General features: G+C 56.3%; 51 protein-coding genes and 1 tRNA gene (1 of these 52 running past the window's edge). 24 read left to right on the forward strand and 28 right to left on the reverse strand.

Annotated elements, in window-relative coordinates; all coding sequences use genetic code 11:
* The 4 genes from hflK to Q0O07_RS01850 form a co-directional block, all read left to right on the forward strand.
* Window positions 1-831 (forward strand): protease modulator HflK (hflK, locus tag Q0O07_RS01835; protein ID WP_295489656.1); only part of this gene is annotated, 831 nt, incomplete at its 5' end.
* On the forward strand, window positions 828-1,673 hold the full coding sequence (gene hflC, locus Q0O07_RS01840; protein WP_295489657.1) for a protease modulator HflC: 846 nt from the start codon (window positions 828-830) through the stop codon (window positions 1,671-1,673). The genes hflK and hflC, both read left to right, overlap by 4 nt.
* 116 nt (window positions 1,674-1,789) lie before the next feature.
* Window positions 1,790-3,286 (forward strand): trypsin-like peptidase domain-containing protein, encoded by a 1,497-nt coding sequence (locus Q0O07_RS01845; RefSeq protein WP_367271024.1) that lies wholly within the window; start codon window positions 1,790-1,792, stop codon window positions 3,284-3,286.
* Window positions 3,287-3,325: 39 nt separating this feature from the next.
* A complete protein-coding gene (locus Q0O07_RS01850) occupies window positions 3,326-4,531 on the forward strand; it encodes a M20 family metallopeptidase (RefSeq protein WP_295489661.1) in 1,206 nt (401 codons plus the stop codon).
* Window positions 4,532-4,533: 2 nt separating this feature from the next.
* On the opposite strand, the gene Q0O07_RS01855 is transcribed toward Q0O07_RS01850, so the two are convergent.
* The 4 genes from Q0O07_RS01855 to Q0O07_RS01870 form a co-directional block, all read right to left on the reverse strand.
* On the reverse strand, window positions 4,534-5,775 hold the full coding sequence (locus tag Q0O07_RS01855; protein WP_295489663.1) for a dipeptidase: 1,242 nt from the start codon (window positions 5,773-5,775) through the stop codon (window positions 4,534-4,536).
* 68 nt (window positions 5,776-5,843) lie between these two features.
* A complete protein-coding gene (nadB, locus tag Q0O07_RS01860; protein WP_295489665.1) occupies window positions 5,844-7,418 on the reverse strand; it encodes an L-aspartate oxidase in 1,575 nt (524 codons plus the stop codon).
* Entirely contained in the window at window positions 7,418-7,810 is a 393-nt protein-coding gene (locus Q0O07_RS01865; RefSeq protein ID WP_295489667.1) for an endonuclease domain-containing protein, read from the reverse strand. Before Q0O07_RS01865 ends, nadB begins: the two co-directional genes overlap by 1 nt.
* 65 nt (window positions 7,811-7,875) lie before the next feature.
* Window positions 7,876-8,793, reverse strand: coding sequence for an ABC transporter ATP-binding protein (locus Q0O07_RS01870; RefSeq protein WP_295489668.1), 918 nt, complete (start codon window positions 8,791-8,793; stop codon window positions 7,876-7,878).
* Window positions 8,794-8,931: 138 nt separating this feature from the next.
* Here Q0O07_RS01870 and Q0O07_RS01875 point away from each other — a divergent pair, with 138 nt between their 5' ends.
* Window positions 8,932-9,126, forward strand: a complete 195-nt coding sequence (locus Q0O07_RS01875) for a zinc-finger domain-containing protein (RefSeq protein ID WP_295489670.1) — start codon at window positions 8,932-8,934, stop codon at window positions 9,124-9,126.
* Window positions 9,127-9,156: 30 nt separating this feature from the next.
* Here Q0O07_RS01875 and Q0O07_RS01880 read toward each other — a convergent pair whose 3' ends face one another.
* The 7 genes from Q0O07_RS01880 to murC form a co-directional block, all read right to left on the reverse strand.
* On the reverse strand, window positions 9,157-9,858 hold the full coding sequence (locus tag Q0O07_RS01880) for a Crp/Fnr family transcriptional regulator (protein ID WP_295489672.1): 702 nt from the start codon (window positions 9,856-9,858) through the stop codon (window positions 9,157-9,159).
* A gap of 138 nt (window positions 9,859-9,996) precedes the next feature.
* Window positions 9,997-10,073 (reverse strand) — tRNA-Met (locus tag Q0O07_RS01885).
* 76 nt (window positions 10,074-10,149) lie between these two features.
* Window positions 10,150-10,656 carry a 2'-5' RNA ligase family protein gene (locus Q0O07_RS01890; RefSeq protein ID WP_295489675.1) on the reverse strand — a complete coding sequence of 169 codons (507 nt, stop codon included), beginning with the start codon at window positions 10,654-10,656 and terminating at the stop codon, window positions 10,150-10,152.
* Window positions 10,657-10,921: 265 nt separating this feature from the next.
* Window positions 10,922-11,599 carry a 50S ribosomal protein L9 gene (gene rplI / locus Q0O07_RS01895; protein ID WP_295489677.1) on the reverse strand — a complete coding sequence of 226 codons (678 nt, stop codon included), beginning with the start codon at window positions 11,597-11,599 and terminating at the stop codon, window positions 10,922-10,924.
* An 11-nt stretch (window positions 11,600-11,610) separates the two neighbouring features.
* Window positions 11,611-11,835 (reverse strand): 30S ribosomal protein S18, encoded by a 225-nt coding sequence (rpsR, locus tag Q0O07_RS01900; RefSeq protein ID WP_125229746.1) that lies wholly within the window; start codon window positions 11,833-11,835, stop codon window positions 11,611-11,613.
* A gap of 3 nt (window positions 11,836-11,838) precedes the next feature.
* Window positions 11,839-12,288, reverse strand: a complete 450-nt coding sequence (gene rpsF, locus Q0O07_RS01905; RefSeq protein ID WP_295445533.1) for a 30S ribosomal protein S6 — start codon at window positions 12,286-12,288, stop codon at window positions 11,839-11,841.
* 163 nt (window positions 12,289-12,451) lie between these two features.
* Window positions 12,452-13,846 carry a Mur ligase family protein gene (murC, locus tag Q0O07_RS01910; protein WP_295489679.1) on the reverse strand — a complete coding sequence of 465 codons (1,395 nt, stop codon included), beginning with the start codon at window positions 13,844-13,846 and terminating at the stop codon, window positions 12,452-12,454.
* Between the two features lie 168 nt (window positions 13,847-14,014).
* Between murC and Q0O07_RS01915 the strand changes: the two genes are divergently transcribed.
* The 7 genes from Q0O07_RS01915 to mltG all read left to right on the forward strand — a co-directional run bounded on the left by Q0O07_RS01915 (window position 14,015) and on the right by mltG (window position 20,187).
* Entirely contained in the window at window positions 14,015-14,851 is an 837-nt protein-coding gene (locus Q0O07_RS01915) for an LD-carboxypeptidase (protein WP_295489682.1), read from the forward strand.
* Between the two features lie 36 nt (window positions 14,852-14,887).
* Window positions 14,888-15,826, forward strand: coding sequence for an ACP S-malonyltransferase (gene fabD / locus Q0O07_RS01920; protein WP_295489685.1), 939 nt, complete (start codon window positions 14,888-14,890; stop codon window positions 15,824-15,826).
* The gene (locus Q0O07_RS01925; RefSeq protein ID WP_295489688.1) at window positions 15,826-16,629 is read left to right on the forward strand and encodes a crotonase/enoyl-CoA hydratase family protein; all 804 of its coding nucleotides are present in this window, start codon (window positions 15,826-15,828) and stop codon (window positions 16,627-16,629) included. The genes fabD and Q0O07_RS01925 overlap by 1 nt, the downstream gene beginning before the upstream one ends.
* 1 nt (window position 16,630) lies before the next feature.
* Entirely contained in the window at window positions 16,631-17,368 is a 738-nt protein-coding gene (gene fabG, locus Q0O07_RS01930; RefSeq protein WP_295489691.1) for a 3-oxoacyl-[acyl-carrier-protein] reductase, read from the forward strand.
* 93 nt (window positions 17,369-17,461) lie between these two features.
* Window positions 17,462-17,695, forward strand: a complete 234-nt coding sequence (locus Q0O07_RS01935) for an acyl carrier protein (protein ID WP_295489694.1) — start codon at window positions 17,462-17,464, stop codon at window positions 17,693-17,695.
* Between the two features lie 147 nt (window positions 17,696-17,842).
* On the forward strand, window positions 17,843-19,102 hold the full coding sequence (gene fabF, locus Q0O07_RS01940; RefSeq protein ID WP_295489695.1) for a beta-ketoacyl-ACP synthase II: 1,260 nt from the start codon (window positions 17,843-17,845) through the stop codon (window positions 19,100-19,102).
* A 122-nt stretch (window positions 19,103-19,224) separates the two neighbouring features.
* A complete protein-coding gene (mltG, locus tag Q0O07_RS01945) occupies window positions 19,225-20,187 on the forward strand; it encodes an endolytic transglycosylase MltG (protein ID WP_295489962.1) in 963 nt (320 codons plus the stop codon).
* A gap of 32 nt (window positions 20,188-20,219) precedes the next feature.
* On the opposite strand, the gene Q0O07_RS01950 is transcribed toward mltG, so the two are convergent.
* Both Q0O07_RS01950 and Q0O07_RS01955 read right to left on the reverse strand, forming a co-directional pair.
* The gene (locus Q0O07_RS01950) at window positions 20,220-22,166 is read right to left on the reverse strand and encodes an alkyl sulfatase dimerization domain-containing protein (RefSeq protein ID WP_295489697.1); all 1,947 of its coding nucleotides are present in this window, start codon (window positions 22,164-22,166) and stop codon (window positions 20,220-20,222) included.
* Window positions 22,167-22,263: 97 nt separating this feature from the next.
* Window positions 22,264-24,441 (reverse strand): primosomal protein N', encoded by a 2,178-nt coding sequence (locus Q0O07_RS01955; protein ID WP_295489964.1) that lies wholly within the window; start codon window positions 24,439-24,441, stop codon window positions 22,264-22,266.
* Between the two features lie 147 nt (window positions 24,442-24,588).
* Between Q0O07_RS01955 and fsa the strand changes: the two genes are divergently transcribed.
* The 4 genes from fsa (at window position 24,589) to Q0O07_RS01975 (ending at window position 27,697) form a co-directional block, all read left to right on the forward strand.
* Window positions 24,589-25,242 (forward strand): fructose-6-phosphate aldolase, encoded by a 654-nt coding sequence (fsa, locus tag Q0O07_RS01960; protein ID WP_295489700.1) that lies wholly within the window; start codon window positions 24,589-24,591, stop codon window positions 25,240-25,242.
* A 155-nt stretch (window positions 25,243-25,397) separates the two neighbouring features.
* The gene (gene folE / locus Q0O07_RS01965) at window positions 25,398-26,033 is read left to right on the forward strand and encodes a GTP cyclohydrolase I FolE (protein WP_295489702.1); all 636 of its coding nucleotides are present in this window, start codon (window positions 25,398-25,400) and stop codon (window positions 26,031-26,033) included.
* Between the two features lie 97 nt (window positions 26,034-26,130).
* On the forward strand, window positions 26,131-26,979 hold the full coding sequence (gene nadC / locus Q0O07_RS01970; RefSeq protein WP_295489966.1) for a carboxylating nicotinate-nucleotide diphosphorylase: 849 nt from the start codon (window positions 26,131-26,133) through the stop codon (window positions 26,977-26,979).
* A gap of 151 nt (window positions 26,980-27,130) precedes the next feature.
* Window positions 27,131-27,697 (forward strand): ribonuclease T, encoded by a 567-nt coding sequence (locus Q0O07_RS01975; RefSeq protein WP_295489705.1) that lies wholly within the window; start codon window positions 27,131-27,133, stop codon window positions 27,695-27,697.
* 2 nt (window positions 27,698-27,699) lie between these two features.
* Here the strand turns inward: Q0O07_RS01975 and Q0O07_RS01980 are convergent, their stop codons facing one another.
* The 7 genes from Q0O07_RS01980 to Q0O07_RS02010 form a co-directional block, all read right to left on the reverse strand.
* Entirely contained in the window at window positions 27,700-28,122 is a 423-nt protein-coding gene (locus Q0O07_RS01980; RefSeq protein WP_295489708.1) for a DUF4112 domain-containing protein, read from the reverse strand.
* Between the two features lie 19 nt (window positions 28,123-28,141).
* A complete protein-coding gene (locus Q0O07_RS01985) occupies window positions 28,142-29,596 on the reverse strand; it encodes an ABC transporter substrate-binding protein (RefSeq protein ID WP_295489711.1) in 1,455 nt (484 codons plus the stop codon).
* A 42-nt stretch (window positions 29,597-29,638) separates the two neighbouring features.
* Window positions 29,639-31,180 carry a S1C family serine protease gene (locus Q0O07_RS01990; RefSeq protein WP_295489713.1) on the reverse strand — a complete coding sequence of 514 codons (1,542 nt, stop codon included), beginning with the start codon at window positions 31,178-31,180 and terminating at the stop codon, window positions 29,639-29,641.
* Between the two features lie 30 nt (window positions 31,181-31,210).
* Window positions 31,211-33,265 (reverse strand): transglycosylase domain-containing protein, encoded by a 2,055-nt coding sequence (locus tag Q0O07_RS01995; protein ID WP_295489716.1) that lies wholly within the window; start codon window positions 33,263-33,265, stop codon window positions 31,211-31,213.
* A 121-nt stretch (window positions 33,266-33,386) separates the two neighbouring features.
* Complete coding sequence (gene nadA / locus Q0O07_RS02000; RefSeq protein WP_295489719.1) at window positions 33,387-34,379, reverse strand: quinolinate synthase NadA; 993 nt, start codon at window positions 34,377-34,379, stop codon at window positions 33,387-33,389.
* A gap of 153 nt (window positions 34,380-34,532) precedes the next feature.
* On the reverse strand, window positions 34,533-35,447 hold the full coding sequence (locus tag Q0O07_RS02005; RefSeq protein ID WP_295489721.1) for an MBL fold metallo-hydrolase: 915 nt from the start codon (window positions 35,445-35,447) through the stop codon (window positions 34,533-34,535).
* 216 nt (window positions 35,448-35,663) lie between these two features.
* Complete coding sequence (locus tag Q0O07_RS02010; RefSeq protein ID WP_295489724.1) at window positions 35,664-38,054, reverse strand: TonB-dependent receptor; 2,391 nt, start codon at window positions 38,052-38,054, stop codon at window positions 35,664-35,666.
* Window positions 38,055-38,269: 215 nt separating this feature from the next.
* Here Q0O07_RS02010 and Q0O07_RS02015 point away from each other — a divergent pair, with 215 nt between their 5' ends.
* The 4 genes from Q0O07_RS02015 to Q0O07_RS02030 are packed head-to-tail and all read left to right on the forward strand — an operon-like array spanning window position 38,270 to window position 43,273.
* Window positions 38,270-40,282 carry an alpha-glucosidase gene (locus Q0O07_RS02015; protein WP_295489727.1) on the forward strand — a complete coding sequence of 671 codons (2,013 nt, stop codon included), beginning with the start codon at window positions 38,270-38,272 and terminating at the stop codon, window positions 40,280-40,282.
* Entirely contained in the window at window positions 40,279-41,310 is a 1,032-nt protein-coding gene (locus Q0O07_RS02020) for a LacI family DNA-binding transcriptional regulator (RefSeq protein WP_295489728.1), read from the forward strand. The genes Q0O07_RS02015 and Q0O07_RS02020 overlap by 4 nt, the downstream gene beginning before the upstream one ends.
* Window positions 41,307-42,209 carry an aldo/keto reductase gene (locus tag Q0O07_RS02025; RefSeq protein WP_295489731.1) on the forward strand — a complete coding sequence of 301 codons (903 nt, stop codon included), beginning with the start codon at window positions 41,307-41,309 and terminating at the stop codon, window positions 42,207-42,209. Before Q0O07_RS02020 ends, Q0O07_RS02025 begins: the two co-directional genes overlap by 4 nt.
* On the forward strand, window positions 42,206-43,273 hold the full coding sequence (locus tag Q0O07_RS02030; RefSeq protein WP_295489733.1) for an LLM class flavin-dependent oxidoreductase: 1,068 nt from the start codon (window positions 42,206-42,208) through the stop codon (window positions 43,271-43,273). Before Q0O07_RS02025 ends, Q0O07_RS02030 begins: the two co-directional genes overlap by 4 nt.
* A 189-nt stretch (window positions 43,274-43,462) precedes the next feature.
* On the opposite strand, the gene prfA is transcribed toward Q0O07_RS02030, so the two are convergent.
* Together prfA and hisS are read right to left on the reverse strand one after the other, a co-directional pair.
* Window positions 43,463-44,539 carry a peptide chain release factor 1 gene (gene prfA / locus Q0O07_RS02035; RefSeq protein WP_295489737.1) on the reverse strand — a complete coding sequence of 359 codons (1,077 nt, stop codon included), beginning with the start codon at window positions 44,537-44,539 and terminating at the stop codon, window positions 43,463-43,465.
* Window positions 44,540-44,759: 220 nt separating this feature from the next.
* On the reverse strand, window positions 44,760-46,025 hold the full coding sequence (gene hisS, locus Q0O07_RS02040) for a histidine--tRNA ligase (protein WP_295489740.1): 1,266 nt from the start codon (window positions 46,023-46,025) through the stop codon (window positions 44,760-44,762).
* A 79-nt stretch (window positions 46,026-46,104) separates the two neighbouring features.
* Here hisS and Q0O07_RS02045 point away from each other — a divergent pair, with 79 nt between their 5' ends.
* From Q0O07_RS02045 to Q0O07_RS02055, 3 genes are read left to right on the forward strand one after another with little or no spacing between them, the layout of a single operon-like run.
* Complete coding sequence (locus Q0O07_RS02045; RefSeq protein WP_295489743.1) at window positions 46,105-48,039, forward strand: peptidase M61; 1,935 nt, start codon at window positions 46,105-46,107, stop codon at window positions 48,037-48,039.
* A 23-nt stretch (window positions 48,040-48,062) separates the two neighbouring features.
* A complete protein-coding gene (gene ppa / locus Q0O07_RS02050; RefSeq protein WP_295489746.1) occupies window positions 48,063-48,599 on the forward strand; it encodes an inorganic diphosphatase in 537 nt (178 codons plus the stop codon).
* Window positions 48,596-48,907, forward strand: coding sequence for a hypothetical protein (locus Q0O07_RS02055; protein WP_295489748.1), 312 nt, complete (start codon window positions 48,596-48,598; stop codon window positions 48,905-48,907). The genes ppa and Q0O07_RS02055 overlap by 4 nt, the downstream gene beginning before the upstream one ends.
* A 30-nt stretch (window positions 48,908-48,937) precedes the next feature.
* Here the strand turns inward: Q0O07_RS02055 and sppA are convergent, their stop codons facing one another.
* Window positions 48,938-50,812, reverse strand: coding sequence for a signal peptide peptidase SppA (gene sppA, locus Q0O07_RS02060; protein ID WP_295489750.1), 1,875 nt, complete (start codon window positions 50,810-50,812; stop codon window positions 48,938-48,940).
* Window positions 50,813-51,290: 478 nt separating this feature from the next.
* Window positions 51,291-51,827, reverse strand: coding sequence for a hypothetical protein (locus tag Q0O07_RS02065; protein ID WP_295489753.1), 537 nt, complete (start codon window positions 51,825-51,827; stop codon window positions 51,291-51,293).
* A 49-nt stretch (window positions 51,828-51,876) separates the two neighbouring features.
* Here Q0O07_RS02065 and Q0O07_RS02070 point away from each other — a divergent pair, with 49 nt between their 5' ends.
* On the forward strand, window positions 51,877-52,617 hold the full coding sequence (locus tag Q0O07_RS02070) for a TlyA family RNA methyltransferase (protein ID WP_295489968.1): 741 nt from the start codon (window positions 51,877-51,879) through the stop codon (window positions 52,615-52,617).
* A gap of 40 nt (window positions 52,618-52,657) precedes the next feature.
* Here Q0O07_RS02070 and Q0O07_RS02075 read toward each other — a convergent pair whose 3' ends face one another.
* The 4 genes from Q0O07_RS02075 to Q0O07_RS02090 form a co-directional block, all read right to left on the reverse strand.
* On the reverse strand, window positions 52,658-54,469 hold the full coding sequence (locus Q0O07_RS02075) for a long-chain fatty acid--CoA ligase (RefSeq protein ID WP_295489756.1): 1,812 nt from the start codon (window positions 54,467-54,469) through the stop codon (window positions 52,658-52,660).
* A 95-nt stretch (window positions 54,470-54,564) separates the two neighbouring features.
* On the reverse strand, window positions 54,565-56,310 hold the full coding sequence (gene ggt / locus Q0O07_RS02080; protein WP_295489759.1) for a gamma-glutamyltransferase: 1,746 nt from the start codon (window positions 56,308-56,310) through the stop codon (window positions 54,565-54,567).
* Window positions 56,311-56,354: 44 nt separating this feature from the next.
* The gene (locus tag Q0O07_RS02085) at window positions 56,355-57,392 is read right to left on the reverse strand and encodes a quinone-dependent dihydroorotate dehydrogenase (RefSeq protein WP_295489762.1); all 1,038 of its coding nucleotides are present in this window, start codon (window positions 57,390-57,392) and stop codon (window positions 56,355-56,357) included.
* Window positions 57,393-57,659: 267 nt separating this feature from the next.
* Window positions 57,660-57,671 carry the 3' end of a hypothetical protein gene (locus tag Q0O07_RS02090; RefSeq protein WP_295489765.1) on the reverse strand. The gene runs 153 nt beyond the window's last position, so only the last 12 of its 165 coding nucleotides appear in the window; its start codon lies off the right edge, out of view; its stop codon occupies window positions 57,660-57,662.

Here is a 57,671-nt window from a genome sequence, read left to right on the forward strand (position 1 = left end):
GCCTTGGTGGCGCTGTGGCTGGTGTGGACAAGCATCCACCGTATTGGCCCCGAACAAGAAGGCGTCGTGACGCAATTGGGCAAATATGCGCGCACAGTGCAGCCGGGCATCCAGTTCACTTTGCCTGCGCCGCTGCAAAGCATCACGAAAATTGATACGCAGCAGATTCAGACGACATCTGTAGGTTCGCCAAAGGCAAGCAGCGAGAATCTGGTACTGACGAAGGACCAAAGCATCATCGACATGGCTTATGATGTCCGTTGGTCGATTAAAGAGCCGGAGCTGTATCTGTTCCAACTCGACAGCCCGCAGGAAACGGTCAAAGAAGTTGCCGAAAGCGCTATGCGCGCTGCGGTCGCCAATTATGATCTGACGCAGGCCATTGGCCCTGGGCGTGGCGCAATCGAGATCGAGGTGCGTCGCCGGATGCAGCAAGTGCTCGATGAATATCGGGCGGGTGTGCTGATCCAGAGCATCTCAATCCGCCAATCGGACCCACCGGCCGAGGTTAATGACGCCTTCCGTGAAGTGAACGCGGCGCAACAACGGCGCGAAAGCTATTTGAACGATGCCCGCGCTTATGCCAGCCGCGTGACTGAGCTCGCATTGGGTGAAACCGCCGAATTTGACAAAATCTATGTGCAATATCGTGAGGCACCAGAGGTTACCAAACGTCGGCTTTATTATGAAACCATGGAGCAAGTACTTGGGAAGGTCGACAAGACGATTGTCGAAACCGGCGGCGTAACACCGTATCTTCCCATTCCCGAATTCCAGAAAAGAACAGGTCCAAAGGCCGAACCAGTGACCGTTACAGGGACTAAACAATGACCAGCAGCCTTCTTCGCAATCCGATTTATCTCGCGATTGGAGCGATCGGCGCGCTCATATTGATGAGCATGTCGGTGAATGTCGTGCCCGAAACGCAACAGGCCATTATCAGCAGCTATGGTAAGGTCGACCGGATCGTTAACGCTTATAGACCAGGTGAAAAATTCGGCGAAACGCGTGCCGGGCTTACCTTCCGCATACCCTTTGTCGAACAAATCCAGATGATCGACAAGCGCGTCTTGAGTGTTCAGATGGAGCAACAGGAAGTGCTTTCCACCGACCAGTTGCGGTTACAGGTGGACGCTTTTGCCCGTTTCCGTATTACCAAGCCCGCGGTGATGTACCGCACAATCCGTACAGAAGATCGCCTGCGCGACCAATTGCGGACGATTTTGGGATCATCGCTGCGCAATGAGCTTGGCAAGCGGACTTTCGCGACATTGCTCAGCGCGGAACGCGGCGAAGTCATGGAGAATATCCAGACTGCGCTTAATCGCGAAGCCAAGAATTATGGCGCCGAAGTCATTGACGTGCGCATCAAGCGTGCCGACTTGCCAGCCGCAACGTTACAGTCGGCGTATAACCGCATGCGCAGCGCCCGAAATCAGGAAGCCATCGCCATTGACGCAGAAGGCCAAAAGGAAGCGCAGATTATCCGCGCGGACGCCGAGGCTGAAGCCGCCCGCATCTACGCCATCAGCTATGGCAAGGACCCGGGTTTTTATGATTTCTATCGCGCGATGCAAAGCTATCGTCAGACATTCCAAAATGGCGAAGGCGCAACGAACATCATCCTGTCGCCGCAAAACGCCTATCTGGAAAAATTCCGTAAAGGGATTTAGTCGAAGGACGATGACGTTGGCCAGTTGAATGGCGTCCATTCAATCGGCGTTCAGCTTTAGCACGCCAACGATGAATAGATCTTCGGGCCCTTTGCCCAATTGAATAGACGAAAGGAATGATATCCGTGCGTTACGCTTATGCAGTTACCACCGCGCTTTTGATGGCTGGCGGCACAGTTGCTTTAGTCAATGGCAACCCCGTGACCGCGCAAACCGGACTGGCTGTCTCGGAACAGGTCAATCTCGCCCCGGGCGGCGCGCCGTCGAGCTTTGCGGATCTCGCCGCACAATTGCAGCCCGCAGTGGTCAATATCGCCACGCGTCAAAAGGTGCAGGTAGCCACCAGTTTTAATCCGCTCACCGGCGAACGCCGCCCCGTCACACAGGAACAAGCGAGTGGGGGCTCAGGGTTTCTTATCTCAAGCGACGGCTATATTGTCACCAACAACCATGTTGTGGCAGGTGGCCCGGCTGGCGAAGCGGTTGACCGCGTGACGGTGACGCTTTTCGACGGCAAAGAATATGAGGCCGAAATAGTTGGCCGCGATCCATCATCGGACATTGCTTTGCTCAAGATCCGCGCCTCGAACTTGCCCTTTGTCAAAATGGCAGATTCTCAGAAAAGTCGTGTGGGTGATTGGGTAATCGCCATTGGTAATCCGCTTGGCCTTGGCAACACGGTAACCGCAGGGATCATCTCGGCGCTTCAGCGTAACATCGGCGCTGGCGGAGCATATGACCGCTTTATTCAAACCGACACTGCAATTAACCCAGGCAATTCGGGTGGCCCATTATTCAACCTGAAGGGTGAAGTTGTCGGCATCAACAACCGCCTGATTTCGCCAGTGGGCGCGAATATCGGCGTTGGCTTTGCCATCCCAGCCGAAGAAGCCATTCCGGTCATTGAATCCCTGAAAAAAGGCGTCCGTCCAGAGCGTGGCTATTTGGGGATCAGCATCAGGCCCGTCGATGAGGTTACGGCCGACGCAATTGGTCTGGAGAAAAACCGCGGCGAATTGGTAGCGCGCATTGTTGCCGGTGAGGCAGCCGACAAGGCTGGCCTGAAAGAAAATGACATTGTCATTCGCGTCAATGACCGTGAAGTGACGCCCGAAGTGACCTTGTCCTTCATTGTCGCCAATATCAAACCGGGCACACGTATTCCGCTCGACATTTTGCGCGAAGGCAAGCCTATGAAGCTGACCGCTACGGTTGGCGCACGTCCGCCCGAAGAGAAGCTGGCCCAACGCAACTTCAACCCGGAAGAAAATAAAGACTTCGACAAGCAAACCGATACGCCCGATTCTAAAGTCATTCGTGATGCTCTTGGCTTCAGCGTCATTCCATTGGATGCCGAAATCGCACGTGTGCTTGAATTACCCCGCGACTTTAAGGGCATAGTCATCGACGTCCCCGGCACCGGCACTGGTGCGCAGGTTGGTTTACGGCGCGGGGACGTCATCGTCTCCGCAAATTATCGCGACTTGAATACAGCTGCCGCGCTCGCCGCCGCCGTCAAGGATGCAAAGGCAGCCGGTCGCAGCGCGATCCTGCTGGGCGTAAAACGGCGTGGAGCAGCCACGCAATATGTAGCTGTGCGTTTGGAAGATTAAGACTGTTGTCGGTCGCGTCAGGCTGGTGCTAGTTAAGCTATGGACTTCATCAGCACCGACTGGCGCGCCGACGCCGAACATATCCTTCCCGACCTTATTGACCTGCGCCGGGCTATTCATGCCGAGCCGGAATTGGGTCTGCAAAATCCTAAGACATTGGCGAAGATCAAGGCAGCGCTTGCTGGCCTTCCGCTTGAGCTGCGTGAGGGGCCATCAACCACTGGCCTCATTGCTACCCTCAAAGGCCCTGCCAATGGCCGTAATGTGCTTCTGCGCGGCGACATGGATGCACTGCCGCTGCATGAGGATACCGGCCTTGAATATAGCTCGCTGACCGACGGCGCGATGCATGCGTGCGGGCATGATACCCATGTCGCAATGCTGGTTGGCGCGGCAAAGATGTTATGCGCCAAACGCGAGCAATTGGCGGGTACGGTCCAGTTCATGTTCCAACCGGGCGAAGAGGGCCATCATGGCGCACGCTTCATGCTCGACGACGGTTTGATCGACCCCCTGCCCGATGCCGCCTTTGCCTTGCATATCATGCCCAACGCCCCGCGCGGGGTGTTTAGCGGGCGTAGTGGTCCGTTACTGGCATCGTCCGATGTACTGACCATAGCCGTCAAGGGCGCTGGCGGCCACGCCTCCATGCCGCATGACGCCATCGACCCCATCCCCGTCGCTTGCGAAATCGTTTCGGCGATCCAGACGATGGTGACCCGCAAGATTTCAGTGTTCAATCCGGCGGTCATCACCATCGCCAAAATATCGGCGGGCACCACCAACAATATCATTCCCGAAACTGCGCATTTGCTGGGCACCATCCGCACCTTGTCCCCACAATCGCGCGCACGCGTGGCCGAGGAATTGCACCGCCTTGTTCCCGGTATCGCCGCTGCACATGGTTGCAGCGCGCAGGTTCATATTGAACAGGGTTTTCCCGTCACCGTCTGCGACGACCGCGCCGTTCAGTTTGGCAAATCGGTGGTCGAGGATATGTTCGGCCCCGAAAGCTGGATCACGCTCGACACGCCCATCATGGGTGCCGAGGATTTTGCCTATGTGCTCGAAAAAGTCCCCGGCGCGATGTTCTTCTTAGGCGCGTCACACGAAGGCGACGACTGGCGCACTTGCTGTGGCCTGCACTCCAACCGCATGGTCTTAGACGACAGCGTCATGGCCAAAGGCGCCGCCCTCCACGCCGCCATCGCTGAACGTTTTCTAGCCGACGGGTTTGCTTCCTAAATTTACTTACCCGCCGCCTTCTCCACAGCGCGCATCACGCGAAGGACATTGCCTTGCGCAATTTTGGCGAGGTCCGCCTTCGCATAGCCACGGCGGACGAGTTCGGCGAATAAGGCGGGATAGGTTGAGACATTTTCCAAGCCAACCGGCAGTTCGTCCACGCCGCCAAAGTCACCGCCGATGCCGATATGGTCAACCCCTGCAACCTTGCGGATATGGTCGATATGGTCGGCAACTTGCGCCAGCGTGGCCTTTGGCTGCGGGTTGGCGGCTATCCATGCGTCAACAGCGGCCTTTTCGCCAACCGGATTGCCGGAAAACTCAGTCTTAGCGCGCCCTGCAACGGCGGAGCGTTCATATTCCCATTGACGCCGCGCGGCTGAGGTAAAGCCCGGCACGAAGGTCACCATCACCACGCCGCCATTTTGCGGCAGGCGCTTGAGGACCGAATCGGGCACGTTGCGCGGGTGCGGCGTGACCGCGCGGGCGTTGCTATGCGTGAACAGAACAGGCGCCGTGCTCTTATCCAACACATCGTGCATCGTTGCCTCTGACACATGGCTGATGTCCGCAATCATCCCCAATTGGTTCATTTCGGCAAGCACTTCAAAACCAAAGGGCGACAGTCCGTCATGCTTTGGCGCGTCGGTTGCGCTGTCCGCCCAATCGGTGGTCAGGCTGTGCGTAAGGGTCATGTAACGCGCGCCAAGCGCATAAGTCTGCCGCAGGATTTCCAGCGAACTGCCGATGGAATGCCCACCTTCCATGCCAATGAGTGAGGCGATTTTGCCCTTTTTTATCGCCGCCTCAACCTCTGCCGTCGTTTCTGCATAACTGAATGTTTCGGGATATCGCGCCATCATTTGCCGGACGACGTCGATTTGCTGAATAGTGCGCGTCACCGCCTCATGCTTGGGCAAAGCGGCGTCGACATAAACCGACCAATATTGCCCGCCCAAAAATCCGGCGCGTGCAGTTTTTATATCAGTATGCGTTTTGGCGAGCACGTCTGCTGGCAACGCCGCCAGGTCGAACTTTGAAAAGTCGCGGTCAAACAACTCAGCAATCTGGTGGGGAGTGTCATTATGGCCGTCGATGATAGGCGATTTGGCCAGCACTTCGCGCGCGGTTTCTTCGGGCGTCGCAGCGGCGGCGGGCATAGCCATTGCCCCTAGCAGCGCCACGACAGACAGTTGCAAAACTTTACGCAGGTGAATAGCAGCGACTTGATTTCGAACGTCCATAATAGCCTCCAAATAAATAGGGTCAGGTCCCTGCCTGCGTTTGCCATCGGTAAGAAAGTGTTTTGTGCCTATGGCAGCAAAATCGTGTCGACCGCGCTGTCTGCCATCTCGGGATAATCGAGTGTAAAGTGGAGTCCACGGCTTTCATGCCGCGCCAGTGCCGACCGGATAATCAATGCGGCAACCTCAACGAGGTTACGTAACTCAATCAGGTCAGGGGTGACGCGGAAATGCCTGTAATAATCCTCAACCTCGCTACGCAGTAAATCAATCCGGTGCTGCGCCCGCTCCAACCGTTTGGTCGTGCGCACGATACCCACAAAGTTCCACATAAACTGCCGTATTTCGCGCCAGCATTGCGCGATAACTACCTCTTCATCGCTGTCGGTCACGCGGCTTTCATCCCATGACCGGATTGGCGGCGGAGGCGGCAGGCGGTCCCAATTGGCCTCAATATGCCGCGCACAGGCATCACCAAAGACAAAGCATTCCAGCAAGGAATTAGACGCTAGACGGTTTGCACCATGCAGGCCGCTTTGCGTCACCTCGCCTGCGGCATAGAGGCCCGGTGCGTCGGTCCGACCGTCCAAATCGACAATCACACCGCCGCAGGTATAATGCTGCGCTGGCACCACGGGGATGGGCTCGCGCGTGATATCGATGCCAAGACCCATAAGCTTTTCGTAAATATTCGGAAAATGCGTTTTCACAAATTCGGGTGGCTTGTGGCTGATATCGAGGTGGACATAATCAAGGCCATCGCGCTTGATTTCGGCGTCATTGGCGCGGGCGACAATGTCACGCGGCGCAAGCTCTGCACGATCGTCGTAATCGGGCATGTAACGATGCCCGGTTTTCGGGTTTTTGAGGATTCCGCCCTCGCCGCGCACCGCCTCAGTTATCAGGAAATTTTTAACCTCAAGATTGTAAAGACAGGTCGGGTGGAATTGCATGAATTCCATGTTGGAAACGCGGCACCCCGCGCGCCACGCCATGGCAATGCCGTCGCCCGTCGCACCCCGCGGGGCAGTTGAATAAAGATACGTCCGGCCAGCACCGCCGCTCGCCAAAACAGTCGCGCGCGCGGTGAAGGTTTCGACCCTGCCCGTTTTGCGGTTCAGTGCGTAGACCCCGTGAATGCGGCCTGACGTTGAAAAGCGTTCCTGATGCCGGCCCAAGATCAAATCGATCGCGACTAGGTCCGGAACCAAACTGATATTGGGATGTGCTCTGGCGGCAGTCTCCAACGCTTGCTGCACGGCCCAACCAGTGGCGTCGTCCACATGGACGATGCGCCGGTGGCTATGTCCGCCTTCGCGGGTCAAGTGCCAGTCATTGCCCTCCAAATTGAAGGGCACGCCAAGCTTTGCCAACCGTTCAATCGCGAGTGGCGCGTTTTCGACAACAAATTCCACCGTGGCGCGGTTATTCAGCCCCGCGCCTGCGACCATCGTATCTTCGATATGGTTCGCAAAATTGTCGCCGGGTTCAAGAACGGCGGCAATCCCGCCCTGCGCCCATGCTGTTGCACCGTCGGAAATGGAACCCTTGGCCAGCACCACAACCTTGCGCGTCGCCGCCAATTGCAACGCCGCCGTCAACCCCGCAGCGCCCGAACCAATGATCAGAACATCCGCTTCCATCAACTCCCCTCCCGCGTGCGGGAGGGGTTGGGGGAGGGTATCGCCGCCAAGCGCTCGCGTATCATTACTAAGACTCCCTCCAGATTAAGCGTTACTTGTTCATTCGTAAAACGCAGCAATTCATAGCCTTTTGACCGGATAAATTTATCGCGTTGTCCATCATATCCTTGCCGTGCGTCATGTGACCATCCGTCCACTTCGACAACCAGCTTCTTCTCACGACAAACAAAATCGACGAAATAGCTGCCGACCTGAAATTGCTTTGTAAATCGGTGCCCGTTTAACTGACCAGACCGTAATTGAGACCATAATGTGCGTTCAGCTGGTGGAGATGCTCGGCGCAGTTCTCGTGATCGTTCGGTGTTTCTGGTTCTGAAAATTGGATTGTCCAACTACCTGCCCTCCTGAACCGCTATAGCCCTCCCCTAGCCCCTCCCGCAAGCGGTAGGGGAACATCTTATGTGGCACTTGTCAGGCGGAGGAAGACGTCTTCAAGGTCGGCCTCCTTGGTGGTTACGTCAACGATGCCCAACCCAAGCCCTTGAATCACGGAAAGCACTTCGCCTGCGTTCATACGGTCTTTATTGTACGTAATCTCAACCGTCCGCTCACCAACCAATTCCGTTTTTTCAAAGGCCTCATGCGTTGGCGCACTGGTTACATCGCGGTCCAGCGTTAATACGACTGCCTTCTCGCGCGCCATACCGACCAGTTCGCGCGTCGGCTTGTTGGCAATCAACTGCCCATGGTTGATGATCGCGATCCGGTCACACAACTGCTCGGCTTCTTCGAGATAATGGGTGGTGAGCACGACCGTCACGCCTTGGCGGTTCAGTTCCTGCACATAATCCCACAATTGCTGACGCAGTTCGATATCGACACCAGCCGTCGGTTCATCGAGCACGATGACGGGCGGCGCATGCACCATGGCTTTGGCGACCAGCAAGCGGCGCTTCATCCCGCCCGACAGGGTCCGCGCATAGGCATCGGCCTTGTCCTCCAACCGCACCGCCTTTAACAATTCCATCGTCCGGCGTTTCGACTTGGGCACACCATAAAGACCCGCTTGCAACTCAAGCGCTTCTTTCGGTGTAAAAAATGGGTCGAACATAATCTCCTGTGGCACAATGCCAATGGATGCCTTCGCGTTACGCGGATGCGCGTCGATGTCGAACCCCCATATGGACGCGCTGCCCGATGTCTTCATCACCAGCCCGGCCAAGATGTTAATCAACGTGGATTTGCCGGCGCCATTGGGCCCAAGAAGGCCGAAAATCGACCCTTGCGCGACGTCAAAACTCACATCGCTTAGCGCTTGTTTCCCCCCCGCATATTTTTTGGAAAGATTTTGGATCGAGATAGCTTGTTCGGACATGTTGTTGCGATAGCGAACGCATGGTGTCAGCGCAATCGCATGGAATCCCCCCGCTAGAATTTCGTGGACGCACGATTATCGTGACTGCACTATTTCTCAGCCGTTGCAGCCACGTTGCGGCTTTGCTAAGCGGCGGACATGAACAACAGCGCCCCCGAAACAATCCGAGTCCGCGAACCGCGTGTCGCTTGCGACGGCAGTGGAGATATTCCCGCCGCATTGGGTCACCCGCGAGTCTGGCTTCAAATTGATGAAAAAGGTTATGTCGACTGCGGCTATTGCGACCGGCATTTTGTGCTCATCGGTGGCCCGGCGGATAATATTCCAAGCTAAGCCACACCCCAAGCGTCGCTAAACCACCGTTCAGGCAGCAGCCGAAAGATCCTGAAGCCGCGCCCGGTCGCGTATGGCAACGGTCCGGCGATCCGGCAGATGGATGACTCCATCGGCCTTTAACTTAGAAAACTGACGGCTGACGGTTTCAATCCTTAGCCCCAGAACGTCGCCAATCTGCTGGCGATCAAGCGGCAGTTCAAATGCGTCCAGTGCGCCTGTGTCAACCGTACAGCCCGTTTCGCCAAGACGAACAGACATTTCGAGTAACAAAGTCGCGATCCGTTCGGTCGCGCTTTTCTTACCAAGCAGCAACATCCATGCATGCGCACGATCAAGTTCATCCAACGTCCGGCGCAGCAACTTATGTTCCAGCTCGGGATGCTGCCGAGCAAAGCCGTCAAAGGTGGATCGGGAAAATATGCACAATTCAGCATCGGTCAGCGCGGTCACGCTATACGGGCTTTGCTGGCCAAAGGGCCGCCCAATAAAATCTGATGCAAAAACAATCCCGACAATCTGCTCCCGGCCATCAGCCAAGCTCATCGAAACCTTTAGCACGCCTGCGATAACATTGGCGACAACGACAGCGTCATCTCCCTCCCAAAACACAGTCTGCCCCTTGGAAACTTTTTGCTTTCGACCTTGCCGACTCAGCAGTTCAAGCTCGTCCGTTTCGAGTCCGGCGCAAATTGCACGGTTGCGTACAATGCATTGGGAGCAGTCTTGCATGGTCTGATCATAGCCCACGCAGCAAAGCGCAGCAACCGTTCAAAGCGGGGCTTGGCATACCGTCGGTCCGCCGCTCTGATATCGCATGTGCAGATCGCGACACTATCAGGGTTCGTCCCCAGTTGCGCACAAGGAAAATGGTAGCGAAGGAGGGACTTGAACCCCCGACCTATGGATTATGATTCCACCGCTCTAACCAGCTGAGCTACTTCGCCATCCAACCGTGAATCCCAGCATTTGCGGGGAAGCACGCGGCGCTATAAGCGCGGGGGTTATAAGGGTCAAGCATTGTCAGCCGCGAAATGACCATCTGCCGATATGCTCCCAAGGCCCACCCCGATAATAATGCGCCGATAGACCCGAAATGGCCAGCGGACGGGGTCGAAATGTCTCCCGCAAATGCGCGTGGAGCGCCTTGGCGACTGGCGGCTCAACCTTGTTCTGGATCGTTATGTGCAATTTGGGTGTGGCCTGATCTTGCGGGATTAACAGCCCGCGAAAACTGTCGGCCAACGCCTCCCGCATCGAAAGCAATTCAGGACTCTCCACGCGGAACGCCACGGCCTTGCCCAGCAACATAACATCCCTGATATACGCAACAGGCGCCGTATAGTCCTGAACCAACGCCGCAAGCCTCGACTTTATCTCTGGCAAATGGCTTGGCGGCAAATGGTGAAACAGCGTAATATGCGCATCGACAAAATTGCGCTCCGCCGGAAAATGCGCACGGCGTAGGCCATTGGCCCATGCCTGGTCGGTCTTGCCCATGTCGGCGGTGATGATGATGGGTGCGGTCATGGGGTGGGTTTAGAGGAGTGAATGTCCCGCCGCTACCTCTCACTGTGTCATCCCCAACTTGATTGGGGATCCATGGTCAAACTTGTGATTTTTTCGAGTGGTCAGGGCCATGGATTCCCGCCTGCGCGGGAATGACAAAGAGTGGGATTAACTGCGACCCAATTGCGTGATCCTGAAACAAGTTCAGGATGATGTGCGGTAGAGGCACAAAAAAGCCGCCCTGTCTTGCAACAAGGCGGCGTTTTGTATGCAGCAATCGAAAGCTTTATGCTTCGTCGCTTGCCTCAGCCGAAAGGCCGGCCGCTTCAGCAGCAGCCTTGGCGGCAGCTTGCTCTTCGCGGCGCTTTGCATTGGCAGCCGCTTCGGCAGCATCCGCTGCGTCAGAGGCCACTTCAGCTTCAACCTGCGCTTCAATGGCTTCAGCAGCGATCTCGGCCTGTTCGTCTTCGAACATCTGGTCGAGCACGTTGACGCCGTCCTTCTGCAACTCCGCTTCGTCGTCCGAACGGGCCACATTGACCTGAACATTGACAGTAACTTCGGGATGCAGAACAACTTTGACACCGAAAATGCCGAGCGTTTTAATTGGGCGTTCAAGCACGATCATGCCCTTGGAAACCTTGGCGTCTTGGGCGACCAGACCGTCAACAATATCCTTGACCGAGACCGAACCGTAAAGCTGGCCAGTTTGCGAAGCGGCGCGGATCAGAATGATCTGCTTGCCTTCGACACTGCCTGAAGCCTTTTGGGCTTCATCACGGCGGCTTGCGTTATCGCTTTCGATTTTCGCGCGATTGGCTTCGAAAACCTTGCGGTTAGCGTCGTTTGCACGGAGCGCTTTTTTGTTTGGTAGCAGGAAGTTACGGGCATAGCCGTCCTTCACGGTGACAACATCACCAATTGCACCAAGCTTTTCAACGCGTTCGAGAAGTATGATATCCATATTTCGGCTCCTTACTTCACGATGTACGGCAGAAGGCCGATGTGACGGGCGCGCTTGATCGCTTGGCCCAGCTCACGCTGCTTCTTTGCCGAAACGGCGGTGATGCGCGATGGGACAATCTTGCCGCGCTCTGAGATATAGCCTTGAAGCAGGCGTACATCTTTATAATCGATTTGCGGCGCGTCTTTACCCTGAAATGGGCAGGACTTGCGGCGACGGAAAAACGGACGTGCCATGTCTTAAGCCTCCTGCTCTGCGCGCGGTGCGCGGTCTGGACGGTCGCCACGATCTGGCCGAGGGGCACCGCGATCACGGTCGCCACCACCAAAGCCGCCACGCTCACCGCGTTCGCTGCGCTCTGGACGGTCGCTCTTGCGCATCATGACCGACGGGCCGGCTTCATGCGCGTCCACGCGGACAGTCATGTAGCGAATGATATCTTCGTTCATGCGCGTCTGACGCTCAAGCTCGGCAATCGTGTCGCCCGAAGCATCAATGTCGAGCATCACGAAATGCGCTTTGCGGTTCTTTTGAATTTTGTAGGTCAATGTACGAAGACCCCAGGTTTCGGTCTTTACGACCTTGCCTTTATTGTCTTCTACAATCTTGGTGGCGTTTTCAGCCAGCGCGTCAACTTGGGCCTGTGAAAGGTCCTGACGCGCCAAAAATACATGCTCGTACAGAGACATGGGCGTTTCCTTGTTCCTACCGATCGCTGACGCAGCACCATGCATACGCCCCTCCGGCCTTCTTCGATTTCAGTCAGGCGGACCTGAGCGAAGTGGCGCGTTTAGGAGAGATTGGTGCGGAATGCAAGCGATTCGCGGGGTTGCGAAAATGTGTTGCCAGCCTTTAACGCCCTAGCCGCTGCAAGATGTCCGCCGCAAACGCACTCAATGTATCATCCCTTGCGCCCATGATCACAATCCGGTCGCCCGGCCTTGCGAGCGCCACGATGCGGTTGCCACATTCTTCGCGGCTGGGGATATATTCGGCGTTGCGGCCAGCGGCGGTGACTACCTCGGTGATGCTTTGGCTACCGATGCTTTTGTCCACGGTGCCGCCGAAATAGACGGGCCCGCAGAGGAGCAGATGGTCGTCTGCGCCAAGCATGTCCGCAAACACGCCCGCAAGTTCAGCGCCCATAACGCGAATGGGGCCGTAACCATGCGGTTGGAAGAAGGCGATGATGCGGCCGGGAAACGCCTTCAACGTCGCCAGCGTCGCGGCAATTTTGTCCGGGTTGTGGCCGAAATCGTCAATGACAGTGATGTTATTGGCCTTGCCGACAATGTCGAAACGGCGGGCGAGGCCATGAAAGCTTTCTACGCTGCGCACGGCTTGCGCGACGGACACGCCAAGCGCAACGCTGACGGCTATCGCAGCAAGGGCGTTGGCGATATTGTGCCTGCCGGGGACGATCAAGGTCACGGGGTAAGCTTCGCCCAATGCATGGAGCGTGAAGCGGCTACCAAGCGGGAGATCAGTGATGTCGGTCGCGCGGAAATCGGCGTTGGAGGAAAATCCGAAGCTGACAGCGCCCTGCAATGCCATCGGTGCGACCAAGGCCACCGTCTCCGCATCATCGGCATTCCAGACACAGACTTTTGCCTTTTTGGCAAAGTCCCCAAACAACTGCCGCAATTCTTGTAGGGTTTTGTGATCAAGACTGACATTGTTCAGCACCGCAACTTCGGGCGCGAACAAAGCGATGGAGCCATCGCTTTCGTCGACCTCCGAAACGAAAGCCTCCCCCTGCCCCACGCGCGCGCTGGCAAAGGGCGCATCATCGGCGACGAAATTCTTCATCACCGCACCGTTCATGATCGTCGGGTCAAGGCCAGCATCGGTCAATATCCAGCCGATCATTCCCGTCACCGTCGATTTGCCGCTCGTCCCGCCAACCGCAACGCTGCGCGGGGCGGCGTTGAACAAATCAGCCAGCAATTCCGCGCGGGTCATGCGCGGGCAGCCAAGCGCGTTGGCCTTTGCGATGTCCGGCACACTGTCCTCAATGGCGGCGGACGCAATCAGAATTTGGTCGCCGTTTATCAGGCCACTGCCGTCTTGCGGAAACAGGTCGATGCCAAGGCTTTGCAGCCATGCAAATTTCGGCCCCAACCGGCCTTGGTCCAGCGCGCGGTCGGAACCGGCCACAATAGCATTTGTATCGCGGACAATGTTGGCCAAGGGCAACATGCCCGATCCACCAATGCCACAGAAGAAATAGGATTTGTTTTTGTGCATCAGTGGCGGTTATGGCCGGAAGATGAATTTGGCAATGGTCCTGTATATACAAAACTGCGTCACCCCCGCGAAGGCGGGGGGCCAACTCTCGCTCTGTCGACACATGACCGCCCCGAATTGGATTCCCGCCTGCGCGGGAATGACGATATTTGCGGAAGAGAGTGAAATATGCGGATAGCTATTTGCGCGCCGTCAACGCCATTTACGCGTGAGGACGCAGCGCGTGTTATTGCGCTTGCCGCAACCTCCCACCCAAGCGCGGAACTCGTCTTCCACGACCAATGCTTTGCAGAGGCTGGGCATTTTGCCGGACCCGATAAAATGCGCAGCGCCGCGTTTGTGGATGTCGCCAATGACCCAGGCTTTGACGCCGTCTGGTTCGTGCGCGGTGGTTATGGGGCTTGCCGGATCGCCCAAGACGCAGTTGCGGCGCTCAATTCAGCAGCAGCGGATAAAATCTATATGGGCTATAGCGACGCCGGCAACCTGCTCGGCGCGTTATATGCCGCAAAAATAGGCCGTGTCTGCCATGGGCCGATGCCAGCCGATATCCGGCGCGATGGTGGTGCGGCCGCCGTCCTGCGCGCGCTCGATTGGATGCTGCACGCATCGCCGCACGCGCTTGAACGACATATGCAGTCCGGCGAAAAATATGCGGCGTTCAATCTGATGACCTTGGCGATGATGGCCGGCACGCCGTTAATGCCTGCATTGAAAGACCATGTGTTGATGGTCGAGGAAGTCAGCGAATATCTCTATGGCTATGACCGCGCATTTTTTCATGTAACCAGCCATCTGCAATCCGCAGGACTCGCCGGATTACGGCTTGGCCGCGTTAGCGATGTACCCGAAAATGACCGGCCCTTTGGCGAAACTGCCGAGGAGATTGCCCAAGGATGGTGCGCAAAAACGGGTATCGATTATCTGGGCCGCGCGGATATTGGCCACGACGCCGACAACAGGATTGTACCGTTCGGGCTTGCAACATGCAGCGCCGCGCCATAGGCGATTTTGCACAAACACCGACCATCAGGAGCAGTTATGCGCGCATTTGTTTTCCCCGGGCAAGGTAGCCAAGCTGTTGGCATGGGCAAAATGCTCGCCGAAGCGAGCCCAATCGCACGCGCAGTGTTTGAGGAGGTCGATGAGGCGCTTGGCCAACATCTGTTTCGGTTGATGTGCGATGGGCCAGAAAGCGATCTAACGCTCACCGAAAATGCGCAACCCGCGATCATGGCGAATGCAATGGCAACCTTGCGCGTACTGGAAAAGGAAGGCGGCGTTCGGCTATCGGAAAAATGCGATTTTGTCGCTGGCCATTCCTTGGGCGAGTACACCGCGTTATGTGCCGCCGGTGCGTTGCCTTTGTCGGTGACGGCGGCATTGTTGAAGCTGCGCGGGCGCGCGATGCAGGCCGCCGTGCCGGTTGGCGTCGGCGCGATGGCCGCCTTGCTGGGCGCAGATATCGAAAAGGCGGAGAGCTTGGCGGCTGCGGCTGCAGAAGGGGAAACCTGCACCGTCGCCAATGACAATGACCCGTCGCAGGTGGTTATCTCCGGACATAAAGGCGCGATTGACCGCGCGATTGCGCTGGCGAAGGACCATGGCATTAAGCGGGGCATATTATTGCCCGTGTCTGCACCCTTTCACTGCCCATTGATGCAACCTGCCGCCGATGCCATGGCAAACGCGCTTGCAACGACGACCATCCACGCGCCGTTGGTGCCTTTGTTCGCCAACGTGACCGCTGCGCCGGTATCCGACCCCGATACCATATCTCGGCAATTGGTGCAGCAAGTTACAGGCCGAGTCCGCTGGCGCGAGTCGGCGATTGCCATGGCGGAGGCCGGCGTCATGCATTTTGTCGAATTTGGCGGAAAGATACTGTCACCCATGGTAAAGCGCAGCGCGGGCGAAGACATCACCACATCAACTGTCATCAATATGGATGACATCGAAGCCTTGTTGAAAGCGATATAATGACCGACCAAATTCTTCAGTCGCGCGATGGCGGGATACTGACCATCACGCTGAATATGCCCGAAAAGCGCAACCCGATTTCGGATGTGTCTGTCGTCGAACAATTGTGCGACGCCTTCATGGCAGCGGATCAGGATATGTCTGTGCGCTGCGTCATCCTGACGGGCGCGGGGACGGTGTTTTCCTCCGGCGGCGACCTTAAACAAATGCGCCCAGATAGTGGTGGCTTGCGGGCAGGATTGCCTGCAGAAACCCGCCGCAATTATAAATATGGCATCCAGCGTCTGCCCTTGATGTTTCAAGCGCTCGAGGTTCCGGTCATCGCGGCGGTCAACGGCGCGGCTATTGGTGCAGGGCTTGACCTTAGCACGATGTGCGACATTCGGATTGCCGCGTCTTCCGCCAGTTTTGCCGAAAGCTTTGTGCGATTGGGCATTACGCCGGGCGATGGTGGCGCATGGCTGCTGCCGCGCATCGTCGGTTTTTCAAAAGCCACCGAACTAGCCCTGACAGGCGAAACCATAGACGCTGCCGAAGCATTGCACATCGGGCTGGTTACGCAAGTGGTAGATGATGCTGACCTGATGATCGCCGCGCGAACGGTTGCGGACAAAATCGCCGCAAACCCGCCGCATGCCGTCCGGATGACGAAGCGCCTGTTGCGCGAGGGTCAGACGGCAGACCTCAAAAACATCCTTGAAATGTCCGCCGCAATGCAAAGCTTGGCGCATGCCACTGCGGACAATGACGAGGCTATCACCGCGTTTCTGGAAAAGCGCGCACCCGAATTTAAGGGAGAATGATATGTTTGATCTAACCGGCATGACCGCGCTCGTTACGGGGGCATCGGGCGGGATTGGCAGCGCAATCTGTCACGCGCTGGCGGCCCAAGGCGCGCGCCTTGCGGTGTCAGGCTCCAATGTGGAGAAGCTTGAAGCATTCAGGGCAACCTTAAGCGGCGACCATGTTGCGGTCCCATGTAACCTTGGCGATAAGGACAGCGTTGAGGCGCTGGTCCCTGCGGCGCTCGAAAAGCTGGGTCAGATCGACATTCTGGTAAACAATGCCGGCGTTACCCGCGACAATTTGACGATGCGTATGAAAGATGAAGAATGGGATGACGTCATCCGCATCAATCTTGAGGCTACATTTCGCCTGATGCGCGCCGCCACTAAACCCATGATGAAGGCGCGCTTTGGTAGGATTATAACCATCACCAGCGTCGTTGGGACCACGGGCAACCCCGGCCAAGCCAATTACGCCGCGTCCAAGGGCGGGTTGACTGCGATGACCAAAGCAATCGCACAAGAACTCGCCAGCCGCAATGTGACGGCCAATTGCGTTGCGCCGGGCTTTATCGCTACCGCAATGACCGAAAGCCTGCCCGATGCGCAGAAAGAGGCATTAAATGCACGTATCCCCATGGGCCGCATGGGCGAAGGCGCGGATATTGGTGCTGCCGTTGCATATCTCGCTTCACGCGAAGCGGGTTATGTTACCGGCCAAACAATCCATGTGAATGGCGGCATGGCGATGCTTTGATGCATAAGCGTCGCTTGCCACTTGCCAGCGGCTAATCTGCACATTAGGGCAATAGCAGAAATTCAACATCCCAACCAAATAAGGGGCAAAAAAATGAGCGATATCGCTGAACGGGTCAAAAAGATCGTAGTTGAACATCTGGGCGTTGAAGCCGACAAGGTCACAGAAGCAGCAAGCTTCATCGATGATCTGGGCGCGGACAGCCTTGATATTGTTGAGTTGGTTATGGCGTTTGAAGAGGAATTCAACGTTGAAATTCCCGACGATGCTGCCGAAAAGATTGCTACTGTTAAGGACGCGATCGATTTCATCAACAGCAACGGCTAAGCCGTTACGCGCTCTATGTTGCGCGAGTAGTTAGAAATCAAACGGCTTTCCGGCTAGCGTCAATAGCGCTCCTGTCGGAAAGCCGTTTGCTTTTTGGCCCCTGTTCGCAGTATCGGGCCGTAAAGATTAGATTTTGGAGATAGCGCAATGCGTCGTGTCGTGGTCACTGGATTAGGTCTGGTTACGCCCTTGGGTGCAGATGTTGAAACCACTTGGTCCAACCTGATTGCTGGAAAGTCCGGTGCTGGCATGATTACGCATTTCGACGCCAGCAACCAGAAATGCCTGATTGCGTGCGAAGTGAAGGCAAAAGACCATCCATGGGGCTTTGACCCTGACAAACGCGTGGACCATAAGGTTCAACGTCAGGTCGACCCGTTTATCATTTACGGTATCGATGCCGCCGGCCAAGCATTGGAAGATGCGGGCCTCACCGATTTAACCGAAGACCAAAAAGTCCGCGCAGGTTGCTCCATCGGGTCCGGAATCGGCGGTCTACCAGGCATTGAAAGCGAAGCGTTATTACTTGCGGAGAAAGGTCCGAGCCGCGTCAGCCCGCATTTTGTCCATGGCCGCTTAATCAACCTGATCTCAGGCCAAGTCAGCATCAAATATGGCCTCAAAGGCCCCAATCACGCCGTCGTCACCGCATGCTCCACCGGCGCGCACTCGATTGGCGATGCCGCCCGCATGATCCGCGATGATGATGCCGACATCATGGTCGCTGGCGGTTCAGAGGGCACCATCAACCCGCTAGGTATCGCAGGCTTTGCACAGGCTCGCGCGCTCAACATGAGCTTTAACGACCGTCCAGAGGCAGCCAGTCGCCCTTATGACAAGGACCGCGACGGTTTTGTCATGGGCGAAGGCGCGGGCGTTGTCGTGTTGGAAGAATATGAACATGCCAAGGCACGCGGCGCGAAGATCTATGCCGAAGTCGTTGGCTATGGCTTGTCGGGTGATGCCTATCACGTCACCGCCCCGCATCCCGAAGGTGACGGCGCGTTTCGGTCCATGCAGATGGCCCTGAAAAAAGCAGGCATGACGCCCGCCGATATTGATTATATCAACGCGCATGGCACATCGACCATGGCAGATACGATTGAGCTGGGCGCGGTAAAGCGCTTATTTGGTGATGCCATGGTACATGTGTCGATGAGCTCGACCAAGTCCGCAATCGGCCATTTACTGGGCGGCGCTGGCGCAGTGGAGAGCATTTTCTGCATCCTTGCGCTGCGTGACCAGATTGTGCCGCCAACGCTCAATCTCGACAATCCAGATGAAGGCACCGAAGGCGTTGACCTTGTTCCACATGTCGCCAAGAAACGCGAAGTGAAGGCTGTTTTGAACAACAGCTTCGGCTTTGGCGGGACGAACGCCAGCCTCATCATGAAATTGGCTGAATAAACGATCGTGCTAATATCATCGCATAGCTCTCAACCTGTCATTCCAGCGCACACGGGAACTGGCGACGGGAATGAGAAGGGTTAATTGTGGCAAAACGGTACGGAAAACAGGCAAACCGCCGCATTGCCAAATGGGCGGTCATTGTAGCAGCTCTGCTGCTGACAGTAATCGCCGGTAACTTCATTTATGGATGGACTGCGCCCGGACCGCTGGAGCGCGCGGCCACTGTAATCATCAAGCCAGGCTCAAGCATGATGTCGGCGGCACAGCAGCTTGAAAAAAGCGGCGCGGTCAAATCCGCCGATGCGTTTGTCAGCCGAGCAAAGATTTTTGGCGCATCTAACACTATCAAGGCAGGCGAATTTGTCATTCCGACAAAGGCCTCCAATTCCGACATATTGTCCATCCTGACAGATGGGAAAACCGTGCAACGCATGGTCACCATTCCCGAAGGCATGCCTTCGATCATGGTGTACGAACGCCTGATGGCCAATACGCAGCTCACCGGAGATATTTCGGTTCCACCCGAAGGCTCGGTTTTGCCTGACAGCTATGCCTTTGACAAAAATGAACCGCGCGCTGCCGTCCTGAAACGCATGCAGGATGCCATGACAAAAACAATGGCCGAGTTGTGGCCAGAACGCAGCCCGAACGCGATGGTCAAAACGCCGTTAGATGCGCTAACACTCGCGTCGATTGTTGAAAAGGAAACGGCGCTTAAATCAGAATTGCGCATAGTTTCTGGAGTCTATTCCAATCGCTTACGCACCGGCATGCGGTTGCAGGCCGACCCGACGATCATTTACCCCATCACAAAAGGCAAGTCGCTTGGTCGGCGCATTCGCAAGTCCGAAATCCGGGACGTGAACGACTATAATACTTACGCTATGGCTGGTCTGCCAAAAGGGCCGATCGCCAACCCGTCACGCGCCGCCATTGCCGCCGTTCTGAACCCGCAAAAGACCAGCGCATATTATTTCGTCGCTGACGGCAAAGGCGGACATATATTCGCCGACACATTGCAAGAACACAATATGAATGTGGCAAAATGGTACGCTATCCGCCGCCAGCGTGGGGAAATGTAGTCCTTTTAGGGTCCTGACCCTAGGGTCAGAACCTAAGGCTCCACAATGTTGAACGCGCCCGGCATGGGGTCAAGCGCAGCCTGAAGCTTCTCAATTGCCGCCCTGTCGCCTTCAATCTTCAGTCCAGCTGCCTGTAACTGCGCTGCCGGCATTTTCAGGAACAATAAGGCCAAAAACAACTGGCGCGGGCCAGTGACCGTCACCATAGGCGCGGCATGGACCTGCCCCATTTCGCTGAACATCACCGAATTGCCGACCGTGACTTTTGCCGTCTCTTTTCGGTCAGAAATCACAAAATTCAGCGCCAGCGCGGCATTGCCAATAATATTCGGGTCCAGCCCGGTCGACACCGAATCCAACAACAAACCCGTTGGTATCGCCGAAATCATATCGATGCTTTGCGTGTTAACGCCAGCCTTCATGCCTGCGCGCAGTTCGCGCGCGCCCGTCAGAAACATGTTGCGCCAGATCGCGGATTCGGACTGATAGCCTTGCTGTTCATAGCTGTCGGCAAGCAAGGCCCGCCCTTCAACATTTTTGGGTTCCGCAAACACGAGTTGGTTCAACAGGTCGGATGACCAGCGATAATCGCCCGCTTTCATCGCCTTTCTCGCTTCTGCCAAAACCTTCTTTGCGCCGCCCATCGCTGCCACCATTTTGGCCGCGCGAATCTGGGGCGGATGCGGATTGAGATTGGCGGGGACGGCGTCATACCAACCCAGATAATATTGATAAATCGCCTTCGAATTATGGCTGTAGGTGCCATAATAGCCCTTGTTAAACCATTGGTCGCCAATCGCTGGCGGCGCCTTCAAAACTTCTGCGATCTCCGCTTGTGTCATACCCTTGTTCATCATGCGCACGGTTTGGTCGTGCATATACCGATAATTGTCGCGCTGCCCCGCCAGCCAGCCCTTGACTTCGGATGGACCAAAACGCGGCCAGCAATGGCTGGATGCGATAACATCGCTCCGCTCGCCATATAGGTTGACGGCTTCGTTCAGAAACACGGACCAACTTAACGTATCACGGACTTTCGCCCCGCGCGGGGTCAGGATATTGTGCAGGCTGCATGTCGCAATTTCAGCGGCCAGAAACGTCCGCGCCGCAGGCATATAGACGTTCATTTCGGCTGGCGCTTCTGTATGTGGCACCATTTGGAACTCCAACGTCACGCCATCAACTTCGCGCTGTTCGCCCGTTTTGCGAATATCGATTGTGGGCGGGATCAGCGTGAGATCACCGCCGCCAATGCCTTTGCCGATGCCACTGCCCATTTGCCCCTGCGGGCCAGGCGTCAGGTTACTGCCAAATTGAAACGTCGCCCGCCTGCCCATGGCTGGGCCAGCCATGACATTTTCAGACGCAGTCTCGGCCAGAAAATGCTCCGGCGCAATGATTGCAACCTTGCCCGCTTTGACGTCGGCTTCATTTATGATCCCGCGCACACCGCCGAAATGGTCGGCATGGCTGTGACTGTAAATGACCGCAGTGACTGGCCGCGTCCCTAGCTTTTCATTCACCAGTTTCAGCGCCGCCGCCGCCGTATCCCGACTGGTCAGCGGGTCGATGATGATCCAACCCGTTTGGCCTTTGATCACCGTCATATTCGACACATCAAAGCCGCGCACTTGCCAGACATTATCGGTCAACGCATAGAGCCCATGTTTACGCAACAGGCCCATATGCCGCCATAGGCTTGGGTTCACCGTATCGGGTGACTGGCCGTCAACCATCCAGTCATAAGCGCCAAGGTTCCAGACAGGCTTGCCATCCTTGTTGGTGATGACGGGGTCGGACAAAGTGCCGATAAAGCCCCTGTCGGCAAAATCGAAGTCACGGCCATCTTCGACGGGAAGCTGCGCCGCGACGCTGCGTTGCGCGGCGACCGTTGCATCAGAGGCTGGCTTTGCATCTTGCGCAAATGCGCCTGTCGCTGACGCCGTGCTCAATAACGCTGCCCATATCATTTTGTGCATCTTGCTCTCCCCTATATTTTGTCGGCACGATGCAACATTAGATGCATCAGGTAAATCCGCTATTTGCGCGTCTAGGGGCAGGACCACTTAAAGCCCATCACAGGAAACTATAAGGGTCGACGTCGATCCCAACCCGCACGCCGCGCGGAAATTGAAGGCCGCCAAGCCATTCACGGATGATATTCTGCACCTCAACCGAACGCTGGGCATGAACCAAAAGGCGTTGCCGATAGCGCCCGCGCAACATGGCGAGCGGCGCTGGCGCCGGTCCATAGACAATCATTCCGTCCACCTGCGGTGCGGCGCCACCCACGGCGCGTGCGGCCTCAATGGCTTCGCGCTCATCTTCGGACGAAATAATGATGGCTGCAAATCGCCCGAATGGAGGCGCACCAGCGGATTTGCGTTGTTCAGTCTCGGCATCATAAAATGCATCACGGTCACCAGCGACCAAAGCCGCAATGACGGGATGGTTGGGGTTGCGTGTCTGAATGAAAACCTCGCCGGGTTTTTCGCCCCGCCCCGCCCGACCCGCGGCCTGCGCAATTTGCTGGAAGGTACGTTCGGCAGCGCGCAAATCTCCGCCCTCAAGCCCCAGATCCGCGTCGATCACCCCGACCAAAGTCAGTTCGGGAAAATGATAACCCTTCGTCACCAATTGCGTGCCGATGATGATGTCCACTGCCCTGTTTTCGACACGTGACACAAACTCCGCCGCCTTTTCGGGCGACCATAAAGTGTCCGATGTCGCAACGATGGTCCGCGCTTGGGGCAATAGCCGGTTCACCTCGTCACTGATACGTTCCACGCCCGGACCACAGGCGACCAAAGTATCGCTCTCGCCACATTCCGGGCATTGCTCCGGTGGAGGCATGACATGGCCGCAATGGTGGCACGCAAGACGGCGCACGAGGCGGTGTTCCACCATCCAGCTTGTGCAGTTGGGGCATTGGAACCGGTGGCCACGGGTCCGGCACAAGGTCAACGGCGCATAGCCACGCCGGTTGAGGAACAACAGGCTCTGTTCGCCGCGTTCGACCCGCTCTTCTAACGCCTTGAGCAGGGTAGGCGCAATCCAATGCTGCGCGTCCGGCGCGTCCAGCGTCAGGTCGATGGCCTTGATTTCAGGCATCTTCGCCGCGCCAAAACGCGACGGAATTTCAAGACCTTTGTAGCGGCCAATGGCCACCATATGCCGCGATTCTAGCGCTGGCGTGGCCGATGCCAGCACCACCGGGAATCCTTCAAAATGGCCACGCATGACGGCAACGTCGCGCGCATGATAGCGCACGCCATCTTCCTGTTTAAAACTGGTCTCATGCGCCTCATCGACAATGATGAGGCGCAAATTGGTAAAGGGCAGGAACAGGGCCGAGCGAGCGCCCACCAGAACTTTGGCGCTGCCATCGGCGACGGCACGCCAGACACGGCGGCGCTGGGTGGACCGCAGATTGCTGTGCCAGACCGCCGGCTCGACACCAAAGCGGGCTTCGAAGCGGGCAAGGAACGGCGCCGTCAGCGCAATTTCGGGGAGTAGCACCAGAACCTGTGTGTTCAGCCGTATCGCCTCAGCTACCGCCTCAAAATAGGTTTCGGTTTTGCCTGAACCTGTCACGCCATCGAGCACGAAGGTATCAAAGCCGCCTGCGCGAATCGCCTCGACCATGCTGTTCGCGGCCAACTGCTGCGCATCGTTCAGCTTCGGCGTGTCAAAGTCCGCCAACGGTTCAGGCAGCGGCGAATCGACGCTTATGGTTACAGGTTCGAACGCGCCTGCTTTGATCAGCCCGCGAATGACGGCGTCGCTGACCCCCGCTTCTGCGGCCAGTTCGCGTACAAGGCCTTGCGCACCCTCCAAGGCGTCCAGCGCGGCCGCGCGTTGCGGTGTCAGCCGCGCAGGCTCAAAACCTGTGCGGCGATATTCGATGATGGTTCCCGTCGCGGTGAACGCAGCCGAAGACGATAATACCATGCGCAAGACCGCCGCATGGCTTGTGAGATAATAATCCGCGACCCAGTTGATCAGGCGACGCAAGCCCCGCCCCAATGGCGGACATTCCACCAGTTCCAGCACTGGGCGCAATTTGCTGGCAGCTATTGCCTCATCGCCAAAAACATCATCATCCCAGATGACGCCGGGCAATTTGCGAGGGCCAAGCGGGACCATCACCACGCAGCCCGGTCCTGCGGTCATATCATCGGGCAGCCGGTAATCGAGCGGGCCGATTGCTTGTGTCAACAAGACGACACGGACGCGGTTTGTGGGCAAGCTCATCACGCGCATATAGGCAATGCTGCAGCGAACGTCACCAACTGGATGATCATCTCCCACGATCGCGAATCTGGTGCCATTAGGCCTATTGTTTTGGCCGATATTTTGCCAAGAGACATGAAACCGAATCTCCATTCAGGACATAGTCTCATGAAATTCTTTGCCGATACCGCTGACATTGCCGATATTAAGGATCTTGCAGCGACGGGTTTGCTCGACGGCGTGACCACCAACCCATCGTTGATCGCCAAATCCGGCCGGGATTTCATCGAAGTCACGCGCGAAATCTGCGCACTGACCGATGGCCCAGTGTCGGCAGAGGTCGTGGCGCTCGATCATGCGACGATGATGAAGGAAGCCGAAATCCTGCGGAAGATTGCCGACAATGTCTGCGTAAAGGTTCCGTTGACTATCGACGGACTGAAAACGTGCAAAGCACTTACCTCTGAAGGCACATTGGTCAATGTGACCTTATGTTTCTCTGCCAATCAGGCGCTTTTGGCCGCAAAAGCTGGCGCGACATTCGTATCGCCCTTCGTTGGCCGACATGACGACAATGGCTTTGATGGTATGCAGCTTATCAGCGACATTCGGCTGATCTACGACAATTACGCTTTTGGCACAGAAATCCTCGTCGCCAGCGTCCGTCACGGTGTCCATGTGCTTGAAGCCGCGAAAATTGGGGCTGACGTGATGACTGCACCTCCGTCGGTCATCAAAGGCCTGTTCAAGCATATCCTGACGGACAAGGGCATTGAGGGCTTTTTGGCCGATTGGGCCAAAACCGGTCAGGCGATTGGCTGATTTTTTCAGCAAAAAATAGCATTTCAGTATCCGGCGCTATATAGTCTTATATTGCGATACAGCCCCCATGGGCTATTGTCCGTATAGTATTTAAAGGCGGGTAGACTTATCTTTATGTTTGAAGACGCGGGCACTTCGCCTGCCGGAGCCTGAAGATGAACAAGCCCGAAAAGGTATTTCCCATCGCGCATATCCATTATGAAGACGAAATCGGGGAGAATGGCAAAATTGTCGTTCCTGATGACGTCCAAGACGCCATTCGCACACTAATCCGCTGGTCAGGCGATAATCCCGAGCGTGAAGGCTTGCTCGACACCCCTGCCCGCGTTGGCCGCGCTTGGCGCGAATATTGCGGAGGCTATGCCGAAGACCCGGCAGCGCATTTGTCGCGCACCTTTCAAGAAGTTGGCGGATATCATGAACTGGTGTTGCTCAAGGACATACCCTTTCAGTCGCATTGCGAGCATCACATGGCACCGATCATCGGCAAGGCGTCGATTGCTTATATGCCAACCGACAAGGTTGTGGGCATTTCGAAACTTGCGCGTGTCTTGCACGGCTTTGCCCAGCGCCTTCAAGTGCAGGAACGTCTGACAGCAGAAGTTGCGAACTGCATCTGGGAAAATTTGAAGCCAGAAGGCGTTGCCGTTGTGATTGAGGCGCAGCATGGTTGCATGACCGGACGCGGCGTGAAAGTGCATGGCGTTGGCATGGTGACATCCAAACTCATTGGCTGTTTCCTCGATGATCAATCAAGCCGCAAGGAAGTCATGAGCCTGATGGGCTATTGACCCCGCAATAAAAGGTTTTCAGTTATTGTTGGCGATAGCGAACTTACCTATTTTTGGGGTATAGTCACCAATCATGTTCACGCCGGATAACAGCAATATGCCTTTTCACATTCGCTCATTTGATATGGACGCTTTCGTCCGTGCGACGCTGGCCGAAGATTTGGGTCCGACCGGCAGGGATGTGACGTCCGAAAGCGTCATTCCGGCGGACCTTCTTTTCGACGGCGTCATGGACAGTCGCGACGCCATAACCGTGGCTGGCCTGCCAATCGCAGTTGCGTTTTTTCAGGCGCTCGATCCGTTGATGGAGATAGAGTTGCTGGTCGAGGAAGGTGCGCAGGTGCCCGCAGGAACCGACCTCATGCGCTTAAAGGGCCGTGCACGGGCCATGCTTACCGCAGAACGTTCGGCGCTGAATACCGTGCAGCATCTGTCGGGCATTGCGACAATGACACGGCAATATGTCGATGCCATCGCAGGAACAGGGTGCATCCTTTTGGACACCCGCAAAACCATTCCCGGTCTCCGGCTGCTTGAAAAATACGCAACGCGTATAGGTGGCGCGACGAACCACCGTATGGGTCTTTGGGACGCGGCCATGATTAAGGACAATCATGTTGCCGTTGCAGGCGGCGTAGCTGAAGCTGTTGCCCGCGCCAAAAATGCAGGGGTTGAACGCATCATTCTTGAGGTGGACAGCATCGCCCAGATCGAACCTGGCCTAGCGGCAGGGGCAAGCCATTTGCTGCTCGACAATATGGACGCCAATATGTTGCGAGAAGCGGTCACGCTTATCGCTGGCCGCGTGCCGACTGAGGCATCGGGCGGGGTGACCTTGGAAACGATCCGCGCCAAGGCAGAAACAGGCGTTACCTATATCTCGGTTGGCCGCCTGACGCAAAGCGCGCCGGCAGCCGACATCGGGCTGGATTTTGCGCAGGCTTAAGCTTTTAGCCTTTCTCGGTGTCGTGGCAGCGTTCCAACCGGCACCGACCATGGCGCAAGCATGGCAATGTCAGCCACCCCGATTTCTTCCGCGTCCGGCCTTAGAATTGCCTCCGTCTGGTACCATCAGGCCCACGGCGATAGACGGCTATGTGCTAGCTCTCAGTTGGAGCCCGGAATATTGCCGTGGGCGGATGCGCGACCCTGCGGCACGCTTCCAATGTTCGGGTGAAATTGGGGACTTTGGTTTTATCCTGCATGGCCTGTGGCCTGAAGCCAAAGGGGCCAACTATCCACAATATTGCCGCGCGGTTGGCGTTCTGCCCCGGCGGACAGTCTCAGACAATATTTGCCTCAGCCCGTCCCCCCAATTGCTGCAACATCAATGGGCAAAACATGGCAGTTGCATGGCCAATACGCCGGACGCTTATTTCGCAGCAGCGCGATTGCTGTTCAACGCAATTGCATTTCCCGACATGGCGCGACTGTCCCGCGAACCCGAACGCGGGACGCCGTTGACGGCGCAAGTGCTGGCTGAAAGATTAGCTGATCTGAACGATGGTCTGCCAACCAATGCCGTCATGGTAAAGGCCAATGCCAAAGGCTGGCTCCAAGAAGTGCGCATCTGTCTTGGCAGGGATTTCAAGCCCCGAAAGTGTCCAGCATTTACGCGCCGCGCCCCGGCCACAGCGCAAATCAAAATCTGGCGCGGGCGTTAGGCCTAGCCCTCAATGATCCGCGTTGCCGGGTGATGTTTATCGAGATGTTTCTTGATGATCCGCAAATTTTTGCTGTTCGAACGCCATACAAGGTCGAATGCGTCGCCGACAAAGGGGATTGCGCCAATCGCCGTGTCCACACCGATATTGACGCTCATGCGGATAAGCTGCCATTTGGACATGCCAAGATTGCGGCCTTCCCACACCATATAGGCGCCCATGGCCGCAGTCACGAGGTCACCCAAAACAGGGACAAGACCAATCACGCTATCCAGTCCAAAGGGAATTTTAGTGCCCGGAATAACGAAGGCGCGCTCCAATATTTTCTCAAGCGCTTCGACACGGGCGCGCACGGCATGCGGGTCATTACCCATGCCCGGCAAATTCTTGGCAATACGCGCAAATTCTTCCTGCGAAATCGGCACTGAGGCTGCTCCTTTGCGCCTATGTCGGGTCACGTCCAAGATATTGCAACAGGTGCCACCCACGACCATTGGCGAAATGCCCCAAAAGACCGGGCCGGACGACCGACCAACGCAAAGGGTTTGCAATAGGGATGAAGGCAACGGTGGCCTGCAATTCGGCCTCTGCCTCGCCCAATAACTGTGCGCGCATCGCGCTATCTGCCGTTCGGCGCGCTTCGGCCACGATCTCGTCTGCCCGCGCGCTACAAATGGTAGCAAATTTGCACGATAGCTGATCCAGATACCATATCGGACTGGATTGTTGCGCGGTGCGGTCAACAAGCAGCAAGTCATGCGGTCGGTCCATCGTCACACGCTCAATATCAATGCCGATTGTTGCAAGGTCAGCCCGCAAACGCGCAAAAAATATCCGGCTGCCATAACCACGCGGCAAGGCAACCCGTAACGCACGAAGCGCACCATTCGCCTTTTTCCAATCGGCTACCGTCGCGGCTGCCATCGCCCTGCGTTCTTCCATCGATGGCGCTGACCATGCCGGTCGGGCTATGCTCGCACGATTTGGTAAACTTTCGGGAACCAAGGTAACCGTTTCCTGCCACGCCACAATGTCAAACGCTGTCAGCAATTTAGGGCGATCAATAGCCATGGCAATCGCCGTTCGATTCGCTGTGTCCGACAAAAATGGACCGTCATTGACCACGTGCAAACCGAATAACCCCGGAACCGCATCAAATTGGATGTGATCAGCCCGTATGTTTGCCGCATCGAGCAAGGGAAAGCTGTCAAACCGTCCGCCTTCAATGAGGTCGCTTTGTCCAAGCGCATAACGGGCAAGCACTGTTGATGCCGCACCGCGTTGCAATGTTACCATCGCATTGCCCAAGAACTGTACGCCTTCGTCATCAGTTTCATTGCGCCGCAACTGCATAACCTGTCCAAATTTCTTGGCCTGCATCGGACCCGATCCCGCGCCTTTGCTAAGCAACCCGAACTCGGGCAAGGCCAATAATTCTAAAAGATAGGGCATCGGGGCCGTCAGCCTGATTTCCACCACCTGACCCGTCATGGCGACGACACGGTCAATGACACCCAGTTCGGCGCCAAGGCGCCCCTTACGCAATTCCCGGATCCGAGCAGTCAGAAGACGTGCAACTTCCCCCGACTCTACCTCACGCCCATTATTCCAGCGCCCTTTATTGAGGCGGAAGATATAGCTCATGCCGTCTTCGGTCACGATCCAGCGATTGGCGAGGCCAGGCGCCACCCGTCCCTTTTCATCAAACGTGACCAACCCTTGCGCCGTTGCCGCGCGCAAATAAGCCGACGCCAAGGGCTGCGGCGTAGCGGATACATTTAACGGCCGGGGACGGTCTTCGATCACATCAACCCGGATGCGTTCATTGTCGACGCCTTCGGAGCATCCGGAAAGTGCTGCGGACAATAGCAACAACAAAATCGACAGCGAACGGATCATGTCGTCACCATAAGCCCTAAGTCCCCATGCACAATCCAAGATTCAACGGTCAGAGCATGTGAACAGTAATATCTCGTTTGGCGCGGGCGGCAATTGCGCCGATATGGTCTTGTTCATATTTTCGATGTTGCTCAGTTGCTCTGGGTCCGCGGTGCAGGTTTTTACGTCATAAAGTTGCCGTGCCGCACGGGCGGATTGCATGGCGTCATTGCCCGGTAGGAATCGTTCAATGCGATAAATATTGGTCTCCGGAGCGTAGCTGATAACCGAAATCTGTGCGTCATTATTGGGTACAAAGCTTCTGACCCACCGGCCGCCGCTTTCGACATATTGCGTGCGTCCGTTGATGCATCCATCGGGCTGCCACGTAAATTCAACGTCTGCAGTATCGGACATAGTGACGCGGCTGCGTTGGGGCTGCAATACGCAAATCTTCGCTTGCGGTTCGCCAGCAGCGGGGCCCTTTTCGGCAACTGCATCTTTTGGCATGTCGGCAATCAATGCGGCCCGAACCCGATCATCGACTTCGTCGAACGATGGGCGCGCTGCAAAAATGCCTACCGCCATGACAAAAAGCACAGCGCCGGCAGCGGTGGCGGATTTAAATCTATCCCGCTGCGCACGTTCGGAAAACTGCCATGCAGCACCCCCTGCAACGGCGCTGAGCACCAGCAACAACCCAGCAAGCGCCAGATGGTTTTCCCGTTCGCCAATGACGGCATGTTCGGCGTCGCTGCGTACTTTGCCTTCACGGCTGCGTTGCAGTTCGGAGGCAACACGCGCCTCTCGCTCCATCGAGGCGCGCGTGGATGCCTCAAGTTCCGCCTCGGCGCGCGTCAATTCGGCGACTGACCGGCAATCACCCCGCACGGAGCGGAACGCGACACCGCGATTGGCGAGAAATGCCGACAATTCGCGTGCCGATATGGCGAAGTAAAATTCAGCGCCGCCGTCGGTGGGTACCGATCCGAAACTGTTGATACCCAAAACCCGTCCGCAGGCATCGACAATGGGCCCGCCACTATTACCCGGTGCAATCGGCGCCGTATGCAAAAGCGATTCAACGGACTTCGACGTCCGTCCAGAGGAGACTGTTCCCCGCGTTTTGACGGGTTGCTGCGGGCGAAGCACATCGGCTTCGCTCTGCTCCAAAGCGACATCAACGCTCGCGGGATAACCAATGGCAAAGACGTCCGCGCCATCCTCTGGCGTTCCTGCAAAAATGCTTGCAGGAACAAGCGCCCCAGACGTCAGCTGCAACAGGGCAAGGTCTTTACCCGGCAGACTGGCCGAAACTCTTGCGCGATAGCTTTGCGTGCCATCGGAGGGTACGATGACGATCTGCACGCTGTCATCAAAGCTGGCCATTTCAACGACATGGGCATTGGTTATGATTTTATCGCGCGCAACAGCCACGCCAGAGCCGATGCTGACGATGCTCTCCTGTCCTTTGGCAGAACTATAGACGATGACCCGCACCACGCTGCGTGATGCGGCGCTGATATCACTTGCATCGGCAAGTGCAGGTGCAGGCGCAACCAATAATGGAGACAGAAACAGGCACAACGCCGCAAAAAATCGCATGCATCTAGTCATGGCAGAAAAACACGCACATCAACGCGGCTCCGGTGCGGGGCGTTCCGCAGATGGGCTAGCCTGAATATTGGCACCATCGCGGTCAAGTGTAATTTCAAACGGAACGCCGTTGACATCGGTATTCACTGTAACGCCCTGCCCCTGATCGACGCGTATTTCCGAATTGCCGATGTCGATTGGCAATTCCTGCAACTCTAGCAGATCAAGCGGTGCAATCGGACCTTCCGGATCTGGCGTCTGCGGGGTTTTTGGTTTGTTCACTGGCGCGGCATTGCGGATAGATTGCGACATGAAATCGCGCCAGATACGCGCTGGCAAGCCTCCGCCGTTGACCCCCTTGAGTGAGCTGTTGTCGTCATTGCCGATCCACACCCCAACCACCAAATCGCCAGCAAAGCCGACAAATAAGGCATCGCGATTATCCTGACTGGTACCGGTTTTTCCATAGGCGGGAATCGAAAGCCGCGCGGCCCGTCCTGTGCCTTGCTTCACCGATGCCCCCAATAAATCCAGCAACATCCCGTGCATGCGTCCACTGAAAGAACGCGGCCCGGAGAACAACCACTCAATCCAGCCTTGTTCCTCTTGTTTAAAGGCGTGCGGTTCAACCGGCCATTGGTTGCCCGCCACGCCCGCATAAGCCGCCGTCAATTCCAACAAAGTGATGCCTGAACTGCCCAGCGCAAGGCTTGGGTCCAAAGTGAGCGGACTTCGGATGCCAAGGTCTTGCGCGGCTTTCTCCACCTCTTCGCCGCCTACTTTCTGGTACAGCCGCACGGCAGCGACGTTGCTCGATTGAGCAAAAGCTTGCTCCAAGCTGATATCGCCTCGGTAACGCAATCCGGAATTTTTCGGGCGATAACTGCCTTCATTAATGGGGGTATCGGCAATCATCGACTGCGGCGTCATGCCCGACCGAAGTGCCGCCAGATATACAAACAGTTTAAATGTCGATCCGGGCTGTCTTTTAGCCTGCGTTGACCGGTTAAACGCCGACTGCTTGTAGCTTTTGCCACCAACCATGGCGACGAGCTCACCATTTGGGCGCATCGCGACCAAGGCGATTTGCGCGTTACCCACGCCCGCGCGGGCGACCACCTTACGGGCAATATTTTGCAAACGCGCGTCGAGGGTCGTGGTAATCCGCACGTCGGCATATCCGCTTTCGGTAAGCAGCCGCGCCTGCGGAATGGCCCAGTCGGCAAAATATGTACCCGTCGGCAATGTCTCGCGGACACGTACATCCAGCCGCGCTACCGGGGTGGCATCCGCCTTGGCTTGCGTAATGGCCTTATTGGCCACCATAGCCCTAAGCACGAGTCCAGCGCGCTTTGCGGCGCGTTCGGGGTTCTTGGTCGGGGCCAGACGTGATGGCGCTTGCACCAGACCAGCCAGCATGGCCGATTGGCTAAGCGTTAAACGCTCCGGCTGGCGATAAAAATAATGCAGCGATGCGGCGCGCAGGCCGTAGACATTGTCACCAAAATAAACGTTCGACAGATAACGTCCGAGGATTTCGTCCTTGGTAAGGCGTCCCTCAAGCCAGAAGGCGATGAGCATTTCACGCGCCTTGCGGGTAAGGCTACGTTCGGGCGTCAGAAAGGTGAACTTGGCAAGCTGTTGCGTAATCGTGCTGCCACCTTGAGTCATGCCGCTGCCAAAGGCGTTTGACCATGCAGCGCGCAGGAGGCCGCGCGGATCAATGCCCCAATGCGAATAGAAACGGCGATCCTCGATCGACAAAAAAGCCTGCACCACATGTGGGGGTAATTTGGTGACGTCGACAGGTCTGTCAACGATTGCCCCGTTGCGCGCGATGGGTGTGCCGTCGGAAGCAAGCAATGTAATGCGCGGCGGCGCAATCGGCTGAAGCGATTTTGACAAGGGTGCGGTGACCGCGAGCCACAGCAACAGCAGAACGAACATTGCGATCAGACCCGCGATCATTCGTCCGAACCACCACCAGCGGGTCTTACCTAAAAACAGGCGCTTAGCCGGCGCGCGAGTGCCGTCATTCGATGGCTGCGGATCGTCGGGGAAACGCTGTGCATTATGATCATCGAAAGCAGCCAACCGACCGTCGATATCCGTATTTTTATTAGAAGAAGATCGCCGGAAAAGCATCGCGTAGCTGTATTATATCGATACAACGGTGAAGGCGAGTATATATTTGATGCACCGCGTCATCAGCCCATCATGCCCGACCGAGATCGCCTTTACCGACCGTTCCGCTGGCCATCTCTAACATCCTGTCGAGGCTCTTCTTTGCGCCCAACCGCACGGTCTCATCAAGCTCAATCTGCGGCGTCAAATCGCGCAAAGCGAGATAAAGCTTCTCCATTGTATTGAGCGCCATATAGGGGCAGATATTACACGCACAGTTGCCGTCTGCGCCCGGTGCGCCGATGAACGTCTTGCTTGGCTCCGCCTTTTCCATCTGGTGAATGATGTGCGGCTCCGTGGCGACGATCAAGGTATCGCCCTCCATCGTCTGCGCATATTGCAATATACCACTCGTACTGCCGACATAATCCGAATGGTCGATGATATGGGGCGGACATTCGGGGTGGGCGGCAACGGGAACACCCGGATATTGGGCCTTCAACTTCAGCAGTTCGGTTTCCGAAAATGCCTCATGCACAATACATACGCCCGGCCACAAAAGCATCTCACGGTTGAACTTGCGGGCAAGATATCCGCCCAAATGCCGGTCAGGACCAAAAATGATTTTCTGTTCTGGCGGAATTTGGCTCAGGATCGTCTCGGCGCTGCTACTGGTCACGATAATGTCGGACAGCGCCTTCACTTCGGCAGAGCAATTGATGTAAGTCAGCGCGATATGGTCAGGATGGGCCGCACGAAACGCCTTGAACTTACCCGGCGGGCACGCATCTTCCAATGAACAGCCTGCCGCCATGTCCGGCAGTATGACGGTTTTCTGCGGACTTAAAATCTTTGCGGTTTCCGCCATGAATTTGACGCCGCAAAAGGCGATGACGTCGGCGTCGGTCTCTGCCGCGCGCTTGCTCAATTCAAGGCTATCGCCCACAAAATCCGCCAAGTCCTGAATTTCGGGCTTTTGATAATAATGCGCGAGAATGACGGCATTGCGTTCTTTTTTCAGCCGTTTGATTTCTGAGAGCAGATCAAGGCCTTGCAAGTTTTCGCGGGGCGTTGGGGCGTTCATGCGGTACTACCTTTGCCATGCCGAAGCTATTCCGGCAGCTGAGTTGAACGCCTATGTGGTCGATTTGGGTGCACGAAACAAGGCTAGCTTCTGGCTCTTGTCGGTTTTTTTCGCGTTGGGGGCACAAGGCCCTGCCCTGATATTATGTGGGCTTCACGTCTCCGTGACAAGATGCCAGCCATCGCCTTGCGCCGCCACACGCCCCTGATTTTGCAAATCGATAAGATGCGCAAGAACCGAGCGACCAGCCGCGCCGATCAGGCGCGGGTCCAAGCCTTTATACATTACGGCCACCATATTGGGGATATGCCCCTCACCGCCCTCCAGCAAGGTCATGATCTGCCGTTCGCGTTGGCGGCGATGACCGATCATACCACGCACAAGCTGGCGCGGGTTATTTACCGCCGGACCATGAGCCGGATAATAAACACGGTCGTCGCGTTCGTATAATTTCTGCAAGCTCGCCAGATAGTCGCTCATGTCACCATCGGGCGGACTGACGACGCTGGTCGACCATTTCATCACATGGTCGCCCGTGAACAAAGCGCCGCTTTCCCGCAAAGCAAAGCACAGATGATTACTAGTGTGTCCCGGCGTTGCCACCGCCTCGAGCGTCCAACCATCGCCTGAAATGGCCTCTGCGTCCTGCAGGATTCGGTCCGGCTGGTAATCGGGGTCAAAGGCACTATCGGCGCGCGGGCCATCATCGCGCAGCATCAGCGGCGCGCAACCAATGATCGGCGCACCGGTCGCGGCTTTCAATGGCGCGGCGGCTGGCGAATGGTCGCGATGGGTATGTGTACACAGGATCGCATTTACTTTTGCATTGCCCACAGCGCGCAAGATCGCCTCCACATGGCCCTCGCCATGAATGTCGGCAGGGTCCCCAACGCTTTGCCCGCTCCCGACAGGGCCGGGGTCGATAATAGCGACGTCGGTCTTATCACCAACGATCCAGGTCTGCGTGCCCGTATAGGTATAAGGCGATGCATTGGGCGCGAGCACCCGGCGCACGAGCGCCTCATGCTGTTCAGTTTCGCCTGCTTTGATGGTGTCGGGCCATTTCATTCCAGCGATATGGCGCATGAAGGACAAAAGAGAAAGGGGTGCTTTCCTATTTCGCCGCGACCGAGTTATCAAATTTCTGGAAAGGGGCACGAACGGGCCGGTTGCGCATGGCCTTACAGCGCCTGTCCTTGCTTGATTGACCCAAAACTTTACCCAAAAAAAGGCCGGAACCCGATGTGGATTCCAGCCCTTTCATTCTAAAGTGTGCGGTTCAGCTTATTTCGCGCCGAAGTTGATTTTCGCTGTTACGCCAAAATAACGGTCGGCTTCGCGGGGTATGATGTAGCGATATGCACCGCCGGGGCCACCCGACACGATCGAAGATGCAAAGCTCTTTTCGAACAGGTTTTTCACCTGAAACGCCAAGCGCCAACCGCCATTGGGGTCAACCAAAGCAGCGGACACATCGACAATCGCGTAACCTTCTACGGTCGAGCCAAGACGAACCGCTGGGTTCGCACTCGCTTCGTAAATTTGGTCGGACTGCCGCGCAATCTGGGTTCCCAGTTCGATATTCGCAAAGCCCGAAGTTTCGATGTCATATTGCGCGCCAAGCGACATCTTCCATTTTGGTGCGTTCGCCAGCGGCGTGCCCTTGGCGACCAATTGTGATGCATCCGCACCCGGCGGCAAACGGAAATTTTCGACCTGTGCCTTGTTGTACGCAATGCCGCCCGAAAGGCTGAAGTTACGCAATGGCGTCGCCACAAAATCAACCTCGAAACCTTCGGTCGATACCGAACCTGCATTCGTCAAGCGCGTGGTCCGAACACCTGCTACGAAATCTGGGCTGTTTGCCTGATAATTGTTATACTTGGCATAATATGCCGCGATGTTAACAATGAGATCGCCGTCAAGAAGGGTATTTTTCAATCCCACTTCATAGGCGTTGACCGTTTCTGGTGCGATAACACCCGCGCCCGGCGTCGTCAGGTTATAGAAGATGTTGTAGGCTGGGCCCTTATAACCACGGGTGTAGCTTGCATAAGCCATATTATTTTCCGTGATATCCGCCTGCACGGCAGCCTTACCCGAAAGGTTATTGTTGCTGGTGCTGGTGGTGAAAGGAACACCGTTTGACGCGCCTGCAACAAAGCCTGTCGCTGGCGCTGTTGCCACAAGGCCATTATTGTAAACGCCAGCGTCGAAGTTTCCTTGCACACCTGGACCGGCGAGCGAGGTCCGGCGGATATGGTTTACATCCAGTTCGTCATGTGTGTAGCGCAAGCCACCAATCAAACGCAGGCTGTCGGACAGGTTGAAAGTTGCCTGACCAAATGCCGACATATTTTTGAATGTCGAACCAAAGTCAGCCGTACCAGCGGGGGTAGTGATCGTCGACACCCCGGCGGCAGTTGAGCAAGGTATGAGACCCGGCACGACCGCAGCCAGCGTTGATGCCGAGCATGTAATCACATTGCGCGTAAATGTCCGGTCCGATTCAGCCTTCGAATAATATGCCCCGACAACATATTCGAGGAATTCGCCGGTCGGCGACGCCACCCGAATTTCTTGGCTAAAGGTGTTCGATGTTTGCGGACCATTATCGTGCAATTGGTTCAAACCAACATAAGGCCGGTCGAGCCAGTCACCATCGCGGATTTCGGTATTATCCCAACCACGTAAGCTGGTGATCGACGTCAGGCTATGTTCGCCCAATTCAACGTCGGCTTGCAACGCAATGCCCCAGCTTTCTTCCTTAGTCGCGGTGACCAGGTTTTGCCGAATGTTGCGTGAATCCGAACGATCAAAGCCAGTTCCAACCAGCGCTAGAGCGGCAGCATTGGTTGGCGTATTGCCAATAATTTCGGCACAACAATCATCATTGGCTTTGCGGTAATCGGCGCGCAGCGTCAGCATGACATTCTCGCTGACGTCGGCCTCAATCGCACCACGAACACTGTAATGTTCATAGCCATTGACCTTTTTGCCCGTGGTCAGATTGTTAACGTTGCCGTCATAGCTTCCGTAAAATCCGGTGAAGCGCGAACGCACATTGGCGCTCAGCGGCAAGTTAACCGTCGCACGACCGCGATATTCGGATTTCGTGAAGAATGAGCCTTCAACCGTCGCGCTATATTCCGCTGTCGGCCGCTTCGTCACGATGCTTACAACACCGGCAGATGCATTCTTTCCGAACAATGTGCCCTGCGGTCCGCGCAACACTTCAATACGCTCGACGTCGAACAAATCTGTGAAGCCCTCACCAGCGCGGCTCAAGACAACACCGTCGAGAACAGCAGCAACCGATGGTTCCGCAGCAATCGAGAAGTTGATGGTGCCCACGCCGCGCAGGAACAATGCCTGGTTCAGCGACGTACCCGCCTTGCGGAAGTTCAAGCTTGGAACGAGATATTGCGCATTTTCAAGCGTTATGCCGCCATTATTGGCAACAGCCTCTCCGCCAACAACCGATACGGCGAGTGGAATATCCTGCAAACGCTCTTCACGCTTTTGTGCGGTGACGATGATTTCTGCATTGGCCGAATCATCTTCTGCCGGAGCGGTCTGTGCCATTACGGGCAGGCTGACACCCGCCATAATCGCGGCGCTTGCGAACAACGAAGCGCGGATGAAAGACGTTTTCTTAAATTCAGAACTGAACATTATGAACCTCCTTAAAAAAGGCCATCCAGTTCTCAACCAAATCACTTGATTTTGATCAAGTAACAAAAGCTATTTTGGGATGTGCCTCATCGATGACAATTTTGTTACCAGATTGACTCAATATGTCTAGCGGTGTCATATGGCGGAGATTTTTAAGTCAGGACTGTTGCAATCTTGTCATAGTAACAGGCTCGAAACGGCGAGAGGGACGGAAGTTGCCATTTAAGGTCATCATGCAATCAGACGGCTTCGACCTGCTGCGCGATGGCAACTGCATGCTGTCACATCGCGCAGATGCTCCAGTTATCAGCATTGGCGTTGGATCGCCGGACCTTGAAATGGTTCGTGGCAATTTTCGCATCGACGACATCGTTGAAACACGATTAATGCTGGATTGCTGTGCGCAAGTCGACGGCTGTATCCGGCTTTGGAGCACGAAGCGGCCTGACATTGTTGCAACGCTGGAGCTTGCGGAACAAGCGCAGCAATCCATCCTCAAATTTCGCTGCACAGACCCGGCTTTCAACCGGCTTTGGATAGATATGCAGTGCGCAACGTCCGAAGCCTTTTGGGGCGGCGGGGAGCAAATGTCCTATTTACGGCTGAACGGGCGTCGCTTTCCTTTCTGGACGTCGGAGCCGGGGGTAGGCCGCGATAAGTCGACCGCGCTTACGCAGACTATGGATGCCAATGGCTTGGCGGGCGGGGATTATTGGACGACCAATTACCCGCAGCCAAGTTGGGTGAGCAGTGCGCGTTATGCGGTGCACCTCGAAACGGCGGCTTATTCCGTACTTGATCTGACGGAAGCGGGCCGGGTTGGCGTCGAATGCTGGTCGGCCAATATGGATTTGGAGCTATTCGACGCGCCATCGCTGCCCGAACTGGTGACCAAATTGTCCGACCGTTTCGGGCGGCAACCGCCTTTGCCCGACTGGGCAATTTCCGGCGCCATTATCGGCCTTAAGGACGGCGTGGACACATTTGACCGCTTCGAGAGCATAGCTGCCTCTGGCGCGGCCATTACGGGGCTGTGGTGCGAGGATTGGGTTGGCATCCGCCAAACAAGTTTTGGCAAGCGCTTGTTCTGGGACTGGAAATGGAACGCCGCGCGCTATCCAGATCTTCCCGCGCATATCGCTTCGCTGGCGCAGCGTGGCATCCGTTTTCTCGGCTATGTGAACCCCTATTTGGCGGTCGACGGCGCGCTGTATCAAGAAGCTTTGGCCAACAATTATCTCGCATTACGACAGGATAGCGGCACAGCCTATGCCGTCGACTTCGGCGAATTTCACGCAGGCATCGTGGATTTCACCAATCCCGACGCCGCAAACTGGTTTGCAGATCGCATCATTGGCCAAGAAATGCTCCATTTCGGTCTATCAGGGTGGATGGCCGATTTTGGTGAGTATCTGCCAACCGATGTGCGGCTGTTCGACGGATCCGACCCGATGGAGGCGCATAACCGCTGGCCCGTTTTATGGGCCAAGGTCAACGCCGATGCCATTGCCGCGCGCGGAAAAACTGATGATGCGACCTTCTTCATGCGTGCGGGTTTTTCCGGCGTTCAGGCGCATTGCCCCTTATTATGGGCGGGCGACCAAACTGTCGATTTCTCGCGGCATGACGGCATCAACACGGTGATAACGGCTGCTTTGTCGTCTGGCTTGTTGGGCAATGCGTATCACCATAGCGACTTGGGCGGCTATACCAGCCTGCACGGCGTGGTGCGGACGGCAGAGCTCATGCACCGCTGGATCGACCTTGCCGCCTTTGCCCCCGTAATGCGCAGCCATGAAGGCAACCGCCCGGCGGATAATCTGCAACTCGACAGCAGCCCCGAAATCCTCAGCCATTTTGCACGGATGAGCCAAGTCCATGCACAACTTGCCCCTTATGTCCGCGCTTATTGTGATGAGGCGGCGGTAACTGGCCTGCCGCTGCAACGGCCCATGTTCCTGCATTATGACGACTGCACATATTACGACATTCAGGACCAATATTTATATGGTGCAGACATGATCGTGGCACCCGTCGTTGAGCAAGGCCAAGATAGCCGCTCTGTGGTGATACCCGATGGCGCCTGGGTCCATCTGTGGTCCGGCCAGCCTTATGCCAAAGGCACGCACAACATAGCCGCGCCGAACGGCCAACCCCCCGTTTTCACCCGGGCCGACAGCAAATATGCGGACCTATTCGCTTCCATACGTACGGCGTTCGCTGAATGAACCCGCGCGCCAACATCCGCGATGTCGCAAAGCTCGCTGGCGTGGCGGTGAAAACCGTCAGCCGCGTGCTCAACGACCATCCTTATGTGAGTGCGGGGACCAAGGCCAAAGTGGACGCCGCCATGTCGGAACTTGGCTTTAGCCCAAGCATCGCCGCGCGCATATTGGCGGGCACCAAATCCGGACAGATTGCCCTGATCTACGACAATCACAGCCCTTATTATATGCACCAGATCATGCAAGGATGCTGGGACCGTTGCCATCAAGAGGGCATGCGCTTAATCGCACAGCCCGTGGATGTTGCCGACCCCGACGTCGGCGAACAGGTGCTGGGCATGGTGCGGCAAACGCATGTGGACGGCGCTATACTCTCCTCCCCCGTTACCGATTGCGTGCCTGTGCTGAACGCGCTTGAGGCGCTCAACATTCCCTTTGTGCGGATTTCGCCGGGTACCAACCATGCGCTGACCAGTTCCGTTTTCATGGATGACATGCAGGCCGCCGACGACATGACGACGAAGCTCATCAACATCGGGCATCGGCGGATTGGCTTTATCAAAGGCCACCCAAATCATAAGGCAAGTACGGAACGACAAGCCGGTTACGAACGTGCGCTGGGGCGCGTCGGAATATCTGTTGATTCTGAGCTACTTGCCGAGGGGCGGTTTGATTTTGAAAGCGGCGTATCGGCCACGGAACAGTTCCTGTCTCTGAAGCATCCACCCACCGCGATTTTCGCATCGAACGACGACATGGCGTCGGGCGTGCTTGCGGTCGCGCATCGGCGCGGTATTCAAATACCGGAGCAGCTTTCGGTTGCGGGCTTTGACGATACTACGCTCGCGCGCGTTGTCTGGCCGCCCTTGACCACGGTACGCCAGCCCGTCCGCGATCTCGCATCGACCGCCGCCGACCTGTTGTTTGGCGAAGGCGGGATTGAGCATCGTCGCCTGCCTCACGAACTTATCAGCCGCGAATCCGTGGCGCCTCCTTATTCCCCTTCTCCAAAAAAGAGCAAAAAATCATGACGCTTCCTTCTCCTTCTCCTACCCGTCCATTGGGCAACAGTGGCATAGAAATCTCGTCCCTCGCATGGGGCATGTGGCGCTTCGCCGGGTTGGAACTGTCCGCGGCCCGCGCTGCCATTGATGCTGCGTTTACGGCCGGCATCACCCTGTTCGACACCGCCGATATCTATGGTTTTGGCGACCAAGGTTTTGGCAAGGCCGAAGAACTGCTTGGCCACGTATTTGCGCAAGCCCCTGAATATCGCGACCGCATGGTGCTGGCGACGAAGGGCGGCATCACGCCACCAACGCCCTATGATAGCAGCGCGGAATATCTGACAAAAGCCATTGATGACAGCCTCACCCGTTTGCGCACTGACCGCATCGACCTGTGGCAAATTCACCGACCAGACGTGTTGACGCATCCACAGGAAATCGCCCGCGCGATTGAAGACGCGCATACAGAAGGCAAAATTCGCGCATTTGGCGTGTCCAACTTTACGCAAGCGCAGATTTCGACGCTGGCACAATTTAGCCCAGTTCCCATCGTTTCGACACAACCCGAACTGTCGCCGTTGCGGATCGACACGGTCGAAAATGGCGAGTTGGATCAAGCGATAGCGATGAACCTTGCGGTGATGGCATGGTCGCCTTTGGGTGGTGGCCGCATTGGCGACCCGCAAAATGTGCGTGAGCAAAATGTCGCTGCTGCGCTTTCGGCGGTTGCGGCGGCGCATGGCGTTTCGCGCACGGCGGCGGCCTATAGCTGGATCATGGCGCACCCCGCCCGGCCCATCCCGATTGTCGGTTCGCAAAACCCGGCGCGCATAACCGAAGCTGCCGACGCGTTCAAAATTCAATGGACCCGCGCGGATTGGTACAGCGTCCTTGTCGCCGCAAGAGGAGTGCCGCTGCCATGAACAAGCCTGTCGAAGTGAGCTGGTTCTCCGCGCTTTGCGATGACGACTATGAGTTTCTGGGCGTCCCCGACACCAATCTGGCCTCCAGTTGGGAACATTGCCGTAATATCGTTTTGGCCGCCGAAAAAGGCGGATTTGACAATATCTTGCTGCCATCAGGCTATACCCTTGGCTTAGACACAACTGCCTTCGCCAGCGCAATTGCGGCGCTAACCTCGCGGATCAAATTGCTGATGGCGGTGCGCATTGGTGAAAGCTGGCCGCCCCAGCTTGCGCGGCAGATTGCGACGCTGGATCAAATTTCGGGCGGGCGGTTGAACATCAACATCATCTCGTCGGACTTGCCCGGCGATAAGATGGATTCCGAACCGCGCTATCGCCGTACAGTTGAGGCGATGCAGATATTGAAGACATTGCTAAACGGCGAACATCTGTCGATTGACGGCGCGCATTACAAGATCGAGATCGACCCGCCGCGCATGACAACCGTTAGCGGCAAATGCCCACCGCTCTATTTTGGCGGTCTGTCACCAGCCGCAAAGGACGCCGCCGCCGAAGGTTGCGACGTGTATCTTATGTGGCCCGAAACGGTGCAGGGTGCCAAGTACTTGGTCGACGACATGACCGCGCGCGCCGCCAAATTCGGTCGGACGCTCAAATATGGTTTCCGCGCGCATGTCATCGTCCGCGAAACCGAAGCAGAGGCGCGCGCTTATGCCAACCGCTTGCTGTCCAAGCTTGATGCTGATCAGGGCGAAGCCATCCGCAATAAATCGCTCGACACCCAAACCTTCAGCGTTGCGCATCAGGCCGAGCTGCGTGCGCAAGCTGCGGCAAATGATGGTTATTTAGAGGATAATCTGTGGACCGGCATTGGCCGCGCCCGTTCAGGCTGCGGCGCGGCAATCGTGGGCGACCCCGACCAAGTGCTCGCCAAAATCAACGCCTATCGTGCGGTAGGTATCGAGGCGTTCATATTGTCCGGCTACCCCCATATCAACGAATGCGACATGTTCGCGCGTTATGTGCTGCCCAAGTTGGATCATGGGCGGTTGGGGGTTTAGCTGGCTTGCAAAACCGCCAACCGTGTCATTCCCGCGAAAGCGGGAACCCATGGCCTGACGCGTCAGCCTAAACCGACAGATTAGACCATGGATTCCCGATCAAGTCGGGAATGACAAAATGTTACTTCACGTGGCTCGGATGCTTCAACCCACCCCCGGCCCCTCCCGCCTGCGGGAGGGGAGAAATGGTTACTCCCCCAGCCCCGCCATACGCTCGGCCTGATCCTCGGCAATCAATGCGGCGACGAGTTCGGCTAATCCGCCGCCCTCCAATATCTCGGGCAATTTATGCAGCGTCAGGTTGATCCTGTGGTCGGTCACGCGGCCTTGCGGGAAGTTATAGGTGCGGATGCGTTCGGAACGGTCGCCGGAGCCAACCATGGCCTTGCGGGCTTCTGCTTCGGCGCCTTGAGCCTCCTCGCGCTCTTTTTCATACATACGGGCGCGCAGGACCTGCATCGCCTGTTCCTTATTCTTGTGCTGGCTGCGCCCGTCTTGACACGTCACCACAATACCCGTGGGCAAATGGGTGATACGCACGGCTGAGTCCGTAGTGTTGACATGCTGTCCGCCTGCACCCGACGCACGGTAAACGTCGATTTTCAGGTCGCGCGCTTCTATCTGGATATCCACTTCGGTCGGTTCAGGCAGGACCGCCACGGTCGCCGCGCTGGTATGAATGCGCCCGCCGCTTTCGGTCACGGGCACGCGCTGCACACGGTGAACGCCGCTTTCATATTTCAGCTTAGCGAACACGCCGGTGCCCTTGATCGCGACGACCACTTCTTTGAAACCACCGACGTCGGAGGCGCTTACCGATATCGGCTCAATCTTCCACCCCTGCCCGGCGGCATAACGCTCATACATGCGGTAGAGATCGCCCGCGAACAAAGCGGCTTCATCGCCGCCCGTGCCCGCCCGAATTTCAAGCATCGCTGGCCTGTCATCCGCAGAGTCGCGGGGCAGCAACGAAATGGCAAGCGATGTTTCCGCATCCGATAATTGCTGCGTGACAACGTCGAGTTCCTCGACCGCCATCGCATGTAAATCAGGGTCGGAATTATCCTGCGTCATAGCACCAAGCGTTTCGATTTCCGTACGCAAGCGCCTGACCTCGGCGGCAGCCTTGGCCACAGGCTCCAACTCGGCATATTCGCGCGAGGCGGCGACAAAAGCATCGCCCTCCAACTGCCCCGAAGCCATCCGCGCCTCAAGCTCGGAAAAGCGCGATTCAATCTGCGCGATGCGGTGTGGAGAGATTTTCACAGGGCCAACCCCATAGCCAACACATTGTCATTCCCGCGAAAGCGGGAACCCATGGCCTCATGTTTCCGCGCGCGATGAGATTTTTGTTCGCACGAAGACACGAAGACAGGGAGCAACTTCTTTATGCCTTCGTGTCTTTGTGCGAAACATTTTGCCGACAGTTCGGCCCATGGATTCCCGCTTTCGCGGGAATGACAAATTGATGAATTCACCATGTTGTTCAGTCGCCACCAAGCATGGTTTGCCAGCCCTCCGGCAATGCTGCCTGTATCCGATTGATTTCGTCTGACGTTAGCAGTGCACCACTTAGGTAGAGTCGTGACCCGGACACCGGATCGATTTCCCGGACAAACAATATGGCATCAACCCATGCCTTTTTGGCCAGTTCGACTTGCCGCTTCGCATTGCCTTTGAACGCTGTCGAAACAGCGACACCATGCTTTCTGAGATGACGAATCACCATTTCCGAGTCTTGCTGAAACTCGGGCCGGTCTGCCACGACGGCAATCCGCAGTTCAGACTTGTCGTCTCTACACAACATCGCCAACCGCTCAATCCCAGCAGCCCAGCCGACCGCCGGTGTCGCGGGGCCACCGAGATTTTCGATCAAGCCATCATAACGCCCGCCGCCCAACACAGTCCCCTGCGCACCCAACCGGTCGGTCACAAATTCAAACGCGGTGTGGCGGTAATAATCGAGGCCGCGCACCAAAGCCGCGTTGCGGGTCCATGCCACACCAGCAGCATCAAGCCCTGCGGTGACTGCGCCGAAGAAATCCTGCGCTTCGCCAGATAGATAATCGTCAATGACGGGGGCGGCATCGGCGACTGGGCGGTCCTTGGGGTCTTTACTGTCCAAGATACGCAGCGGGTTTTTCTCCAGCCGTGCTAGGCTGTCTTCGGACAATGCGCCCTTATGGTCGTTGAAATAGCTAACCAACGCGGCACGCCATGCGTCGCGGCTGGGCGTATCACCCAACGTATTTAACTGCAATGTGACGCCGTCATTGATGCCCAATTCCTTCAACAACTGGTCCGCCATCACCAGCAGCTCGACGTCCGCCGCTGGCTCCGCCGCGCCAATGATTTCGGCGTCAATCTGGTGAAACTGGCGATAGCGGCCCTTTTGCGGGCGCTCATAGCGGAACAATGGCCCATGCACAGACAGCTTCATCGGCGCAAATTGTTGCCAGCCATTGGTCAGATAGGCCCGCGCAATCCCCGCCGTGAATTCAGGCCGAAGCGTGATGGAATCGCCGCCGCGGTCTTCAAACGTATACATTTCTTTCGATACGACATCGGTCGCCTCACCCAGGCTGCGCGAAAACACGGCCGTTGGTTCGATGACGGGCAGTTGCAGGCCCTTAAATCCATACAGCCTGCGCACGCGTTCAAAGGTCGCGACCACATAAGCGAAGCGTTCCTCGGTCTCACCGAACATGTCTTGTGTGCCGCGCACGGCTTGGGGTGTCTGTATCTTTGCCATAGCCAAGCGCCCTAGCTGCTAATTGTTGTTAGTGGAATAGGGCTGGACGCAGCGCGGCGCATTCGCCAAAGTTAGCGTTATGAATCCATGCATATTTTCGCGCGCACTTGCCGCATTCGCTCTTTCCGCCAGCCTCATTTCGGCAGCATCCGCGCAAAATAGCGCGCCGCAGCCCGTTCCGATTGTCTCAACGATTCCCGAGCCGCAGGACCGCCCGTTGCCAGCGCCGATGATATTGCAGGTGGACGCAACGGACATTGATCGCGCCATTTTCCAAGTGCGCCAGACAATTCCCGTGGAAACGGGCAAGCCGCTCATCCTGCTTTATCCGCAATGGCTGCCCGGTAAGCACGGCCCACGCGGTGCCTTGGCCGAAATGACTGGCCTCATGATCCGCTCTGGCGGCAAGACGCTGCGTTGGACGCGCGATCCGGTGCAGGTATATGCGTTTCACGTCGATGTGCCGCAAGGAACCACCTCGGTTGACGTTGAATTTCAATTCACATCACCCATCCGCGAAAGCGAAGGCCGCATCAACGTCACGCCCAATATGATGAACGTGCAATGGGAACAGGTCGCATTTTATCCCGCCGGACATTTTACCCGCGCCATTCAGGTGCAACCATCAATCACCCTGCCCGTGGGCTGGACGGGCGTTGCCGCGCTGGATGGCGCCAATATAACGGGCAACCGTATTGATTATGGCATCACCAGCTTCGAAACCTTGGTCGACAGCCCGATGTTCGCTGGCCCGCATTATAAAAAATGGGATCTGGGACATAATGTCACGCTGAACGTCTGGGCAGATGACGCGAAGTATCTCGCGGCAAAGCCAGAGCAGATTGCGGCACACCGCGCCTTGGTGGATGAATCCTTGTTGCTGTTCGGCGCAAAGCATTTCGACCGTTATGAATTCCTGCTTGGCCTGACCGAAGAGCTGGGCGGCATAGGCCTTGAGCATCACCGCAGTTCCGAAAACACGCGCGAGACTGACTATTTCATCGAATGGGATGACAATATGTCGGAACGCGGTCTTTTGCCGCACGAATTCGTACATAGTTGGAATGGCAAGTTTCGCCGCCCCGCAACAATGTGGACACCGGATTATGCCACGCCCATGCGCGACAACTTGCTTTGGGTATATGAGGGTCAGACGAGTTTTTGGGACTTGGTGCTGGGCGCACGCTCAGGCCTTCAGTCCAAGGAAATGGTCCTTGCCGAATGGGCCAAATATGCCGGATTGTATGCGGAACAGCCGGGGCGCATTTGGCGTTCGGTTGAAGACACCACGCACGATCCGATCTTCGGCGCCCGTAAGCCAAAACCCTTTGCCAGCCAAGCGCGTGGCGAGGATTATTACAACGAAAGCTCCCTTATCTGGCTCGACGCCGACATGACCATTCGCCTATTGTCCAAAGGGACCAAATCGCTGGATGATTTTGCCACAGCCTTTTTCGGGGTGCGCGATGCCGATTGGGGCGTGCTGACCTATGATTTTGACGCGGTCGTGCGCACCTTGAATGCCGTGCAGCCTTATGACTGGGCCAAGTTCCTCGACACGAAATTGCGCCAGCCTGGCCAACCCGCGCCGCTGGCGGGCATCGAGAAGGGCGGATATAAGCTCGTTTGGAAAGAGGAGCCCAATATATTCGACAAGGAGTTGATGAAAGAGGGCAATAACTTCAACCTCACCCACTCGCTTGGGATAAGCTTGAACAAGGATGCCAGTGTCACCTCGGTAGTATGGGACAGCCCGGCATTTAAGGCGAATATCGTCAATGGCACCAAAATCATTGCGGTGAATGGCTATGCTTATTCAAAAGACGGTCTGACCTCTGCCATCAAAGCAGCAAAGGACGGAAAAACACCAATCCAACTCATCGTCGAGCGCAACAAACGCTTTACGCAAATAGACATCGCCTATTCGGGAGGTTTGCGCTATCCGCACCTCGAAGTGACAGGTCAAGGTAAGACGGCGATGGATCGTCTGCTCAGCCCGCGACGGATCAAATAATAACAACGTGAAAGCATTCTCCCATGCGTATTGACCTCATCCCTGCGGGCGACAATGTACCCGAAAGCCTCAACGTCCTCATCGAAGTACCCATTGGCGGCGAGCCCGTTAAATATGAGTTCGACAAGGCATCAGGCGCTTTATTCGTCGACCGCTTCCTACATACGCCCATGCGCTACCCAGCCAATTATGGCTTTGTGCCGCACACTTTAGGCGAAGATGGAGATCCCTTGGATGCGCTGGTCGTAGCCCGTTCCCCCATCATCGCGGGCGCGGTTGTTAAATGCCGCCCGATTGGGGTGTTAATGATGGAAGATGACAAGGGCGGCGACGAAAAATTGCTATGCGTTCCGGTCAACGAAACCTTTCCTTATTATTCCGACGTCGTGACGTACAAGGACATGCCGCCTATCGTCCTGCAACAGATCGAGCATTTTTTCACCCATTACAAAGATCTAGAGCCCGGAAAATGGGCCAAGCTGAATGGTTGGGGTGATGAAACGGATGCAAAACGCATTATTCTGGAGTGCGTTGGACGTGCGAAGGAACAAGGTGTATGAAACGGATTGCGTTGTTCGGCATTGCATTACTAACGCTTTCGGCCTGTGCCACCCCCGAAACCCGCGTTCGCACGGCATTGATGAATGCGGGACTGTCGCAACCGATTGCCGCCTGCATGGCCGACCGGATGGTCGACCGCCTCTCGCTCATTCAGCTTAACAAGCTGAACGGTCTGAAGAAACTGCGCGGGCAAGATATGCGCAAGGTGACCGTCGAGGAATTTCTGCGGCGCACCCGCGCGTTGCAAGACCCTGAAATATTGGGTGTCACAACGTCCTCTGGACTAATCTGCGCGGTGAAGGCTTAGGGCCAGCTGACCCTAGCCCTCAATGCCGATTTAGCTGAAGGCCTTTAGTAGCACCGACAGCCAATTTTTGTCCGCTGCGACAGGCGCAGGCGGCGCGAAGTCCCCGCATTCCATACATCTGGCCTGAACGCCCTTTACGCCCGTCAACATGTCGAGGTCAGCCGCGACGCGTTGCATGAACATGCTTTGCTGCCATGCGGCATGGGCAAATATATCCATCGGTGCGTTTGCTTGTGCTTGCTTCGGCATCAACCCCTGAAGCAACGTGTCGGCAAAGCTAGCAGGCGGTTCGATATATACCGCATGCCAACCATCCGGCTTTAGCCCCGCCCGCTTTGCCGCCTCCGCCAGGGCATCGTTCATATTGCCTGACCGATCGACCAAGCCAAGCTCACGCGCTGTGCCACCGGCCCACACGCGCCCTTGTGCCACGGCATCCACCTGCTCTGGTGTTTTTTTGCGCGCGGTCGCAACCCGGGTCAAAAACTGGCGATAGCCATTTTCAATCGCGCTTTGCGCGACGCGGTCAAATTCCGGGCTGAAGCCGTTGAGGACATCGGGCTCACCGGACAAAGGCGTCGTCTTGACCCCGTCGGCATTCACACCAATTTTTGCAAGGCCCGCCTCGGCGCTTGGGATGACCCCAAAGATACCGATAGAACCCGTGATTGTTGACCGGTCTGCAAATATGACATCGGCGGGCAACGAAACCCAATAGCCACCGCTTGCCGCCAGATTGGCCATGGATACGATAACCGGAATATCCTTGGCCTTAGCCGCGGCAATCGCAAGGCGGATTTTCTCCGATGCCATCACTGAACCACCGGGCGAATCCACGCGCACGACAAGTGCCTTCAAATCCTTGCTATCAAGTGCCTCATAAATCAGCTTGCTGATCGTATCGCCAGCCGCTGAGCCGGGCCCACCCTCTCCATCGACGATGGTTCCCGCGACTGTTACCACGCCAATCTGCTCTCCAGCCGATGGCGGGCCGTAACTCGCCAGCAACGCATCCATATGCGTATGCGCAAAGCCGCCAGTCGTCTTCTTTTCATCCGCGCCCACTTTGCTGGCGATGAATTTTCCGAAGGCAATTTTGTCGCCCAATTTATCGACCAATTTTGTCGATAGCGCCAATTGGGCAAGGTCGCCCTTTGCCCCCTCAACCGCATTAGCGGGAGTGTTCAGCAATTGACCCAATTGCGCTTGTGGGCGCGCTTTGGCGACGTCGGCTTTCCATTGGCCCCACACCTCATCATACACGCCCTTGATCGCCATTTTCGATTCAGGCGACTGGTCAGACCGCATAAAGGGTTCGACGGCGCTTTTGAACGTGCCCACGCGATAGATATTGGCCTTCACCCCCAATTGGTCGAGCAATCCCTTATAATAAGGCTGCGATCCCCCTGGGCCTGCCAATAGAGCACCGCCAAGCGGGTCCATCCAAATCTGTGTTGCATGCGCAGCCAATTGATAGCTGTCATCGGTATATGCGGTTGCAAAGGCATAAACCGGCTTGCCCGCCTTTTTCACGGCATCAATGCTATCCCCAATTGCGGAAAGGCTCGCTTGCCCGCCGCCCATGAAGCGTTCCATGTCCAATACGACCACTTTTATGCGCGCGTCGCTTTGGGCAAGTTTCAAAGCGCGAATGATGTCGCGTTGACGGATTTCACCAACAGGGGAAGCCGACGAGGTCAGCGCCATCAGCGGGTCGATTTCGGTCGGCTGTTCGGCGACCACGCCATCCAGCTTGAGCAGCAATGCACCATCGCGGACCATCGCCGGGTTTGGATTTGCATGCAGCAACGCGAAAATGGCGGCAAAGAAAAGCGCCAGAAATACCAGCACAAACAGGTCCTTCACACCGACCAAAATTTTCCAGCTAACGCGCATAAACTGCATTTTTCGATATCCTAAAAAATCCTATGATTAATGTAAGCATTTCAGCAGCAATTGCCACCAATGTTTGAAAAAAAACCTTTATATGGCAAAATTATAGGGACTGGAAGCAACTGAAATTGGGTCGGTAAAGGGCGTGGCGTGAGACGGACAACTGAAAAGGGCCGCTAGCGTTAACCAGCGGCCCTTAAACATGGGTCAGCGGTCGGACACCCGCTGCCGGAAGTTGCTTTCATGCCGTGACCGGCATCGCTGATGTGCTCAGCGGCCGATCTCCCGAACGGAATTGTCCGACCTCTTAACTGAACCATGAGACATCGGATCACCTCCTTTCGTTGAATAGAATTTGCTTGCATCAAACATTTATTTGCCCTCCGCAGTTCGCAAGGTGAATCAAACTGCGATCACAAACAAGTCTTGTATTAAAATTTTTTCTGGCTAAAGTTATAGGTCTGCGCTGCGATAAATCGCGCGTTGATTTTCACCGGCAATCTTCAACTATGCGGGCGATTTCCGCCCATGTCGGCAGAATGACCGGCTGCTGCCCCTCCACGTCAACCAACACGCGGCCGCGGCTAAAGGCCATTGCATCCAAAATGGGGGCGGTGGCTGCGATGTCAGCCCCCAGATAAAAGGGGTGTGCATCACTTGGTGTTGCTACCACCGTTTTTGTCATGGACGAGGTGTGAATGACCATGCGCGCACTCGGAGCCGATGCTTCACGCGGTGATGCTTCCCGCGATAATGTGACGCGGCGGTTCTGCGCATCGCAGCGAAAGTTGACGGTCGCGTTGCGTCCCGGCGCGCCGAACTGCGCAATCGAATTACGGCCATCGCGGCGGTAGGTCCAGTTGCCGGGGGTAAAGGGCCAGTCATTCCAATCGCCGGTCAATGGCTGCGGCGGCGGTGAAGCTAATAATGGCGGCGCGGAAACAATCTTTGTCGCAGGGGGAGGCGGCGGCGCAACGCACGCGGCGAGGCCCAGCAGGGCGAAGAGGGTTATGTAGCGCGTTTGCATGGCTTTGTCTTATGGCCAAATCGTCCACGCTGCGCTAGCGCGTTGCGACATGGCGACCAAAAAAACACGATTAGATCAAATCATCGTTGATCGCGGCCTTGCCGAAAGCAAGACCCGCGCGCAGGCGCTTGTGATGGCAGGCCATGTCTATATTGGCGACGCCAAGGCGCAAAAGCCCGGACAGCAGATCGCAGAGGATGCCGAGATCAGCATGCGCGGCAGTGACCATCCATGGGTCTCCCGCGGCGGCATTAAACTTGCACATGCGCTTGAGGCGTTCGCCATTGATGTCACCCACAATATTGCCATTGATGTGGGGTCATCGACGGGCGGCTTTACTGATGTGCTGCTGACCAATGGTGCAACCCGCGTCTACGCCGTCGACAGCGGTACAAACCAGTTGGCGTGGAAACTACGCCAAGACCCGCGCGTCATTGTCCATGAACAAACAAGCGCGCGCATCTTGACTGACGCACATATAACAGAGCCGGTTGACCTCATCGTCTGCGACGCCAGCTTCATTGGCTTGGCTAAGGTGCTTGAGCGGCCATTAGCTTTCGCCAAAAGCAAGGCGCAGCTCATCGCGCTTATTAAGCCGCAATTTGAAGCAGGCCGCGAAGAAGTGGGCAAAGGCGGCGTTGTGCGGGACGCAGATGTACATGCCCGCGTCTGTGAAGAGGTAAAAGCTTGGCTAGCTAACCAAAATTGGACCGTGCTCGGCCTAACCACCAGCCCGATTACCGGACCGCAAGGCAATGTCGAATTTCTGATATGGGCGCAAAACGCTTAAGCCCATATGCACGCGGCAGCTTTGTATTTAGGCTCGGATCTTAAGCCTTGTACATGCCGTTGACCCGCACCGCGTAACGCTCCCGAATGACATGACGGCGGATTTTCATACTTGGGGTCATCTCGCCATTTTCAATGGAAAAGGGCTCATCCGCAAATTCGAACTGGCGCACTTTTTCCGTGACAGAAACATCCGCATTCACGCGGTCCACCGCAGCACGCACAGCGGCGCGAAATTGCGGATTGGCTTGCAGGTCGGCAAAGTCAAATTTTATGTCCTGCGCCTGCGCCCATTCCAGCGCCCATTCTGGATCTGGCACGATGAGGCCAACAATATAGGGCCTTTTGTCGCCGGACACCATTGCCTGCAATATCTCGGGCTGAAGCGTCAGCATGCCTTCTATCTTTTGCGGCGCGATATTGTCGCCCTTGTCGTTGACGATCAGGTCCTTCTTGCGATCGGTAATCGCAATGCGGCCTTGGTCATCAATATGGCCAATATCGCCGGTGTGCAGCCAGCCATCAATGAGAACGCGATCAGTCTCGGCCTTGTTGCGCCAATATCCCTTCATCACCAAAGGTCCACGCACCAATATTTCGCCATCCTCGGCGATTTTGACCTCTGTGTTTTTCAATGGCGGACCAACGGTGTCCATTTTGATGCCTGCGCTTGGCCGGTTGCAGCTGATGACAGGGCCGGATTCGGTCTGGCCATAACCTTGCAGCAGGGTAATCCCCAAGGATTGGAAGAACACCCCAATGTCGGGGTTCAGCGGTGCGCCACCTGACACCATGGCCTTCATCCGGCCGCCAAAGCGCGCTTGGATTTTTGGCTTGATCGTGCGCGACAAAATCAATCGCATCGGCGCATCGACCAGACGCTTGCGCCCGGAATAATCCCGCTCTCCGATGGTCAGCGCCTTGTCGAGCAGATAATTGGGCAGCTTGCCCTGCTTTTCGACGGCCTTGATCATCCGTTGACGCAACACTTCAAAAAGACGCGGGACCACCACCATGACTGTGGGCCGCGTTTCTTCGATATTGGAGGCCAGCTTCTCTAGCCCTTCGGCATAATAGATTTGCGCACCAACGCCAATCGGCAGGAATTGCCCGCCGCTATGTTCATAAGCATGGGACAAAGGTAGGAACGACAAGAAAACTTCTTCTTCGTCCAAGCCGAAATCTTCTCGCAGGACTGCCGCCGCGCCGTCGGCGTTATGCAAAATTGCGCCATGATGCTGCATCACGCCGCGTGGCGCCCCACCTGTACCGCTGGTGTAAATGATGCAGGCCAAATCGTCGCGGGTCACGGACGCCATAGCCGCTTCGCTAGCGCGCACGTCAGCATCGGTACCTTTGACCATGTCGGACCAGTGATGCACCGACAATTGCCCCTGTTGCATCGCTGGCTGGGGGTCCATAGTGATAATGAATTCTGCCTGCGAAGACCGCAGCGCAGCTGGCGTCAATGTCTTGGCGAGCTTGGCCGTCGATACGATGACAGCGCGCGCATCGCTGTTGTCCAATATATGCTGATGGTCGCGTTCGGTGTTGGTGACATAGGTCGGCACAGTAACGCAACCTGCCGCCATGATACCCAAATCTGCGATGCACCATTCGGGGCGGTTTTCCGACACCAGCATGACCCGGTCGCCCTTTTGCAGCCCCAGCTGACGCAGCGATTTTGCAAAGCCGGCAACTTGCCGCGCAACGTCCGACCAGCTGATCGAATGCCAGGCATCGTCCTGCTTTGCCCATAAAAATGGCGCATTCCCGCGATAACGTGCACGCGCGAAAAACATGGTTACAAGATTAGGGAAGCTGTCAAAGTCATCAAACTGTTCAGCAGCCATATATGCTCTCCTGCAAATTTTCCGCCATGCTATGGCCTGTCTTTGATATCCTATTTGCGGTAGCGCCACTGGCAATCTGGCGCAATGCGCGTCTTTTATCCGACGCTTGGCAAAGGCACTTCCGCAGCGGCGGGGGGGCGGATGATCGTGACCTTACCCTTTACATCTATGGTCGCCGATGTCCCTTCGCTCCGTGGATCTGCGGCACCTGTCCAAGCGCCATTAAGATATTGCGCACCATTCACCTTAGACCCGAGGTCAGCCACACGCACTTTTTGTCCGAACGTAGCAATCTGCTCCGCCATTGCCGCGAGCGGGGTGTCCTGTTCCAACTCCAACTGACCGCCACCAAAATAGATATTCGGCAGCTTTATCGCTTGATCAAGCGGCAAGCCGAAGTCCAGCACGCCAATCAGCGTTTTGGTAACATGCATAATGATCCGCTTACCACCGGCCGAACCAAGCGTCAGTACCGCCCGACCATCACGGTCAAAAACCATCGTCGGCGACATCGAAGACAAAGGCCGTTTTCCGCCAGCAATGCGATTTGCCACTGGCGCTCCGTCTTTTTCAGGGGCGAAGGTAAAATCAGTGAGTTCGTTGTTCAAAAAGAACCCACCTGCCACAAGCTGGCTGCCAAACGGACCTTCAATTGTGGACGTCATATTAGCGATATTGCCGTTTGCATCGACCGCAGTGAAATGCGTCGTGCCAGCAACTTCGCTCGAAATCGCGGCAGTACGCGGCGTGGCACCAGGTGGTTTGCCTGAAGGATAGTCGCTGCGCGCTTTTTCCGGATCAATCAGCGCCGAGCGTTCCTGTATATATTCAGGGTTCAAAAGCCCGGCGACTGGCACATCGACGAAGGCATCATCGGCCAGATATTTTTCGCGGTCTGCATAAGCCAGCTGCATCGCTTGGCCAATCAGATACCAGCTTTTGGCGCTATCCTTGCCCGTTGCCGTCAAATCAAAACGCTGCAACGCACCCAAAATCTGAAGCACTGTGGTTGCGCCCGACGAAGGCGGTGCCATGCCGCACACGACATAGACCCGATAGGGCGCGCACACGGCCTGCTGTTCTTTGGCACGATATTGCGCGAGATCGCTCATCGTCATGTCACCGGGGCTGAGCTTGCTGGTCGTGACAGCCTGCACAATCTGGCTTGCGATCGGCCCTGTATAAAAAGCGTCAGGCCCTTTTTTTGCCAACAGCTTCAACGTTGCTGCAAGTTTTGGATTTTTAAGCTTCGTGCCTGCCGTAACGGGCTTGCCATCACGCCAATAAATCGCGCGGGCTTCATCGAAATTCGGCCACAGCCGCTGAATGCCCTGCAACCGTGACTCTAGCGTTTTGTTGACGATGAAGCCTTTATCCGAAAGGCGGATCGCAGGCTTAAACACTGTCACCCACGGCAGCTTGCCCCATTTTTGGTGCGCCTGTGCCATCAACTGTATGTTGCCCGGCACGCCAACCGAATGCCCCCCTTGAAACGCCTCAAGAAAGCCAAGGGGTTTGCCATCTGGCCCAACAAAACGGTCAGCCTTCGCCGCCGCTGGTGCGGTTTCCCGTCCGTTTATCGTCGTCAACAGACCCTTCGCGCTGTCCTGATATAACAAGAATCCGCCGCCGCCGATGCCGCTCGATTGCGGTTCGACCACTGTCAGGGCCAGCATCATCGCCATTGCCGCATCCGCAGCAGAGCCGCCTTGGCGGAGCATTTCCATCCCCGCTTCTGTGACACGCGGATCCGCCGACGATGTCACGCCGACATTTTGGGCGGTCGCAGCTTGGGTGAAAAGGATGGCTGATGCGGTGAACGCGAACAATGATTTTTTCATGCCCGCAACTTAGCCGCCTTGTGTGGCGAAAGCCAAGCGCAGATTTATCCGTCGACGCCAACGGCCTCAGCTATGTTGGTAAAACCATCGGCCTGTAAAAGGCGCGCAAGCTGTCTATTCATCCTGCGCGCGAGGCCGGGACCTTGATATACCAGAGCGCTGTAGATCTGCACCAAAGACGCACCGGCGCGGATGCGGACATAGGCATCTTCAGCCGACATGATGCCGCCCACACCAATCAGCGGGAGTTGCCCGCCGCTTGCCTTGCGGAAATCGATCACGCGCTGCTGCGCCATATCGCGCAAGGGCGTGCCTGACAGTCCGCCTGCCTCTCCTGCGTGGCGTGATACCAGCGCAGGGCGCGATATCGTTGTGTTCGACACAATCAACGCAGCGATGCCCCGCGATAGGGCGACGCCAACAATATCATCAATGTCCGCAGGCTGAAGATCTGGGGCAACTTTCAAGAACACCGGCGTGTCCCGCGTCCGCGCCGCCATTACCTGCGCGAGCAGGTCATCCAGCGCGGCCTTGTCCTGCAGGGCGCGAAGGCCCGGCGTATTGGGCGAGCTAATATTGACGGTCAAATAATCCGCCAGCGCCTCCATATTACGCACACCAATGACATAATCCGCCACACGGTCGGCGCTGTCCTTATTGGCACCAATATTGATACCAATTGGTCCTGTACGTGCATGTTCAGGAATGTTCCGCAGCAGCGCAATGGCCGCCTGCTGCCCTTCATTGTTAAAACCCATACGGTTGATGACCGCTTCATCCTCCAATAGGCGAAACAGCCGCGGCTTTGGGTTGCCCTCTTGTGGTAACGGGGTCAGCGTCCCCACCTCGGTAAAGCCAAAACCCAGTTGCAGGGTTTCGACCGGAACCTCTGCGTTTTTGTCATAGCCAGGCGCAAGGCCGACGGGGTTAGCAAATTGCAAGCCCGCAAATGTCTGGGTCAGGACTGGACTATCCGAACCAAGCGACGGAATTGGCATAAGCTTTAGCGCAGTCAGCGACAGATTATGTGCGGTCTCGGCATCAGCCTTGAACAAAAAGGGGCGTGCGAACTTGTATAACATGTCCGAGTCTATTCACGAGTATCACGCCAGGTGCAACGCCCCGTTCGCCGTCCGGCTGGACTATTTCGTGACGCTTTGGCCGAAATTGTCAAAACAATAGGCGCAAAATGATGATTCTATGCAATCGTAATTTTACACGATGTTGCATTTATGATGAGCGACCCGAGGACTGTGCTGTCGAAAGACAAAAGTCCTTTTCCTGTAAAGACCCGCGTTTTGCGGGTCTTTTTTTTGGCGCATGCCCTGCGCTTGTTCACACGACGCTACTCATGGATTGGG

It is taken from the genome of Sphingorhabdus sp. EL138 (assembly GCF_945890115.1).
In the GTDB taxonomy this organism is placed as follows: domain Bacteria; phylum Pseudomonadota; class Alphaproteobacteria; order Sphingomonadales; family Sphingomonadaceae; genus Sphingorhabdus_B.

Excerpts from the sequence above, each read along its gene's own strand:
- hflC (WP_295489657.1), top strand. The coding sequence starts at position 828 with ATGACCAGCAGCCTTCTTCGCAATCCGATTTATCTCGCGATTGGAGCG.
- Q0O07_RS01845 (WP_367271024.1), top strand. The coding sequence starts at position 1,790 with ATGATATCCGTGCGTTACGCTTATGCAGTTACCACCGCGCTTTTGATG.
- Q0O07_RS01850 (WP_295489661.1), top strand. The coding sequence starts at position 3,326 with ATGGACTTCATCAGCACCGACTGGCGCGCCGACGCCGAACATATCCTT.
- Q0O07_RS01855 (WP_295489663.1), bottom strand. The coding sequence starts at position 5,775 with ATGGACGTTCGAAATCAAGTCGCTGCTATTCACCTGCGTAAAGTTTTG.
- nadB (WP_295489665.1), bottom strand. The coding sequence starts at position 7,418 with ATGGAAGCGGATGTTCTGATCATTGGTTCGGGCGCTGCGGGGTTGACG.
- Q0O07_RS01870 (WP_295489668.1), bottom strand. The coding sequence starts at position 8,793 with ATGTCCGAACAAGCTATCTCGATCCAAAATCTTTCCAAAAAATATGCG.
- Q0O07_RS01875 (WP_295489670.1), top strand. The coding sequence starts at position 8,932 with ATGAACAACAGCGCCCCCGAAACAATCCGAGTCCGCGAACCGCGTGTC.
- Q0O07_RS01880 (WP_295489672.1), bottom strand. The coding sequence starts at position 9,858 with ATGCAAGACTGCTCCCAATGCATTGTACGCAACCGTGCAATTTGCGCC.
- Q0O07_RS01890 (WP_295489675.1), bottom strand. The coding sequence starts at position 10,656 with ATGACCGCACCCATCATCATCACCGCCGACATGGGCAAGACCGACCAG.
- rplI (WP_295489677.1), bottom strand. The coding sequence starts at position 11,599 with ATGGATATCATACTTCTCGAACGCGTTGAAAAGCTTGGTGCAATTGGT.
- rpsR (WP_125229746.1), bottom strand. The coding sequence starts at position 11,835 with ATGGCACGTCCGTTTTTCCGTCGCCGCAAGTCCTGCCCATTTCAGGGT.
- rpsF (WP_295445533.1), bottom strand. The coding sequence starts at position 12,288 with ATGTCTCTGTACGAGCATGTATTTTTGGCGCGTCAGGACCTTTCACAG.
- murC (WP_295489679.1), bottom strand. The coding sequence starts at position 13,846 with ATGCACAAAAACAAATCCTATTTCTTCTGTGGCATTGGTGGATCGGGC.
- Q0O07_RS01915 (WP_295489682.1), top strand. The coding sequence starts at position 14,015 with ATGCGGATAGCTATTTGCGCGCCGTCAACGCCATTTACGCGTGAGGAC.
- fabD (WP_295489685.1), top strand. The coding sequence starts at position 14,888 with ATGCGCGCATTTGTTTTCCCCGGGCAAGGTAGCCAAGCTGTTGGCATG.
- Q0O07_RS01925 (WP_295489688.1), top strand. The coding sequence starts at position 15,826 with ATGACCGACCAAATTCTTCAGTCGCGCGATGGCGGGATACTGACCATC.
- fabG (WP_295489691.1), top strand. The coding sequence starts at position 16,631 with ATGTTTGATCTAACCGGCATGACCGCGCTCGTTACGGGGGCATCGGGC.
- Q0O07_RS01935 (WP_295489694.1), top strand. The coding sequence starts at position 17,462 with ATGAGCGATATCGCTGAACGGGTCAAAAAGATCGTAGTTGAACATCTG.
- fabF (WP_295489695.1), top strand. The coding sequence starts at position 17,843 with ATGCGTCGTGTCGTGGTCACTGGATTAGGTCTGGTTACGCCCTTGGGT.
- Q0O07_RS01950 (WP_295489697.1), bottom strand. The coding sequence starts at position 22,166 with ATGCACAAAATGATATGGGCAGCGTTATTGAGCACGGCGTCAGCGACA.
- Q0O07_RS01955 (WP_295489964.1), bottom strand. The coding sequence starts at position 24,441 with ATGAGCTTGCCCACAAACCGCGTCCGTGTCGTCTTGTTGACACAAGCA.
- fsa (WP_295489700.1), top strand. The coding sequence starts at position 24,589 with ATGAAATTCTTTGCCGATACCGCTGACATTGCCGATATTAAGGATCTT.
- folE (WP_295489702.1), top strand. The coding sequence starts at position 25,398 with ATGAACAAGCCCGAAAAGGTATTTCCCATCGCGCATATCCATTATGAA.
- nadC (WP_295489966.1), top strand. The coding sequence starts at position 26,131 with ATGCCTTTTCACATTCGCTCATTTGATATGGACGCTTTCGTCCGTGCG.
- Q0O07_RS01985 (WP_295489711.1), bottom strand. The coding sequence starts at position 29,596 with ATGATCCGTTCGCTGTCGATTTTGTTGTTGCTATTGTCCGCAGCACTT.
- Q0O07_RS01990 (WP_295489713.1), bottom strand. The coding sequence starts at position 31,180 with ATGCGATTTTTTGCGGCGTTGTGCCTGTTTCTGTCTCCATTATTGGTT.
- nadA (WP_295489719.1), bottom strand. The coding sequence starts at position 34,379 with ATGAACGCCCCAACGCCCCGCGAAAACTTGCAAGGCCTTGATCTGCTC.
- Q0O07_RS02005 (WP_295489721.1), bottom strand. The coding sequence starts at position 35,447 with ATGAAATGGCCCGACACCATCAAAGCAGGCGAAACTGAACAGCATGAG.
- Q0O07_RS02010 (WP_295489724.1), bottom strand. The coding sequence starts at position 38,054 with ATGTTCAGTTCTGAATTTAAGAAAACGTCTTTCATCCGCGCTTCGTTG.
- Q0O07_RS02020 (WP_295489728.1), top strand. The coding sequence starts at position 40,279 with ATGAACCCGCGCGCCAACATCCGCGATGTCGCAAAGCTCGCTGGCGTG.
- Q0O07_RS02025 (WP_295489731.1), top strand. The coding sequence starts at position 41,307 with ATGACGCTTCCTTCTCCTTCTCCTACCCGTCCATTGGGCAACAGTGGC.
- Q0O07_RS02030 (WP_295489733.1), top strand. The coding sequence starts at position 42,206 with ATGAACAAGCCTGTCGAAGTGAGCTGGTTCTCCGCGCTTTGCGATGAC.
- hisS (WP_295489740.1), bottom strand. The coding sequence starts at position 46,025 with ATGGCAAAGATACAGACACCCCAAGCCGTGCGCGGCACACAAGACATG.
- Q0O07_RS02045 (WP_295489743.1), top strand. The coding sequence starts at position 46,105 with ATGAATCCATGCATATTTTCGCGCGCACTTGCCGCATTCGCTCTTTCC.
- ppa (WP_295489746.1), top strand. The coding sequence starts at position 48,063 with ATGCGTATTGACCTCATCCCTGCGGGCGACAATGTACCCGAAAGCCTC.
- Q0O07_RS02055 (WP_295489748.1), top strand. The coding sequence starts at position 48,596 with ATGAAACGGATTGCGTTGTTCGGCATTGCATTACTAACGCTTTCGGCC.
- sppA (WP_295489750.1), bottom strand. The coding sequence starts at position 50,812 with ATGCAGTTTATGCGCGTTAGCTGGAAAATTTTGGTCGGTGTGAAGGAC.
- Q0O07_RS02065 (WP_295489753.1), bottom strand. The coding sequence starts at position 51,827 with ATGCAAACGCGCTACATAACCCTCTTCGCCCTGCTGGGCCTCGCCGCG.
- Q0O07_RS02070 (WP_295489968.1), top strand. The coding sequence starts at position 51,877 with ATGGCGACCAAAAAAACACGATTAGATCAAATCATCGTTGATCGCGGC.
- Q0O07_RS02075 (WP_295489756.1), bottom strand. The coding sequence starts at position 54,469 with ATGGCTGCTGAACAGTTTGATGACTTTGACAGCTTCCCTAATCTTGTA.
- ggt (WP_295489759.1), bottom strand. The coding sequence starts at position 56,310 with ATGAAAAAATCATTGTTCGCGTTCACCGCATCAGCCATCCTTTTCACC.
- Q0O07_RS02085 (WP_295489762.1), bottom strand. The coding sequence starts at position 57,392 with ATGTTATACAAGTTCGCACGCCCCTTTTTGTTCAAGGCTGATGCCGAG.